We start from the raw sequence: 57,671 nt of genomic DNA, 5'->3' as shown, positions 1-57,671 counted from the left end.
TGTTTCTTTAATTTTTAAAGTATGTAAACCCGTTAAGTGACAACTTAGTCCTAATCCAAACGCTGTTACAGATATAGTTTGTGCTATATCTGGAGCATTTTTTAAATCAAACTCTATATTGGTATCTTGATTTACATCCTTAGTTTTTTCAAGAGTTAAAGCATTATTGCTATAAGTTGTAGTCACACCAAATGCCTGATATATTTTAGCTAAAACCGAATCGCCTTGAAGACTATCTTGTTTATATGAGGATAGTTTAATTGTAGTACCTAAAGCAGACATCGCTACTATACTATAAAAATAGGATGCAGATGACCAATCACTTTCAACAGTTAATTGTTTTAAATCAACTTGCGATTGCTGCTTAGGCTGAATAGTTATGATGTTACCTTCAAAAGTCGTTTTAATGCCTATTTGATTTAATAAACTTAATGTCATTTTTATATAAGGCACAGAGGTAATTTCTCCATCTAAAGTTAATTCTAAACCGTTTTCTAATGTAGAGGCTATTAGCAGTAAAGCCGAAATGTATTGACTACTTACATTTGCCTTTAGATTAACTTTACTTTTAGTTAACTTTTTTCCTTTTATTATTAGAGGAGGAAACCCATGATTTTCTTTATAAGTTATGTCTGCGCCTAATTGATTTAATGCATCTACAAGAATTGCAATAGGACGTTCTTTCATGCGTTTAGAACCAGTAAGCTCTGTAACACGACCTTCTTTAGTTGAAAAATAAGCAGTTAAAAATCGCATTGCTGTTCCTGCATGATGGATATCTACAATTTGATCTTTAGAAGCTAATGCTTTTGACATTAATACAGAATCATCACTGTTGGATACATTTTCAATTTTAATACTTGGATATAAAGCTTGTAACAGTAACAACCTATTAGACTCGCTTTTTGAGCCTGTAATTTGAATGGATGACTTTGACTCTATTACTGATTTATTTAAATGTAAATTCATGTGATATTAATTTTGCTTACGCAGAAATAACGTTACGTTATTTTAATTTTTGATTATTGTGATGTCTATCATGATCACGCTTAGTTTTTAGGTCTAACTTTTTATCAAAAGCCTCTTGAAGATCTATTCCTGTTTGATTTGCCAAACATAAGACAACAAACATGACGTCTGCTAACTCTTCACCTAAATCTTTGTTTTTATCGGATTCTTTTTCGCTTTGCTCTCCATAACGTCTAGCTATTATACGTGCTACTTCACCTACTTCTTCTGTAAGCTGTGCCATGTTTGTTAGCTCGTTAAAATAACGAACACCATGATTCTTTATCCAATTATCTACTTCTAACTGTGCGTTTTTGATATCCATTTTATTGTTTTTTAAGCACTATTTTTTCGTTATACTTATCGATTACCAATTGATAAAAGCTTTTAAAATTCTCATAATCTTTAGGTAAAATTAGTGTTTTGTTAATATCTAATGTAGCTATTAATTGAAAATTATTAGCTGTTTGTTTTATTAAATAAGAAAAACTAGCTTCGCCATCATTAAAACTAACCATGGCTTTTTCAGGTACAAACTCTGCAATATAACCTTCTGGAAGTTCGAAACCAACCGTTATTTTATTAGATCTTGGAAACACAAAATCTACAGGGTATAATCTTGTATCTTGAATAAAAGGATTCTCTTTTTGATTAAAAAATAACAAAGGGGATAAATATAATTTATCTGCAATAACCTCTGGTCCATTTTCTATATTAAACTCATAAGAATTTAATATAGGTTTTGATTTAGACTTAGTATTTTTAACCTCTAAATTACTAATAGTCAAATCTAATTGTTTATTCTCCAACTTCTGAATTATCGACTGAGAACTCAAATTATCATCTCTAAAACTTAAAGCTTCGTAATTAGTTTTAACTTCTCGAGCTTTTCCAGAAATAGATAAATCTTCATTAAAATGATAATTAGCTAATATCATTGATTTAGAAACATTTTTAGGATTTAAATCAATCCAAGTTGAAGATCCATTCTCTCTTATCAATCGACCTTTCCAATTGATCACAAATTCTGGAATTATGTTAGGTTTTGTATTTGAGTTTGAAGCATCTAATAAAGTTATACTTTGAGCATCTTCAACCGCACAAATAACATAATTAAATCCTGATTGTGTTGGAAAAAGAGGCACTCCATTGCTTTTTGTACTAACCAAGACTGGGTTTGCATTTAATCCAGCGTAACGTAGCATTGACACCAACATTAAATTAATATCTGCTATATTACCTACCTTATCTTTAAATGCAGATTTTAACCCTTTAGATGTCAAGACACCTACAAAATCATTCCACTTAATATTATTTTGAACGTAATTAAAAATTAAATTTAATTTTTCACTATTAGATTTAGTTTCTGAAATCAAATTATCAATTACTTCTTTAAAGTATTTATTTTTTTTTAACTCTCCTCCAAAATTTTCATTTTTATTAATATTTTCTGCAATTTTCTCCCAAGTAGTAGCATAACTCTTAACCTTACTATCTCTACCTCTAAAATAAGCATACTCTAAAGCTACTTTAGTTTTATAACTATCTATATTATTAGTATAAGGTTCTTTAGTTAGCCCAGGTATGTCATCCTGATACACCTTTATTACATTTTCTGTAAAATCGAAGTTTGATATAGTTGTAGTAGAACTTACAGTCCTATTACCTGATCGACTTTTACTAGATATTGTTTCTTTCCTCCTTCTTTTTGATTCTTGAATTTTGGGTATATACGATGATTTTGGGTTAACTAACTTATTGTAATTAAAATACTCTGGAGTAATAACATCAAATTCTAATTTGTTAATGGGTATTTCTTCTTGTAAAACTAAATCATCAATAGACAAAAACGGTGATTTTATAACATACTCATATTCTATAATACAACCTTCCAAAAGACCTGGCATTGTAAACGTTTTTGTTCTCCAATATTGGTTGTTTTTTTTCTCAAAAACACTTTCGCTTTTTAGTTTTGTTTTTTTTACTTTACCGTTTACTAAAGTATAGGTATAGGCTTTTAAGTTTACAACTTTTTGTCTTTTAGAGCTGTTTTCATCATATAATTGAATTTTCTTGGTTGCCCATTCAAAACCTTCTTTGTCATATATTTTTACACGTTCATGTACTTTTATATCTTGAGTAAATCCATCATTTTCATTAAAAGGAAAATTGATGTATTGCTTTTTAAATAAAAAAGCTGCATTAACATCACTATTTGTTGGATGCTCTTCTTGTTGTAGCTCTTCTTTACTGACTTTTCCAAATTTAAAATTTTGAGAATGACTTAAATAAGAGATTAATAAAATTGTGATAATAGCGATTTTCTTCATTTAATTATTGGTTGTTTTTAGTATTATTTTTGAATTATCGTGTTTTGAGATAGCCAGTCTAAATTTTCTAAAAGCTTTATATTCTTCTTTTAAAAATTGACCTTTATTTATAATAACTTTACGTTTGAAAACTAACTGATTGCCATCAAGTTTTGTGATTGAAAAATGGTATTCACCAAACTTATTTTTTATGTTAACTTCATCTTGTAAAGCCTCTACCGATATATTACTAGGTAATATAAGTTTATATTCATCTTCATCTATAAAACCTCTATCAATTTCAAAATCCAAATTTCTATTTGTGTATCTTGGTGGTGCTGATTTAAACTTATTAAATACATTTGGTTGTAATATCCATCGACCTCCTGCTTTGGTAACATATTTATCAACACTCAAATCTACTGACTCTTTAAAAACAACTTGATCTTTATCATTTTCGAATTTGATTTTATTTATTTCTAGACTATTTATATCTGAAAACTTATTTTTATAGGATAACTTATTTTCTTTATCAGTTTGCACCTCAAATCTTCGGTATTTATCATATTGAGTTCCTTTTGAATGAATATTTAAATTAGCTTTAAAACCACCTAAACTATCCAAAATTATTTTAGCATTGCTAATTTGGCTATTCTCTAAAGTTGAGTATACTTTTGTATGTATAATTTTTCCTCCGGAAGGAGTAACAATCAAAACGTCTCTATCATCTGTAAAGTTTGCATTATAACCAAAAGGTACGGTTTGATTTGTGCACTCCAGAGTAATAAACTGATCTCCTTTAGGTATTGATAAAATAGCATGATTACCTTGTAATGATGAAAAACCTTGATCAATATCTCTCAGGTCATGACCACCATAAACTATAGTATAATACGATGTAACACCAACTGCGTCTAATAATGCTTTTGTATAATTAGACAAACCTTTACAATCTCCATAACCTAATCTATCAACATCGCTTGCTAACATAGGCTTCCATCCACCAATACCAATTTGCACACTAATGTAGCGTGTTTTATTTTGCATGAAATTATAAACTATTTTAGCTTTTTCAAGATCTGTTTTTGCTTCTTTAGTTAAGGATTTAATTTGGCTAATAACTGATTCTGGTAAAACCTCTGTACCTGATATTAATTCATCACTCATCCACTTACCAAATTCGTTCCAGTTATTATTTTCACCATCTACACCTAACATACTAAACTGTTTAAGCGCGAACTTGACAGATGGAGCAAATTGATAAAACGAAGGACTATAAGCTTCTTTTTTTATAGCTTTAAGGTTATTAGCTTCATAATTGAAATCTGCCAATTTTGTAATTTCGTAGTTTTTAATGTTTTTTTCTTTAAAATCTAATTGTATATCTGTTTGGTTATCAATAGATATTGAAGCATGCTCAACACTTAAATAATAATTACTAACAGGGAACCATTGTGGTATAAATGCTGTATTATTAGAAACAACTTCAGACTCAAAAACAACTGTATAAGGATAACTTGATGTTGTATAATCAAAATATTTAGCTCTAGTATCATTAAAAATTGAAACGCCATCAGCTACACTAACATCCAAGAAGTCTCTTTTTTTTATCTTCTTAATTTCTTTACCAAAACTATTTAATATAACTGCCTCTAGCTTTTTAATAGTTTTAGATTGATCATAATAAACAACTGCTTGAATATGTTTTTCTCCACTTTTGTTAAAAACAGTAACTATTCGCTTTTCTGTAATTACTATTTTATCTCTTGCTTCTATTGTATAATTCAGATTACTTGACCTGACAATAGCATCAGCATTTTTTTTTAGTTCTGGATTAAAAATTAAAGATTGAAAATTATCTTGTGAAAAACTGGTGGTTGAGAATAAAAGTATAAGACTTATACTTTTAAATAATTGGTTAAATAGCATTTTGTAAATTTAGCTTTCAATATATAAATAAGACCTAAAAAAAGAAAATTGTTTAGTTTAAATTTATATAAATTAACGATTTATTTTAATCCTTATTTTTAAGTAGCAAAGGTCTAATTAGCATTTCAAAAAAAAACAATGTTATTCCATTAAAAACAGACATTTTAACCATCTGAATTTGAGTGTAATTATCATTAAATAATAATTATATAACTTATTATTATCTAAATAATACTAATTAGGATAAATGATGCAACCCTTTTCTACATGTTACTCTTTATTTTTAGAATCCATAATTATAGTAACTGGACCATCATTTAGCAATCTAACTTTCATATCTGCACCAAATTGACCTGTCTGAACTTTAGATGGCAATACAGATTGTAGGTTTTTAATAAATGTTTCGTATAAAGGGATTGCAACCTCTGGTCTAGCTGCTTTTATGTAACTTGGACGATTTCCTTTTTTTGTGCTTGCATGTAATGTAAACTGACTTACTACAATAACTTCTCCTTTGGTATCTAATAACGACAAATTCATGACTCGACTAGCATCGTTAAAAATACGACAGTTTGTTATTTTTTTAACCAACCAATTTATATCCTCTTCGGTATCCTCAAGTACAATACCTAACAATACTAAAAGTCCATTATTAATACTAGCAACTTCTGTGTTATTAATGGTTACACTAGCTTTACTAACACGCTGGATTACTGCTTTCATTTTATTCTTTATCCCAAATATCGGTTCTATAATGCTCTTCGTCTCCTTCTATAATTTGAACATAACTTCTATATCTTGAGGCTGCAATTTCATCGTTTTCTAAAGCTTGTTTCACAGCACATTTAGGCTCTTCAATGTGTAAGCAATTATTAAATTTACAATCTTGTTTTAAAGCAAAAAACTCAGGAAAATAATCTCCAATTTCTTCTTTCTCCATATCAACAACTCCAAAACCTTTAATTCCTGGTGTATCAATAATTTTAGCATCAAAACTTAAATCAAACATCTCAGCAAATGTAGTTGTATGCTGACCTTGCATATGTTGCATAGATATTGCTTTGGTTTTTAAATCCAAAGTCGGCTCGATAGCATTAACCAAAGTAGATTTACCAACGCCTGAATGCCCAGTAAACATACTAACATTTCCTTCCATTAGTCCTTTAACTTGATCTATATTTTTTCCGGTCTTAGCCGAAATACCTATACACTCATAACCTATTTGTCTGTATACGTGAGCCAAATATCTGACTTCGTCTAAAGTATCATCACTGTAAGCATCTATTTTATTAAATAGAAGTACTGCTTTAATATCATAGGCTTCTGCAGTAACCAAAAAACGATCTATAAAACTTGTAAAAGTTGGTGGATTATCTATTGTAACAAGTAAGAAAACCAAATCAATATTGGATGCAATAATATGGGTTTGCTTAGACAAATTAACAGACTTACGTACAATGTAATTTTGCCTATCATGAATGGTATTAATCACACCTGTTTCTTGATCAGATTTTGTGTCCAATTCAAAATCTACAAAATCTCCAACAGCAATTGGATTGGTGCTTTTAATACCTTTAAGTCTAAATTTACCTTTTATTCTGCACTCGTAAGTTTGACCTAGTTGGGTCTTAACTGTGTACCAGCTTCCTGTTGATTTATATACGCGTCCTGTCATTATTACAAATATGGATATTATTTTGTCTTCCAACAAAAAAAGACACCAAAATAGATTTTAAAATTTAATTTAATTATTCTTTTATATGATGTTGTCACTTAGGTCACAATTAAAAAAGCCTCTAATTTCTTAGAGGCTTTTTCAAAATTATCCTTTTATAATTTTTTCTTGATGGTTTATAGACTCTTGATGAATAGCCTTAAACATTTTTAAGATAAACTCTTCACTTAAACCTTTTGACTCACCTTCTAAAACCATTTTTCCTAAAATCTCATTCCAACGTTTGCTTTGTAAAACAGCAACGTTTCTTTCCTTTTTAAGACCTCCAATTCCGTCAGCAATCTTCATACGCTTACCTAAAGCTTCGATAATTTGATTATCTACCACGTCTATTTGCGCTCTAAGATTACTTAATTCTTGATTATACTCTGCTTCAGGATCAGATTCTTTTCTAATCTTTAAATCAACCATCATTTGAATTAAAGATGCAGGTGTAACCTGTTGTGCAGCATCACTCCATGCATTTTCTGGATCAAAATGAGTTTCAATCATTAACCCATCAAAATTTAAATCTAATGCTGTTTGAGACACATCAAAAACCATATCACGTTTTCCTGTAATATGTGATGGATCGTTTATCAATGGTAAGTCTGGAAATCTATTTTGAAACTCGATAGCAATTTGCCATTCTGGAATGTTTCTATATTTTGTTTTCTCGTAAGTAGAAAACCCTCTGTGAATGGCTCCTAAATTTTTAATTCCAGCAGTATACAATCTTTCAATACCACCTAACCATAACGCTAAATCTGGGTTTACTGGATTTTTAACTAATACAATTTTATCTGTTCCTGCTAAAGCATCAGCTAATTCCTGCATGATAAATGGACTAACGGTAGATCTAGCTCCAATCCAAAGTAAATCTACATCATTTTCAATAGCTAACTTAACGTGTGCAGCATTGGCTACTTCGGTACAGGTTTTCATTCCTGTTTCTTCTTTTACTTTTTTAAGCCATTTTAAACCTAAAGCTCCAACACCTTCAAAATTACCTGGTCTAGTACGTGGTTTCCATATTCCTGCTCTGTAGTAACTTACATCTGTATCTTTTAACTCGTGCGCTATTTTTAATACTTGTTCTTCAGTCTCTGCACTACAAGGTCCAGCGATTACTAATGGATGATCTAACTTCATGTCATCCAACCAAGTTCTCATTTCTTTTTTATTTTCCATAATTTTTCACTTTTCAGTTTATTTTATTGTATTCCGTTTAATATTTGTTTTATGTAGTTGGTGTCTTTCATTTCGTTAAAAACACCTTCAAAATCATCATTTTCTATCAGTTTTTTAAACTGTGTTAAATTAGCTATATAATCGTCAAGGGTTTCGACTACATTATTTTTATTTAGCTTAAAAATAGGCGTCCACATTGCTGGACTGCTTTTGGCTAATCGTACTGTGCTTTCAAATCCTGAACCAGCCATATCAAAAATATCTCGTTCGTTTTTTTCTTTTTCAATAACCGTTTTTCCTAGCATGAAGGCACTGATATGAGATAAATGAGACACATAGGCAATGTGTTTATCATGAGATTCTGGATTCATGTATCGCATGCGCATACCAATTTCAGAAAACAGACCAACTGCTTTTTCTTGAAGTTTGAATGCTGTTTTTTCGACCTCACAAATAATATTAGTTTTTTGTTTAAACAAATCTCTAATAGCAGCTTTGGGTCCAGAAAACTCGGTTCCTGCAATAGGATGCATTGCTAAAAAATTACGTCTTCTAGGATGATGTTCTACTACTTTACATATATCGGATTTGGTAGATCCTACATCTGCAACCAAAGTAAAGTCTGATATTTTATCTAAAACAGTTGGTAATAAAGTCACTGACACATCCACAGGAATTGCCAAAACTACTAAGTCTGCCTTATCTAAATCCTCTAGAGTCGCTTTGTTATTAATAACACCTAAATCTAATGCTTGATTAAGATGATCTTCTGACTTATCTATTCCAAAAATAGTGGTTTCAGGACGTATATTTTTAATATCTAAAGCTAAGCTTCCTCCAATTAATCCAACTCCGATTATGTATATGTTTTGTATCATACTCTTGCTATCGCTTCTTCAATTTGTGTTAGTGTTGCACATAGTGAGAACCTTACATATCCTTCACCTTGAGACCCAAAAATGGTTCCTGGTGTTATAAATAGATTTTTATCATGTAACAATTGATCTATATACTGCTCTGACTTATACCCTTTTGGTGTTTTAGCCCAAACAAATAATCCAGAGGCATTTTTATTATATGTACATTTTAATTTGTCTGCTAATTGCCAAACTAACTCGCGTCGTTTTGCATAAGTTTTGTTTAAATTATCAAACCATTCTTGTGGACTATTTAATGCAGCAATGGCTCCTTTTTGAATACCATAAAACATTCCGGAATCCATATTACTTTTTACTTTTAAAACCGATTGTATGTTTTCTGGACTACCCAAAACCATACCTACTCTCCAACCTGCTATATTAAAAGTTTTACTCAAAGAATTAAACTCTAAACTCACCTCTTTTGCTCCAGGAATACTTAATAAACTTAATGGTTCTTGATTTAAAATAAAACTATACGGATTATCATTTACCAGTAAAATATTATGCTTTTTTGCAAAAACTACTAACTGTTTTAAATCTTCAAAATTTGCTTTTGCTCCAGTTGGCATATGCGGATAACTTATCCACATTAATTTTACTTTAGTTAAATCTTGGGTTTCAATTTGGGCTAAATCTGGCAACCAATTGTTAGTAGCATCAAGATTATAGGGTATTGCTTTGGCTTGAACCAATTTAGTGACTGCTGCATAAGTTGGATAACCTGGATTAGGAATTAAAACACCATCACCTTCATTTAAAAAAGCCATAGACACATGCATAATTCCTTCTTTGCTTCCCATTAATGGTAACACTTCTGAATCAGGATTAACTTGCACATTATAATGCGTATCATAAAATTTTGCAATAGTTTCTCTAAACTCAGGTAAACCTTGATAACTCTGATATTTGTGTGCATTATCTTCTACCAAAGCTTGGGTTAAAGCATCAATAACTTGACTTGATGGTTTTAAATCTGGACTACCAATTCCTAGATTAATTATGGGCTTTCCTGCTGCTTTTAAAGCATTAACCTCTTTTAATTTTTTAGAAAAGTAGTACTCTTCAACGCTATGTAATCTGTTTGCTACTTCCATTATTGTTTAGCATTTTTATATTGTCCAATGACTTTAAATGATGTTGCCATAATATCCATTATGGATTTTGCTTTTTTAAAGTCTTGAAAATCTTGAAAAGTTACGTCTACAAAAAAGGCGTATTTCCAAGGAGTTTCTATAATTGGTAAAGATTGAATTTTTGTTAAGTTTAGCTTACAATCACTCATAACATTAAGTATAGTAGCCAAACTTCCTCTTTTGTGATCTAATTCAAATTTAATTGAAGCTTTATTAATTTCGGTTTCTAAAACTTCGTCGTTATTTTGTTTAACTATTACAAAACGTGTTTCGTTATGTTTTATAGTTTGTATACTTTCTGCTAAAATATCTAGCTTAAAAATTTTAGCTGCTAATGTACTTGCAATAGCCCCAACTTGCTTTAACTGTTTATTGTGTATACGTTCTGCAACCTCAGCAGTATCCTTATCTTCAATTAATTTTATATGAGGATATTGTTTAAAAAATGTTTTACATTGTAATAAAGCCATCGGATGAGAATACACTTCTTTTATGTCCTGAATACTTTGATTTGGCAAAGCCATTAAATTATGTTGAATGTCCAAATAGTGCTCTCCAACTATATGTAAATTATGTGTATCTATTAATGCATAGTTAGGTATAATCGATCCTGCAATTGAGTTTTCTATAGCCATAATTGCTGCATCAGACTCGTTTTTTAAAACACTGCCAACTGTATTATCAAAAGACATAAATGGTAGGATACTAACAGGTGTCTCAAAATAATTTTGAGATACTATGTGGTGAAATGATCCTTTAATACCTTGAATTGCGACTGTCTTTATCAAAATAAAATTATGTATTAATGCTAGTTAAATGTTTCAATTATTAATAAAACCTAAAGGTTTAAACAAAAAAAAGTCTCGATAAATATCGAGACTTTTTTTAAAATATATGTTTATAAATTACATATACAACGTCTCGCTCCTTTTGCTAAAAAAGAAGTAATACCAGTTGTAATATGTAGTGTTAATTAAATTCATTATTGTAATTATATTGCTAAAGTAATTAATTAAATGACATAACAAAACACTAAGTCTCTATTTTTATGCTTTTTAAGAAATAATTAAAGATTTATTAATAATCTATGGTATAATTTACAGAATGTCTATTTTTGAGTAAACATTACAAATATGTCGATTAAAGTTGAAAACATCTCTAAAGTTTATGGCACGCAAAAGGCTTTAAACAATATATCCTTTGAAGTAAACAGACCAGAAATAGTTGGTTTTTTAGGTCCAAATGGAGCTGGAAAATCTACAATGATGAAAATTTTAACGACCTATATTAATCCAACCGAAGGTAATGCCTTAGTAAATGGACATGATGTTTTGACAGCCACTAAAAATGTACAGAAAAGTGTTGGTTACTTACCAGAACACAACCCTTTATATTTAGACCAATATGTTAGAGAGTATCTAAACTTTAACGCTAACGTCTATAAGGTTTCAAAATCTAGAGTAGAAGAAGTCATCACTTTAACTGGATTAACACCTGAAGCGCATAAAACTATTGGACAATTATCTAAAGGTTACAGGCAACGTGTAGGTTTAGCTAATGCTTTATTACACAATCCTGAAGTTTTAATTTTAGACGAACCTACAACTGGACTTGATCCTAATCAATTAATTGATATTAGAAACTTGATTAAAAACTTAGGAAAAGATAAAACCGTGTTTTTATCAACACATATTATGCAAGAGGTTGAAGCTATGTGTGATCGCGTAATTATAATTAATAAAGGTGAAATTGTTGCTAACAAAAAACTTAAAGAGTTACGTGATGGTCAAGACCAAACCGTAATTGTCGAGTTTGATTACCGTGTTGAAGATGCTTTTTTACTAAGATTACCAAATGCTAAAAGTGTTAAAAATACACATGATTTTATTTATGAAATCACGTTTTCAACAACTCAAGATATGAGGAGTCACGTTTTTGATTTTGCTCATGATAACGAATTAAAGATTTTACAATTAAATCAGAAAAACGCAAGTTTAGAAAGTTTGTTTAGAGAGTTGACTAGTTAATTTAAATATCTTGTAACTGGTACTGTTTAAAACCTGCTTTAGCAAAAAACGGCTTAATTATTAATTACAATTCTTAAGATGCTGTTTACACTGCTGCAACTAATAACAATGATATGGTTTTTGATTTATTAAAAGTAAACTCAGCAATAAACGTCAAAGGCAATTAGTGTTATTCAAAAATCACACGACCATCAAATTGTTCTGTAATATTTATTGTAGGTGGTGTATTTATAGCTATTACATCTCCTGTACTAACCAAATTAGCAGTTAAACTAAGCTGAGGATTAATTATCATATCATTACTACCTCTGTGATAAATATTAACATTATTAGCTACTAAATAACGACCTTCAAAACGACCATTTCCTGACGCATGGTTAATATTTAAGTTTTCAGTATTACCAGAAATTTTGCATGTAGATAAATTATTAATCACGACTGCTACACTTGTACTATTAACTTCTAAATTAAAATCACCTACATTATAATAATCTCCATTATAATCTTCTGATTTTAATGTTAATTCAGGAAAATTTAAAACACCAATACTATGTACATCCAAGGTACTACTATTTCTAATTTCGGTTACATTAGGTGTTGTAACGTAAATTTTAGTTATTCCATAATCACGCGTTAAATTACACGTATTATTGTCTTTTAAAATTAAACGACCATTCTCTACATAAATATGGATATCACCAATAAGATTTTCTCCAGTGTTTACAACAACTTTTTGTGTCATACCTTGCTCTACAAATAACTCGATATTTTGATATACAGTTATTTTTGAAAATACATCAACTTTAAACTCTTTTTGAATAATATCTCCTGCACTTTGAAAACAATCTGGCGCATTTTCAGAGTTGCAACCAAATAGTACAATTGTTGTTAAAATAAATATTAGCTTCTTCATATAATTTCCGCGAAAGCGATATGTTTTAATTAAAAAAATTCCGCGTCAAGCGCGAAAAACCAAATTACAGACGTATTCCTATTCCTAGTTCTACAGCTTCTGCTTTTGCACCATGAGATTTTAGTGTTAATGCACCATAGATTTTATCTCCAAAATAGCGTTTTAAACCTACACGATTATACACACGACCTTCAAAATCGAAAGGATAATACACATAATAACCTAATTGTGTTATTAATGATGTTTTGTTTATAAACAATTCGTGACCAACAAATAATCCGATACGTTTATAATCTTCGTCTCCAGACACATTATCTTCAGGAAAAGCTACAGATTTATATCTAATATGTGTTTTTAAAAAGTTAGAAAAAAACACATCAGTCCCTAACTGGATGGCACTTTTATGGTTTAAACGCTTATCAGCATATGCTGATATAACATAAAAAGCATATTGACCTGTATCGATAACATCACTCTCGTTAACTCCTGTTCTGACTGCAATGTTATATTTTACTTTTTCAGTAAATTTATTATCGACGTGCTTTATATACTCCGTTTGTGCTTCGTTATCTAAAATATAATTTACGCCTAAATTAAAGGTGATACTATTTATTGAACTATTAGGTGCTTTTACGTTAGCATTACTGTAATGTATTAAAGATAAGCCTGTTTGCAATCCAAAATTATTAAAAATATTTTCTTTTTTATAATTTAACATCAAATAAGTACTACTTAATAATGTTGTCCCAAACGCATTATTACGGTAATTATCTACTTTGTCATAAGGATTGGTATTATAGGCTAACCCTTGACCTATCCTAAACATTAAATTACGCTTAAAAAAGTAGAAATTATAATGTGCATAGACACCAAAATTATTTCCTAAAGTTTCATTTTTTAAATCTTGATAAATAAAAGACGCTCCATAATCTGGATAATTAAACCTGCTTTCCCAAGCATTTTTTCCAAATGTTTTCTGGTTATAACTAAAAATAACTCCTGTTGGATGTCCTTTTATAAGATGAGAAATATCTGAGTTATGTTCGGCAATATTTCCATAGAAAAAATTGGCATCTAAAGTAAACGGATCTTTTTCTTGTTGTGCAGTAGCAATGAGGGCACAACATAAGAATAAGCAATTAAAATAAGATTTCATTAAACACTTTTAGTTAGGCTACAAAAGTACTTAAATTATATAACCCTATAATGTATATTAATCAAATAAAGCTGAAGACAAATAACGATCTCCTCGATCGCAAATAATTGCCACTACAACTCCTTGATCTAAAGACTCTATTAATTTTAAAGCAGTAGCTACAGAACCTCCACTACTCATTCCTGCTAGAATGCCTTCTTCTTTGGCTAATCGTTTAGTCATGGCTGTTGCTTCTTCTTGACTAACTTCAATAACTTGATCTACTTTGGACGCATCAAAGATACTTGGCACATAGTCTGGAGACCATTTACGGATTCCTGGTATTCTAGAGCCATCTGCTGGTTGTGCACCAATTATTTGAATGTTTTTATTTTGTTCTTTTAAAAATGTAGAAGTTCCCATAATAGTACCTGTGGTTCCCATGGCAGATACAAAGTGTGTAACTTCTCCTTTAGTATCGCTCCAAATTTCTGGTCCTGTGGTTTTATAATGTGCTTTCCAGTTATCGTTATTTTCAAACTGATTTAATAACAAATAGCCTTTTTCGTCTCTCATTTTAAAAGCAATATCTCTAGAGCCTTCAATCCCACGATCAGAATCTGTTAAAACTACCTCTGCTCCATAAGCTCGCATTGTTTTGACACGCTCAATAGTAGAGTTTTCTGGCATAACTAAAGATATATTTATACCAAATAAACTTGCCACATAAGCCAAAGCAATACCTGTGTTACCACTTGTTGCTTCAACTAAATGTCCTCCTTTTTTAATATCACCACGTTTGACAGCTTCAGCAATCATATTAAAAGCAGGTCTATCTTTTACGCTTCCACCAGGATTATTACCTTCTAGTTTCAAAAATAACTTAACGTTAGGATTTGCAACTAAATTAGTTGCTTCTACTAAAGGTGTGTATCCTATTTGTTTTAAAATACTCATTTACTGTATTTATTGGTAATTTTAATATCTGATTTATAAGTAACCAAAGACTGTTCTGGGATGGATTTTGTTATCCATACATTGGCTCCAATAACAGATCCTTCTCCAATAACAACGTCTCCTCCTAATATTGTGGCATTAGCATAAATGGTAACGTTGTCTTTAATTGTTGGGTGTCTTTTTGTGTTTTCTAAAGCTTTTTCTACTTTAATACCTCCTAAAGTTACACCTTGATAAATAATAACATTATTGTGTATAACAGCTGTTTCGCCAATAACAACTCCTGTTGCATGATCTATAAAAAATGAATCTCCAATAGTAGCTCCAGGATGAATATCTGTTCCTGTTATACCATGAGCATATTCCGATATCATACGTGGTAACACAGGAATATCCAATTGCCATAAAATATGACTTAATCTATACATTGCAATAGCATAAAACCCAGGATAAGCTAAATAGACTTCTCTAACACTTTTTGCTGCTGGATCGTTATTATAAGCAGCTTCTGCATCCAGTTGCAATTTTGATTTTAAAGCTTTAACTCCTGCTTTAAATTGTTCCCATTTGGTATTACAAACGCCACAATCCAAAGCTTTAGACACAAAAAAGAAAGATTCTTTTATATTTTCTAATAATTGGTCTTGAGCTTCGCTAGTTTCTAAAGCACAGTAAAACAACTCTTTTGCTAAGTCTTCAACTTTTTCTTTAAACCTAAACGGAATTTGCAACGTCTCCTGCATATTATATTGTTATTTGAAGCTATAAAGCTAATTCTATTTTTAAATTATCTTATGCTTTTGTAACAGGAATTTAACAAAAATCATTTAAACAATGGCTTTTACAACTGCTTTTGGAGACTCTTTACGTGTACCATCAAACCCATCAATACCACTAACTGTTGTATATTTTAAAACGATTTTTTTACCTGGATTTAGAATCTTATAAGCTGATTGACACATTAATGTTGCTTCATGAAAACCACATAAAATCAGTTTTAATTTACCTTCATAGGTATTAACATCTCCTATAGCGAAAATACCTGGAATATTGGTTTGATAATCTACAGTATTAACTTTAATTGCGTTTTTTTCGATCTCTAATCCCCAATTTCCAATTGGTCCTAATTTAGGTGACAACCCAAATAATGGTATAAAATAATCCGTTTCTAAAGTTGACTCTTGACCATCTTTAGTAACTGTTATTGCGTTTATATGATCTTCTCCATGCAAAGCAGTAACCTCAGCTGGAGTTATTAAGTTTATTTTATTTAACAACTTTAATTCTTGTACTTTCTCAACTGAATCTAACGCACCTCTAAATTCATTTCTTCTATGCACTAAAGTCACACTTGAAGCTACGTCTGCTAGAAAAATTGACCAATCTAAAGCAGAATCTCCTCCTCCTGCAATAACCACTTTTTTATCTCTGTAAATTTCGGGATCTTTAATAAAGTAATTAACACCTTTATCTTCGTGTTTTTCTATATTTTCCAACTTAGGTTTTCTAGGTTCAAAACTACCTAAACCTCCTGCAATAGCAACAATTGGCGCATGGTGTTGTGTACCTTTATTGGTGGTTACAATAAAACTTCCGTCGTCTTGTTTTTCTATAGTTTCGGCACGTTCACCTAAAGTGAAACCAGGTTCAAATTGTTTACCTTGTTCTAGTAAATTACCTGTTAAATCTCCTGCTAATATTTCTGGAAAACCAGGAATGTCATAAATAGGTTTTTTAGGATACAACTCAGAACATTGACCACCAGGTTGTGGTAATGCATCAATTAAATGGCACTTTAATTTTAACAATCCAGCTTCAAAAACTGTAAATAAACCTGTTGGTCCTGCTCCAATTATTAATATATCTGTTTTAATCATTTTATTTTATTTTTTCTACTAAGCCTTTAGTAAATTCATTTAAAGTTTCAACTTTTTGCTCAAAATCTCCTTTTATAGTTTTTCTATATTCATTAAGATTTTTAACCATATCGTCTATATTTTCTGGTATAACATCTTCAAAAAACTGACGTAAACGTTTTGCTGTAGTTGGTGATTTTCCGTTAGTAGAAATAGCAACCTTTACATTTCCTTTGGTTACAATTCCTCCCATGTAAAAATCACAATAAGGTGGATTATCTGCCACATTAACCAACTTACATTGTACACGACATGCATTGTAAACTTGCACATTAACCTCTGGACTATCTGTGGTTGCTACAACCATATGCTTGCCTTCTAAATAGGTATCGTTATACGTATCTATTATTCTTGTTACATTTCCGGTTTCGGCTATTTTAATAGTTTCTTCCCTAAACATTGGAGAGACCATTGTAACGTTTGCATCTGGACTTGATTTTAGTAAAAACGTTAATTTTTCTTCTGCTACAAATCCACCTCCAACTATTAAAACCTGTAAGTTTTTCACTTTTAAAAACACAGGATATAAATTATTTCTTTCCATAATTTTTAAGCTGAAATACGTTGCGAAATTCTATTAGTTTGATTTGCATTTTCATACATTGAAGCTAAATCTACACGTTGGTTGACTACTTCTCCAATAATTATAATTGCTGGTGAAGACAATTGTTTTTCTTCAACTATAGCTTCAATAGAACTTATGGTACCAATACCAACCTTTTCGTCTTTACGCGTTCCATTTTGAATAATTGCAATAGGAGTATCAGCTTTGCCTTCCGAAGAAAAAATTGAAACAATTTCTGAAAGTTTTCCCATTCCCATTAAAATAACAACTGTTGCAGTAGACTTTGCAGCTAACGCGATATCTGTAGAAATTTCGTGAGATTTAGTAGTGCCTGTAATGACCCAAAAACTTTGAGAGGCATTACGTTTTGTTAACGGAATACCTTGGTAAGCTGGTACTGCTGAAGATGAAGAAATACCAGGAACAACAGCAACTTCTATTGCATATTCTTTAGCATAGTCTAACTCTTCTGCTCCACGACCAAAAATAAATGGATCACCTCCTTTTAATCTTACTACATGATTGCCTCTTAAAGCGCTTACCACAATTAACTCGTTAATTTGATTTTGTTGGTAAGCATAACATCCCTTGCGTTTACCTACAAAAATAAGTTCTGCTTTTTTTGATGCGTATTGTAACAACTCCTTATTTACCAATGCATCGTACATAATTACGTCTGCCGATGCTATTGCATTTATAGCTTTTAGGGTTATTAAATCTGGATCTCCTGGACCTGCGCCAACGACTGTTAATTTTGGTGTCATAACGTTTTAATTTTTAGCAACTAATTGCGATTCGCGATAATTTTTTACAATCTGTAAAAAGGTTTTTGCAGATTGTAAATAACTTGTAGCAAATGCTTCAGTTGGTGGAAATACTTTTATTTGATAGATTAAATCTGAAAAGGTGTTTCCTAATTCTACTTTATTTGTGCTTACAAACAACTCGTCAAACTGACTAATAATACCTGCTTGTGTATTGGTTTTTACATTTTCTGAAAGTAAAATGGCTTTTGCTGCGTTGACCATAGAACGGTAAGTTTCATAGATTGCTCCAGAATATACTTTGTTGTTTAGAGCTTCTGCTGCTTCTTCAATTTTCTCGTCACACTCTAAAAATAATGTGGCAATTAAATCGATAACAACTCCAGCACATTCTCCTACTCCAATTGCTTTTACATAAGCTTCTTCGGTTCCCCAATCAATAAAATCTTCTTGTGTTAGGTTTTCAACATCAGACAAATCTGTAAGTAATTGATAAAAATACTTTTCGCCTTTTTCTTTGTAGTAATCCACAAATAGTTTTCCGTTGGCATTTGCTTCAAAATCGTTTAGAATTCTTCTTAACGCTTCAGGACCTCTTCTACTTGGCACTTTTACTACTTTATCTGCGAAATAGGCATTTCCATCTCCAAGATTTCCTCCACCTAATAAAACCTGTAATGCTGGAGCAACCAATTTATCTTTTGTACGAATAGACATGCCTTGAAACCCAATATTTGCCATATTGTGTTGTCCACAAGCATTCATACAACCACTAATTTTTATTACTAAATCGTTGTTAGATAAATATTGTGGATACTCTGCTTTTATAACACGTTCCAACTCTTCCGCTATTCCTGTACTACTTGCAATCCCTAAATTACATGTATCTGTTCCTGGACAAGCTGTAATATCGACCGCTTTGTTATAACCAGCTTCTGCAAAACCTAGTTTTTTTAATTCTTGATAGAAAAACGGAATTAAATCTGCTTTTACAAATGGAATTAATATGTTTTGTCTTAAACTTAAACGTATTTCTCCTGCTGCATATTTTTCTACTAAATCTGCTAACAATCTTGCTTTATCTGTGTAAAAATCGCCTAATAACACTTTAATACCTATAGCAAAATAATCGTCTTGCTTCTGCGGAATTATATTAGTAGCTTTCCATAAGTTGAAGTCTTCGGTGTCTTTAATATCAACTGTTGGAGCTTCGACTGAAACTGGAGTTGATGTTTGGTATGTGGCTTCATTTATAGCAACAGATTTAAATTCTATGGCATTTTGTTCTTCTTCAACTAAAGTTTTAAAAGCTTCTAAACCAATATCTTTTATTAAGAATTTAAGCCTTGCTTTTGCACGACTCTTTCGTTCTCCATAACGATCAAACACTCTTAAAACACCTTCCATTAAAGGAATTATTTTATCTGAAGCTAAGAAAGTATAAAACAAATCTGCATGTCTTGGTTGGGATCCTAAACCACCACCAAGCATAACTTTAAAACCTTTTACACCATTTTCTATTTTAGCGATAAATCCTAAATCATGCATGTATGATAGTCCTGTGTCTTCATCTGTACCAGAAAAAGATACTTTAAACTTACGTCCCATTTCTTGACAAATTGGGTTACGTAAAAAGAATTTGAAAACCGCATCTGCATAAGGAGAAACATCAAAAGGCTCGTTAACATCAATACCAGCAGTTTCGCTTGCTGTAACGTTTCTTACAGCATTACCACAAGCTTCTCTTAAGGTTACATTATCGCGTTCTAGTTCTGCCCAGAGTTCTGGTGTACGCTTTAAATCTACATAATGAATTTGAATATCTTGACGAGTTGTTATGTGCAATCTGCTTCTAGAATATTCATCTGAAACCTCAGCAATACGACGTAATTGATTACTTAACACTTTACCATAAGGTAGCTTGATACGTATCATTTGTACACCTTCTTGACGCTGACCGTAAACACCACGTGCTAAACGCAAACTTCTAAATTTTTCTTCGTCAATTTTTCCGTTATTAAACAACTCAATCTTATTAGCTAATTCAATAATATCCTTTTGTACTAAAGGGTTTTCTATTTCGGTTCTAAAACTTTGCATTATTTTATATATAATTCCTATGGATTTAATAGGGTAATTAAAAATGAAATATTAGGCCATAAGATTTATTCAATAAAAACTATTGAATAAATCCTGCGCCTACAGTATTATTTGATTTTGAATCTATGATAATAAAAGATCCATTAGTTCTATGGTCTTTAAAAGCATCGTAAAAAACTGGTTTATTAAGCTTAAAGGTAACAGATGCAATATCATTCATACCCAAAGCACTCACAGAATCATCAATTCCAGAATAATCTGGATTTATTTTGTGATTAATGGCATTTACTTTAGCTAAAACTTTATTAACACCATGTTGTATCACATATTTATTTCCTGCAGTTAGATTTTGAGAGTCCATCCAAGAAATAGTTGCGGTAAACTGTTTATCTACAACCGGTAAATCATTAGACTTTACAATCATGTCTCCACGACTTATATTTACATCATCTTCTAAAGTAATTAATACAGAAGATCGTCTTGAAGCTGTCTCTACTTTTTGATTGTAAAAATGTATCTCTTTAATTTTTGACTTAGTTTGTGATGGTAAAATAACGACATCGTCACCTACACTTAATTCGCCTCCATATACTTTACCTGCATAACCTCTAAAATCATGAAATTCTTCAGTTTTAGGTCGAATAACATATTGCACTGGGAATCTTGGAGTACCAGCATTAAATACATCCTTTTGATTAATATTTTCTAAATGCTCTAATAATGTTTCTCCTTTATACCAAGGTGTATTGTCTGATTTATTAACAACATTATCTCCTTTTAAAGCACTTACTGGTATGAATGTAATGTTTTGATCTTGATAGTCACGTTTACTCATCAAAGCTTCAAATTCAGATTTTATCTCATTGTATCTCTCTTCGGAAAAATCGACTAAATCCATCTTATTTATAGCAACGATAACAGTCTTAATTCTTAATAAATTATTGATAAAAAAATGACGATTAGTCTGTTCTATGACACCCTTACGTGCATCTATTAAAACTATTGCGGCTTGAGACGTTGAAGCTCCTGTTACCATGTTTCTTGTATATTCAACGTGACCAGGTGTATCAGCAATGATATAACTTTTGTTAGCTGTAGAAAAATAAATATGCGCAACATCTATAGTAATTCCTTGTTCTCTTTCTGCTACTAAACCATCCGTAGCTAAAGAAAAATCTAAATAATCATAACCAAGTTGTTTACTCTTTTTTTCTATAGCTTCTAACTTATCTGAAGTCAAAGATTTTGTATCATACAATAATCTACCAATTAAAGTACTTTTACCGTCGTCTACACTACCTGCTGTTGCTATTTTTAATACGTCCATTATATATATAACCTTCTTAACTTGAAGGAACTTTTATTTAATTTGTAATGTTTTCCGTTTATCTAGGAAATAAAATTAGTATTCTAAAAATACCCTTGTTGCTTACGTTTTTCCATTGCGGCTTCAGAACGTTTATCGTCTATTCGCGCACCTCGCTCTGAAATTGAAGAATCTCTAATTTCTTGAACAACACTTGATATATCTGCTGCTTCAGACAAAACTGCTGCTGTACAACTCATATCTCCAACGGTTCTAAAACGAACTATTCTTTCTATCACTTCTTCGTCTTCATCTCTATAAACAACATCATCATCTGCAGACCATATTAATCCATCTCGTAAAAAAGTAGCTCTTGTGTGTGCGAAATAAATTGAAGGGATTTCAATTTTTTCTTTCTCTATATATGACCAAACATCTAATTCTGTCCAATTGGAAATAGGAAATACACGTACATTTTGCCCTAATTCAATTTGTCCGTTTAACATATCGAACAATTCTGGTCTTTGATTTTTTTCATCCCATTGTCCAAAATCATCTCGTACAGAAAAAATACGCTCCTTAGCTCTTGCTTTTTCTTCATCACGACGAGCTCCACCAATACAAGCATCAAATTTAAACTCTTCAATAGCATCTAAAAGTGTTGTTGTTTGCAATTGGTTACGGCTTGCATAACGTCCAGATTCTTCTTTAACTTTTCCTTCATCAATAGAATCTTGAACATTTCTAACAATTAATTCTAAACCTAATTCTTTCACTAAGCGATCTCTAAACTCTATAGTTTCAGGAAAATTATGACCTGTATCTATGTGCATTAGCGGAAAAGGGATTTTAGCAGGAAAAAATGCTTTTTGAGCCAATCTTACTAAGGTAATTGAGTCTTTTCCTCCTGAAAAAAGAAGCACTGGTTTTTCAAACTGTGCTGCAACTTCTCTCATAATGTAAATGGCTTCGTTTTCTAACGGATTTATATTTGAAGTATCTTTCATTTATATCTTTTTAAGCATGTAAACCACACTCTCTATTTTCTAATTGTTTTGTTGGGTCAAAGTATTTAAATTCGTTTGGCAAATTATTTTCTTCTAAATAACCATCTAAATCTTTGTCGGTCCAATTATAAAAAGGACTAATTTTTACGACTCCATTTTTATCTTGCGAAACAATGTTTATACTATCCCTAAAAGCTGTTTGACCTTTACGTAAATTAGTAAACCAAACATCTGGTTTATGCTCATTCATTGCACGCTTGAAAGGTTCTAACTTTACTTGCTCTGTAAAGATTTTATGCTTTGGATCATCTATATTAGGTATTCCTAAAACTATATCACGATGTGCGCTAGTTTGTTTTGGAACATATAATTTTATGTTAAGATTTAATTTTTCAATTACATCTTCTGCATGTTTATAAGTGTTTGGTGTATTATAACCTGTATCACACCAGATAACTTTAATATCGCTTTTGACACTACTGATAAGTTTCAAAATAGCAGCTTCATAAGGTCTAAAGTTTGTTGTCACAACAGGTGATTTTGCAACACTAATTGCCCATTCAACTATTTGCTGTGGTGTTTTTGTACTTAACTCCTTATTTATTTTATCAATATCTAAATTCATTATTTTCCCCATTTTATTTTATTCCAAGCTCTTTCATGAAAAAAATACAACACCATTTTTGAAACTAACTCAATACCTCCTATTGAAATAGCCATTTTTAAAGTTCCTGTAATTAAGTAAGAAATTAAAACTGTGTCTAAAGTTCCAATTATTCTCCAGCTAATTGTTTTAAGTAGACTTCGTTTAATTTTCTCTTGTGCTGTATCCACTTCTTCTGTTCCTTTATTATCAGAAGTTCTGTACGTATCTTTTCTTAAATTATTTTTATGTAAAACATCAATTATCATTATCGTAAATTTTAATTCCTATCGGAATACTAGGGTAATACTGCAAACCTATATAATTAATCCTTATAAATCAAGGGTTTTAATTAAAAAATAAAAAGGGTTTTATAAAAATTTGTTAATTACAAAGATCCTCGAGAGAGGTGTTTCTAAAAATTTGCAATGTATTATCTCTTACCTTAAGCATCAGTTTATTAACAGCGCAAATACTTTCATCTGGGCAATCGTCACATTTTTCGTAAAAATTTAAACTTACGCAAGGCACCATTGCTATTGGACCTTCCAGAACACGCATAACCTCTGTCATTGCAATATCCTTAGGCTCTTTAAGCAAATAATAACCACCATTTTTACCTTTTTTGGATCCCAAAAAACCTTGCTTACGAAGCGATAATAAAATGCTTTCTAAAAACTTTAAAGAAATATTTTCACTTTCAGAAATAGTCGCAATTCTAACAGGAGTTCTGGTCTCCTGTTTAGCTAAATAGGTTAGCGCTTTGATTCCGTATTTTGTTTTCTTAGATAACATGTTACAAAAGTAAGCGTTTTTTGTTATTAAAAAACAGCTTCAGCAATTGCTTTTACATTATCACTTTTTCCCATAGAATAGTAATGTAAAACAGGTACACCAGCAGCTTGTAATTCTTTAGATTGCTGGATTGCCCATTCAATTCCTACTTGCCTAACCTGTTTATTAGTTTCACATTGCTCTATATTAGTAATTAAATCTTGAGGCAAATCTATTTTAAAAACTTGAGGTAATAATTGTAAATGTTTTTTTATGGCAATAGGTTTTATACCAGGAATAATTGGCACATGTATACCTGCTTTTTTTGCAGCATCCACAAACTCAAAATACTTTTTATTATCAAAAAACATTTGCGTTACTACATAATCTGCACCAGCATCTACTTTTTCCTTTAACCGCATTAAATCGGTTTGTAACGATGGTGCCTCTATATGTTTTTCCGGATAACCAGCAACACCAATACAAAAATTAGATGTATCATCAACCTCAACAACATCGTGCAAATAGGTACCACAATTTAAATTTTGAATCTGACTTACTAATTGCGATGCATATTGATGACCACCATCACACGCTTCAAAGTATTTTTGATGACTCATCGCATCACCACGTAAAGCCATCACATTATTTATGCCTAAATAATGGCAATCTACCAACAAATACTCGGTTTCTTCCTTACTAAAACCTCCACATAACACGTGTGGAACTGTATCCACATCGTACTTATGCTTAATAGCAGCACAAATACCAACCGTTCCTGGTCGCATTCTGGTAATTTTTCTATCTAAAAGACCTTGTTTTTCAATATAAATATACTCTTCTCTAGAAGTTGTTACATCAATAAAAGGTGGATTAAACTCCATTAAAGGATCTATATTATCATACAAATCCTGAATACTTTTTCCTTTTTTAGGCGGAATAATTTCAAACGAAAACAATGTTTTTCCATTTGCATTTTTTATATGTTCTGTTACTTTCATGTATTACCTAAAATTATATCTCTGTTATTTTTGGCGTTACCACAAGGGTCGCGCTTTCACTACTCGCTCTCTGCGAGGAGCTCAAACAAACCGTTCAATCCCTAACGCACTAATCTGCCAAATTTGGGTTTAGCCATTTGGTTGCTTTTGCTATGCTAATATTTTTTCGTTTTGAATAATCCAACAATTGATCTTCCTTAATTTTTCCTAAGCCAAAATACTTAGCCTCAGGATTACCAAAATAATAACCACTTACACTTGCTGCAGGCCACATAGCAAGACTTTCGGTAAGTTTTACACCAATATTTTCTTCCACGTTTAATAGCTTCCAAATGGTTTGTTTTTCTAAATGATCAGGACAAGCAGGATAACCAGGAGCTGGACGGATTCCATTATAATTTTCCTTAATTAATTCTTGGTTAGTTAAGCTTTCATCTTGTGCATAAGCCCAATGTTTTGTTCTCACTTCTTTGTGTAAATATTCTGCAAAAGCTTCGGCTAATCTATCTGCTAACGCTTTAATCATAATCGAATTATAATCGTCGTTATCAGCCTCAAACTGCTCTGCTAATTCTGCTGTACCAAAACCAGTAGAGACGCAAAAAGCACCAATATAATCTTGTATTCCTGTTTCTTTTGGAGCAATAAAATCTGCTAACGCATGATTAGGCACACCTTCTCTTTTCTTTAATTGCTGACGTAAGGTTAGGAAAATTAGTTGGTCCTCATGATTATGAGATACTGAAACAAGTTCAGCATGACGTCCTTTGAGAGCAACCTCAATATCATCATCATTTATGGTATTTGCAGGAAATAGTCCAAAGATGGCTTTTGCTTTTAAAAGCTTTTCATCAAAAATTCTTTTTAATAATTCTTGAGCGTCAATAAACAAATCTGTTGCTTGAGTACCAACCACGCTATCTGTTAAAATATCTGGATATTTACCATGCAAATCCCAACTTCTAAAAAATGGAGACCAATCTATAAACGACTCTAATTTTGTAATATCAAAATCTTCGATTATTTGAATTCCTAATTGTTTTGGCTTTACAATTTTAGAGGTTTGCCAATCTATTTTATATTTTCTATTTCTAGCCTCTTCAATGCTTATGTATTCTTTTTGTTTGGTTCTGTTTAAGAATTTTTCTCTAAATACATCGTATTCTTCTCTAATTTGCTCCTTATAAACAACATTATTTTTATTTAGTAATTCACCAACAACCGTAACAGCTCTTGACGCATCATTAATATGTACCACAGCATCTTTATAATGAGGTGCAATTTTAACCGACGTATGTGCTTTTGATGTTGTTGCTCCTCCAATTATTAAAGGAATATCAAGGTTTTGTTTTTCCATTTCTTTGGACACGTAAACCATCTCGTCTAATGAAGGTGTAATTAAACCACTTAAACCAATAATATCAACCTGTTCTTTTATAGCCGTTTCAATAATTTTTTCTGGTGGAACCATAACACCTAAATCTATAATCTGGTAATTATTACAACCTAAAACTACACTCACAATATTTTTACCAATATCATGGACATCTCCTTTTACCGTAGCCATTAAAATTTTACCAGCAAAGGCTTGTTTTCCATCTTTTTCAGCCTCAATAAATGGTTGTAAATAAGCTACAGCTTTTTTCATGACTCTAGCAGATTTTACTACTTGTGGCAAAAACATTTTTCCGCTTCCAAATAAATCTCCAACTACACTCATCCCAATCATTAAGTGACCTTCAATAACTTCAATTGGTCTTTTAGCAATTAATCTTGCTTCCTCAACATCATCAATAATAAACGTATCAATTCCTTTTACTAAAGCATGTGTAATCCTATTTTGTAATGGATCGTTTCTCCATTCCTGAACAATTTCTGAATTTTCTTTTTTGTTACCTTTAACGGTTTCGGCAAATTCCAATAAACGTTCTGTTGCGTCATCATGCCTATCAAACAAAACGTCTTCAACACATTGTAGCAACTCTTTATCAATTTCGTCATAAATCTCAAGCATTGTTGGATTTACGATACCTAAATTCATTCCGTTTTTTATGGCATGATATAAAAAAGAAGAGTGCATAGCTTCGCGCACAGTATTGTTTCCTCTAAAAGAAAATGAAACATTACTTACTCCTCCAGACACATTAGCAAATGGTAAATTTTGTCTTATCCACTTTGTAGCGTTAAAAAAGTCTAATGCATTTTTACGATGCTCTTCCATTCCTGTGGCAACAGGAAAAATATTTGGATCAAAAATGATGTCTTGTGGAGGGAAACCCACTGTGTTTACTAATATGTCATAAGAGCGCTTACAAATTTCTATTCTACGCTCATAATTGTCTGCTTGACCATCTTCATCAAAAGCCATAACAATGACTGCTGCTCCATAACGTTTTACCAGTTTAGCTTGATGTATAAAATTAGTTTCGCCTTCTTTTAGACTTATAGAATTCACAACCGATTTACCTTGCACTACTTTTAAACCTGCTTCTATAATTTCCCATTTAGAGCTATCTATCATTATAGGAATTCTAGAAATATCAGGTTCTGAAGCAATGAGGTTTAAAAAGGTGGTCATTGCATGCACACCATCTAACATCCCTTCGTCCATGTTGACATCTAAGATTTGTGCACCACCTTCTACTTGGTCTCTAGCAACATCTAAAGCTTCGTTATATTTTTCTTCTTTTATTAAACGTAAAAACTTACGAGAACCTGTAACATTTGTACGCTCTCCTACGTTTACAAAATTACTTTCTGGCGTTACAATTAAGGGTTCTAAACCAGATAATGTTAAATATTTATTGGTGTTTTTTTTCATGCTTGATTTCCGCGAAAGCGATCTTTTACTAGTTTTTTAAAACTATTTTATCATTTCGAATAATCTGAGATTTAATTATTAAACAGAAACAACTGTTTGTCTTGGCTTATACTTTTTTGCAACCTCAGCAATTGCTTTAATGTGTTCTGGATTTGTACCACAACAACCTCCAATGATATTAATTAAGCCGTCTTTTAAATAAGCTTCTATTAAAACTTGCATTTGCTTAGGTGTTTGATCATATTCTCCAAAAGCATTTGGCAATCCAGCATTTGGATGTGCAGACGTCGCAAAATTGGTTTGATTAGACAAACGCTTTAAATATGGCTGTAACTGCTCTGCTCCCAATGCACAATTAAAGCCAACACTTAACAAAGGAACATGAGAGATTGAAGCAAAAAAAGCTTCTACAGTTTGACCTGACAATGTACGACCAGATGCATCTGTTATTGTACCAGATACCATAATTGGAATGTCTATATTTTGTTCTTCTTTTACTTCTTCAATTGCAAATAATGCTGCTTTTGCATTTAGTGTATCAAAAATAGTTTCGACTAACAATAAGTCTACTCCTCCATCTATTAAAGCTTCCACTTGTTGCTTATAAGCTATGCGTAACTCATCAAAAGTCACAGCTCTAAATTCTGGCCTGTTAACATCTGGACTAAGGCTTGCAGTACGATTAGTTGGCCCAATGCTTCCTGCTACAAAACGTGGCTTTTCAGGATTTGCATTAGTAAATTCTGTTGCAACATATTTAGCTATTTTAGCTGATTCAAAATTAAGTTCGTAAACCAAGTCTTCCATATTGTAGTCTGCCATAGCGATGGTTGTCCCTGAAAATGTATTGGTTTCGACTATATCTGCTCCAGCTTCAAAATACTTGCGATGCACGTCTGCAATTGCATTGGGCTGTGTTAATGATAGTAAATCGTTGTTTCCTTTTAAAGAAGATGGATACTCTTTAAAACGGTCGCCTCTAAAATCTTCTTCTGTAAAATTATAGCGTTGTAGCATGGTACCCATTGCTCCATCAAGTACTAAAATTCGTTTTTGTATTTCGTTATAAATATTTGCCATATTTAATTTTTTGCTTTTTTTACTTAGAAAATTTTAATGTTTTAGTTTTTTTAAATGTAAGCGTCTACGTTTTGCCAAGGACCACCATTGATTGCATCAATACCTTTGTCCTTTAATATATCTTTAGCACGTTCGCTTCTTGCTCCACTTCTACAACATGTAATTATTGGTTTTTCAAGTGCTTTTACTTGTGCAATTTCATCTTCTAAATCGTCTAAAACTATATGTAATGCCTCTTTAACGTGACCTTCATCAAATTCTGCATCAGTTCTGACATCTAGTATTATAGCACCTTTATCTAGGTACTCTTGAATGTGCTTAAATTCTGGATTACTACTCATAATTTCTATTTTATTTTAAAAAGTCAATGCTTGTTTTAAATCGTTAATAATATCTTCTGGATGCTCTAATCCAACCGAAATACGTACCAAACCACCTGTGATTCCGGTTTGTAATCTTTCTTCTTCTGTTAATTTTGCATGCGTTGTGGATGCTGGATGTGTTACAATGGTACGTGTATCACCAAGGTTAGCAGAAAGCGATAATAGTTTTATACTATTTAAAAATTGTCGTCCAGCAGTGACACCTCCTTTAACTTGGAAAGCAACAATACTTCCTCCCGCTTTCATTTGTTTTTTAGCCAAATGGTATTGTGGATGTGATTTTAAAAAAGGGTATTTTACAAGATTGACTTTATCGTGACTTTCTAAAAAGGTTGCTATTTTAAGCGCATTATCACAGTGTCTATCTAATCTTACCGCAAGGGTTTCTAAACTTTTGGACAATACCCAAGCGTTAAAAGGCGATAAAGAAGGTCCTGTATTACGAGAAAACAAATAGATTTTTTTTATTAAATCTGCACTGCCTACTGTAATACCACCTAGTACACGACCTTGACCATCTATTAATTTTGTAGCAGAATGTATGACTAAATCTGCTCCAAATTTTATGGGTTGTTGTAAATAAGGCGTAGCAAAACAATTATCAATAATTAATATAATGTTGTGTTTTTTGGCAATGCTTCCTATGGCTTCCAAATCCAAAATATCTATTGCTGGATTGGTTGGGCTTTCAGCATAAATAACTTTTGTATTGGGTTGAATTAAACTTTCTATTAATTCAATTTCATCTATCTTAAAATAACTAGTCGAAATATTCCATTTTGGCAATATGTTTTTAAACATGGTTTGTGTGGACCCAAAAACACTTCTGCAAGACAAAATATGATCTCCTGAATTTAATAATGCTGCTAAAGTTGAAAACACTGCAGACATACCTGAAGCAAAAGCGTATCCACTTTCAGCGCTTTCCATTTTACAGATTTTATCTATAAACTCTGAGGTATTAGGATTGGAATACCGACTGTAAATATTACGATTCTTCTCGTCTGCAAAAGAAGCACGCATATCTTCAGCGTCTTCAAACACATAACTTGATGTTAAGTATAAGGGTGTTGAATGCTCTAAAAATTGAGAACGCTCTGTTTGTGTACGAATAGCTTGAGTTTCGAAGTTATTATTGCTCATTATTAAATTGCTTTTTTTAATACTGTATTATACTGCTTCTTTACCTCAAAAATTGGATTTAATAATTTTGATAGCTGATCAAATTCAATTAGAAAGGCATCATGACCATGTATTGATTTTATTTCGCCAATAGTCACTTCTTTTTTAACTGATTTTAGATCCAAATAGGTTTCCCAGTTTTCGTCTGCTTTAAAAAACAAATCACTATTAATCGTTATAATATGTACGTGACCTTTAATAGCTGAAGCTACTTCTTTAAAAGATAATCGACCTCTAGTTATATCAATAGTTTTAAGGATTTGATTCATTAATTTATAAGCTGGTAGATGAAAACGCTTGTCTAAATTTTGACCATGATAATTCAGCCAACTTTCGACTTTAAAAACCGAATTTTCTGTTTGATCACGATCAAACTTTTTAGTTAAAGATTCTGGTGTACGATACAATGTCATAGCATGCATCCTAGCATCTTCAAGAGGTTTAATGGAGTTATTTAAAATAGCCTCTTGAATGTGACAATTAGCTATTAACCAGTCGGTAACTTTCCAGTCTGTAGCTATTGGTATTAAATGCTTTGCTAAATTAGGTTGTAAAATAGCCAACTCCCAAGCTATTCCTCCTCCAACAGAACCACCAATAATTGAAAACAACTCAGTTATCTCTAATTGCTTTAAGCCTTCAGCAAATAATTGTGCAATATTACGAGCAGTAAATCCTTTGTAATTGTGTATTAAATGTTCTTGTTTATTATCAAACCCATTACCTGGAATATTAAATGCCAAAATAGTATAGTAAGAAGTATCAATACATTTGTTTTCGCCTATTAAATCGTTCCACCAACCGTTTTCTCCAACCACATTAGAATTACCTGTTAACGCATGATTAACCAAGACAATTGGAGCCGAATGTAAAGGTTGTCCGAATAATTGGTAAGACAAATTAATATCAAAAGTCTGTCCATTATTATTTACAAACCCAGGAATACTTATGTATTTTAAGTTTTTCATTGTGAGATCTTTGAAATAAGTTTCACACTTTAAAATGGCAAATAAAAAGCGTGAAACTATTTCGGTATTAAATAACTAAAATTATAGAGTAATTAGGCTAAAACAGATTTTTTGACTTCAGTAAAAGCTGCTTTTAAATCGGCTTTTAAATCGTCTATATTTTCTATTCCAACAGATAATCTAATTAAGTCTTTGGTAACACCTGTTGCTTCTTGAGCTGCATTATCTAATTGCTGGTGTGTTGTGCTTGCAGGATGTATAATTAAAGATTTAGTATCTCCAATATTAGCTAACAAAGAGAATAACTTGGTTGTATCAGCTATTTTTTTAGCCGATTCAAAACCGCCTTCAACACCAAATGTGACCACTCCACTTTGTCCTTTTGGTAAATACTTTTTTGCTAAAGCATTATATTTACTAGTTTGTAATCCTGGATAATTTACCCAAGTCACTTCTGGTTGTTCTTGTAACCACTTGGCTAATATTAAAGCATTTTGCGAATGCTTTAGAACACGTAATTCTAAAGTTTCTAATCCCTGAATAATTTGAAAAGCATTAAAGGGACTTAATGCACCACCATAATCACGCAGACCTTCTATTCTTATTTTTGCAATAAAAGCTGCTGGACCAATAGTTTCGCTATACACTAAACCATGATAACCTGCAGAAGGCTCTGTAAACTCTGGAAATTTACCATTAGTCCAGTCAAAAGTTCCTGCATCAACAATAATACCTCCTAAAGACGTTCCGTTACCTGTAATATATTTTGTAAGCGAATGGATGACTATATTCGCACCATATTTAATTGGATTTAATAAATAAGGTGTTGCTACTGTATTATCAACGATTAATGGTACTTTGTGTGCTTTTGCATGTTGCGCTATTGCTTCTATATCTAATACATCTAACTTAGGATTACCTAAAGACTCGACAAAAACAGCTCTAGTATTTTCTTGAGCAGCTTTACTAAAATTTTCAGGATCTGAAGGATCTACAAAAGTAGTAGTAATACCATGCCTTGGTAAAGTTACACTTAACAAATTATAAGTACCACCATACAAACTACTGGATGCTACAATGTGATCTCCTGCTTTTAATAACGTTAATAAAGTTGTTGAAATTGCTGCAGTACCAGAGGCTGTTGCAACTGCTGCAATACCACCTTCTAAAGCTGCAATACGCTGCTCTAAAACATCATTAGTTGGATTATTTAATCTTGTGTAAATAAATCCAGGAACAGATAAATTGAATCGTCCTGCTGCATCGTCTGAATTATCAAACACATAAGATGATGTCTGGTAAATAGGTACTGCTCTTGTACCTCCTGTTTGTGTGGTGTCGTGTCCTGCGTGTAATGCTTGTGTAGCAAATTTTTGTGTACTCATTTTTCTAATTTTTTCGAGTTAAACTAAATTAATTCAAAAGTCAAATAAGCTTCATTGGAAGCGTACCTAATAGAAAAATGTTAAAAAGAAATTACTAATTACAAATGAGTAATTAGATTTTAGTTATCTATCCAATAGTTGATTAATGAATCATCTATTAAGTAGAATGTAGCACCTTCTTAGTAAGTCTAAGGGTTGCTAAGGTTTCAACGAGTCTATCTCTCCACCTTTCTTGATAACATTTCAGTAAGTGTTTGAACTTTGTGAATACAAATATTGCAAAATTTATTTTTCACAACCAAACAAAACGGAATAATATTCTAAAAAATTAACTTATTTTTATATTTTGAGAAAAAAATTCTATTAAATTGAATTTTTAAAGAAAAATAATCTTAAAACAAGTATAGCAAGCTTGAATACATCAAACTTGCTATACACCCTTAGTAAAATAATAATTTCACCTAAAATTTAAGCCGAATTACGACTCGCATTTATATTTCCAAATAACGATCTTGTTACTAGTTTTTCATATACAGCAATTAAGTCTACATCCTTTTCTTCTACTTTTTCTAATTCTTGAATTTGTTTTAAAGCAAATTGCTGAATAGTCAATAATGGAAGCACAATGGACTCTCTAACTTTAATTGATGCTTTACCTGATGGTTCTTCCTCCATCAGTTCAGTATAGCCTGTAAGTTTTAAAATCAATCGTTTTGTTGTTAAATATTCTGTATGTATCACGTTCCAAAACTCACCATACTCAGGATCTTCACTCATATATTTAGTCAAATCAAAAAACGATTTTGATAATGACATCATACTATTTTCTATTAAAGTTCTGAAAAAACTAGAGGTTTTAAATAAGCGTTGTGCTTTTTCAAACTCGCCTGCATCTTCATAATGTTTTAAAGCTGTACCAACACCAAAAAAACCAGGAACATTCTGTTTTAATTGACTCCAAGATCCTACAAAAGGAATAGCTCTTAAATCGTCAAACACTAAACCTTCAGACTTACCACGTTTAGATGGTCTACTCCCAATATTAGTCTTTGCGTAGTACTTAAGCGTACTCATATGCTCTAAATACGAAATAAATTTAGGATGATTTTTAAAGTCTACATACGTTTGGTAACTCAGTTTTGCTAAGTTATCCATAACGACTCTATTTTCTGGAACCATACTTAAATCGGCATCACTTAAACTATTATAAATACCAGAACTTATTAATTGCTCTAAGTTATATTGTGAGGAATCTAATGTTCCAAAATTAGAACTAATCGTCTGACCTTGAATAGTTAACTGTACTTCTTTATCCTCTATAGTTGGACCTAGTGAAGCGTAAAAATTATGAGTTTTACCTCCTCCTCTTGCTGGTGGTCCACCACGACCATCAAAAAATATTACGGTTACATCATATTTTCTAGAAATTGCTGTTAAGCGTTCTTTGGCTTTATAAATAGCCCAATTAGCCATTAAGTAACCACCATCTTTAGTACCATCACTAAAACCTAACATGATAGTTTGCTTATTTCCTCTGGCTTTTAAATGCTTTGCGTAAGCAGGATTAGTATATAACTCTTCCATAACAAGATGTGCATTCTCTAGATCTGTTATAGTTTCAAATAATGGTCCAACATCTATTGTTAATTCGTCATGAAAAGCAACAAGTTTTAACATTGCAAATAACTGCATGACATTTAATGTCGTTTGATTATTACTTATTATGTATCGGTTGGCTGCTTGTTCTCCATTAGTTTCTTGAATAGTTTTAATAGCTTTAATGGTATTTAAAGCTTTTAATGTGTTTTCATCTTTAATTAAAGACAAATCAACTTTTCCTTTAACTTCAGATAAGATTTTCACTTGTTCTGTTTCTGATAAATCATGGTAATTATTAGGGATATCCTTACTACCATTAGCTATCATAACATCAACCATATCTGTAAATACTTTATGATGTGCACGACTATCTTGACGAATGTCTAAACTTGAAAAATGAAACCCAAATAAATGTAATTTATTAAGTAGACTAGTAATCTCAGTAACATATAAAGATTGGTGTTGGTCAATTACAACCTGTCTAATATCTTTTAATTCTGAAACAAAAGCTTCTAAAGTTAAACTAGACTCTTCATGAAGTACTTTTTTGTATAACTCTGTTTCTATTTTAGAAATTCGGCTTTCAATACCTTGAAAAGTTAACTTTCGTTTTAACTTACGTATATCTTTATAATAGTTTTTAATAATGGTTTCGTGTAACCTTTTAGCAACTTTAACTGTAATTTTTGGAGTAACAAACGGGTTACCATCTCTGTCTCCACCAGGCCAAAAGCCAACATTAATTATATTGTTATCTATAGGTTGTCCATCAAATATATTTTGCTGGATGTAATCATAAATTTTTCCGAAAGATTCATAAAACACATTTTCTAAATACCAGATTAAACTTACAGCTTCATCGTAAGGTGTTGGTTTTTCATGTTTAAAAAACGGGGTTTTACCTAATTGAGCTAACAAATCATTAATACGTAATAAATCGTTTTGTTTCACAGCTTCGGTTAGATCTGTTATAATACCCAAAACAGTTCCAGGATAAAACTGAGTAGGATGCGCAGTTAACACTATTCGCACTTTAAATTCTTCTAAATACTCACGTAATTTGTCCAATTTACCATCTGCAGTAGCGCTTTCTTTTAAACTTCGTAGTGTACCAATACCATCCATATTATTAACTACAGGAAAAGCTGCATCTTCAATTGCATCAAATAAAACAACTTGACGCTCTATATATTGAATAAAACGAAACAATAAATCGATCTTACTTTTGTCTGATCGTCTTGCTTGGTATTTCTTAAAAAAAGTATCTACAATTATAGTTGGATTATCTCCATTTTCAAATCCAGTTTTACAGGTTTCATGAAACAACGGAAGTAACACACCTGTTTTTGTAATAGTATCAAAAGGAAGTGTCATAAAAATACCATTGTAAATCTGATATTTAGAGAGTACATTTTGATTGAAACGTGTTAATTTAGGTTGTAAAGACATAGCTTTTATTTAGTTTGTTATTGCTTATAAAGTTAATCAACAATCGTTTACTATTAATATTTTAGGCAAGAATTTACGAATTATCCTACTAAATCGTTTTCTTAATAAGAATTGTATAATTTAAAAGCTTAAAACTGATTTTTACTAAATGCTTAATAGTATATAAAAACACCTATTAACTATTTTTAACTTTATGTGTCTTTAAAAACTACTTTATTTTCTTACTTTTGCATCTCAATAAATTAGAGGACGGATTTGACTGATTGCAACCTCATTAAAAAATGCTAAAGGCAGTGTAAACTTCCTTGGACGCTTTCGTCAAATCTATATATACATTTTAAAAAACAAATATGGCGTATTTATTTACATCAGAAAGTGTGTCTGAAGGACACCCAGACAAAGTAGCAGATCAAATTAGTGATGCTTTAATAGACAACTTTTTAGCTTTTGATAAAGATAGTAAAGTAGCTTGCGAGACGTTAGTTACAACAGGTCAAGTGGTACTTGCTGGAGAAGTTAAATCTAACACTTACCTTGACGTACAAAAAATTGCAAGAGACACAATTAACAAAATAGGTTATACCAAAAGCGAATACATGTTTGATGGTAACTCTTGTGGTGTTTTTAGTGCTATACATGAACAATCAGACGATATTAATCGTGGTGTTGATCGTGCTAGCAAAGAAGAACAAGGTGCAGGTGACCAAGGTATGATGTTTGGTTATGCAACACGCGAGACAGAAAACTATATGCCTTTAGCTTTAGATTTATCTCATAAAATTTTAATTGAATTAGCAGAGTTACGTCGCGAAAACAAAGACATTACTTACCTAAGGCCTGATTCTAAAAGTCAAGTTACTATTGAATATAGTGATGACAATACACCACTACGTATTGACGCTATAGTCGTATCAACACAACATGACGATTTTGATGCAGAAGATGACGCTATGTTATCAAAAATCAGAAAAGACATTGTTGAGATTTTAATACCTAGAGTAATTGCTAAATTACCGGAAGCAACACAAGCTTTATTTAATGATGACATTAAATATCACATCAATCCAACAGGGAAATTTGTAATTGGTGGACCACATGGTGATACAGGATTAACTGGTCGTAAGATTATTGTTGATACTTATGGAGGAAAAGGTGCACATGGTGGTGGAGCATTTTCTGGAAAAGATCCTAGTAAAGTAGACCGAAGTGCAGCTTACGCAACAAGACATATTGCTAAAAATTTAGTTGCTGCTGGTGTTTGTGATGAAATTTTAGTACAAGTATCTTATGCAATTGGTGTTGTTGAACCAATGGGAATTTTTGTTGACACATACGGAACTTGCGCTTTTAATATGACTGATGGTGAAATTGCTGAAAAAATATCTAAGATATTTGACATGCGTCCATCTGCTATTGAAGATCGTTTAAAATTACGTAATCCTATGTACAGCGAAACTGCTGCTTATGGACACATGGGAAGGCAAAGTGAAACTGTATCTAAAACTTTTTCAAGACCAAATGGTGGAGACATTACTGTTGATGTCGAATTATTTACTTGGGAAAAACTTGACTACGTTGATAAAGTAAAAGCTGAATTTGGATTATAATATCCAATCAATATATTAATAAAAAAGCCTCACAAATGTGAGGCTTTTTTATTATTTAGCTTTCCATTTTATTGGCAAATGAACAACCTTCTTGGTTTCAAAAAAGTCTTCTTCATAAAAATCAGAAATATTATAAATAGTAGTTGTTTGATAATCTTTTAACTCTTCTGTTAAATCTCCACCTTTAAGATAAAGAATTCCATTTTTCAAGTCATTTTGTTGTGTCTTGGCCACTTTACCTTTTATCCAATGCACAAAAGTTGGCATTGCAGCAACTGCACGACTTATAATAAAGTCGTATGTTTCTTTAATTTCTTCAACACGACTATGAGTCACTTTTACATTTTGCAATTCTAAACCTGTAACTACCTCACGTACTACATTCAATTTTTTATTGATACTATCTACCAAATGAAACTCACATTCAGGATATAAAATAGCCAAAGGGATACCAGGAAACCCTCCTCCTGTACCAACATCCATCATAGAGCTTCCGCTTTTAAAATCCATGACTTTAGCAATTGCCAAAGAGTGTAAAACGTGTCTTAAATACAACTCGTCAATATCTTTTCTTGACACCACATTAATTTTCAAATTCCAATCTTGATATAAAGCTTCAAGCTTTGTAAATTGTTCAATCTGTAATGGTGTTAAATCAGGAAAATACTTTAAAATCAGCTCCATAATCTTATATAATTTTCGGCAAAAATATACATTTTAACATAAAAAAAGGAGCTTCTGTTTTGCTTAATTAATTATCTTTGTTAACAAATATTATTTGACGATTTTTTTCGTTACAATAAAAAAGAATACAATTACAATGACAAAGCAAACAGTAACATTCTCACGAATAGACTCTGCAAAATTTTTTAAAACACTAAACAAACGTGTTAACAATTACTTTAAAGAGAATAACATAAAAAAAACAGGGAACTGGAAATTATACATCAAAGCAATAGTAATGTTCACCCTATTATTAGGCCCATTAGCGCTATTATTGTCAGTTGATTTACCTGCTTGGCTATTAATTATATGCGTTATGATTATAGGCGTAGGTATGGCTGGTGTTGGTATGAATGTAATGCATGATGCAAATCATGGGTCTTTTTCTAGTAAAAAATGGGTTAACAGATTAATGGGTAGTAGTATCCATATTTTAGCAGGAAACGATTACAACTGGAAAGTACAACACAATGTTTTACACCATACCTATACTAATATTGAAGGTCATGATGAAGACATTGATGCAGGACGAATCATTAGATTTTCTAAGCATTCAAAATGGTTAAAAATCCATCAATACCAAAAATATTATGCTTTTTTACTTTATGGTTTACTAACGGTAAATTGGGCAATTACAACAGATTTTAAACAAACCTACAACTACTTAAAAAGAAAATTATCTTATGGAGATTTTCCTAAGCCTGCTACACAATGGACCAAATTAATTATTGGTAAAATATTGTATTATGCTATTTGGGTTGTTTTACCTTTATCTTTAGGATATACTTGGTGGCAAGTTTTAATTGGATTTTTAATCATGCATTATACTGCAGGAATAATTTTAAGTGTTGTGTTTCAATTAGCACATGTTATGCCAAATACTGACATGCCAATTCCTGATGAAAACGGAAACATGAAAAATACTTGGGCTATTCACCAATTATTTACAACTTCTAACTTTTCGCCTAAAAACTGGTTAGTAGAGTTTTACACAGGAGGATTAAACAGACAAGTTGAACATCACTTATTTGCACATATTAGCCATGTACATTACAAACACATCGCTAAAATTGTAAAAGAAACAGCTCATGAATTTAGCTTACCATATAACGAATACAAAACTATGTGGAAAGCAATCTCTGAACACTACAACCAACTTAAAGTTTTAGGACAAAACCCCAACTTAGCTTAATTAATTTCTTTATTAAAAAAATACTATACATTTATGAGCCAATCACTTTCTAACCGTATTTTAAACATGTCCACTTCTGCTACTTTAGCTATGGCAGCAAAAGCCAGAGAACTTAGAGGCGAAGGCAAAGATATTATTGGTTTAAGTTTAGGAGAGCCTGATTTTAATACACCAGATTTTATTAAAAACGCAGCAATCCAAGCTATAAATGATGATTACAACTCATACACTCCAGTTGATGGGTATCAAGAATTAAAAGAAGCTATTATTACTAAATTTAAACGTGATAATAAATTAACGTACACTTTACCACAAATTGTTGTTTCTACAGGAGCTAAGCAAAGTTTAGCAAACGTTGCAGCAGTAATGCTTAATGAAGGAGACGAAGTTATTTTACCATGTCCTTATTGGGTTAGTTATTCTGATATTGTAAAGCTAAACGATGGAGTCCCTGTTGAAGTTAAAACGAGTATTGATACAGACTTTAAAATGACACCTGCTCAGTTAGAAGCTGCTATTACACCAAAGACAAAAATGTTATGGTTTAGTAGTCCTTGTAACCCAAGTGGATCTTTATATAGCGAAAAAGAATTAGAGGCTTTAGCCGAAGTTTTAAAAAAACACCCAAACATTTATGTAGTTTCTGACGAAATTTATGAACACATAAATTACACAGGAAAGCCACACGCAAGTATGGCTAATGTAGAAGGTATGTTTGACAACACCATAACTGTAAACGGAGTATCAAAAGCTTTTGCTATGACAGGTTGGCGAATTGGTTACATTGGTGCACCAGATTGGATAGCACGTGCGTGTAACAAAATGCAAGGTCAGGTAACAAGTGGTGCAAACTGTATTGCACAACGTGCTGTTATTACTGCTTTAAATGCTGAACCTACTGTTGTAAAGTTCATGATTGACGAATTTAAAGTACGTCGTGATTTAGTCTTAGATTTATTAAGCGACATTGAAGGTTTTAATACAAACACACCAGAAGGTGCATTTTATGTTTTTCCTGATGTATCTCATTTTTTTGGAAAGTCTTTAAAAGGAAAAACCATTAACAACGCTACAGATTTCTCTTTATTTCTATTAGAAGAAGCTTTAGTTGCTACTGTAACTGGTGACGCTTTTGGTAATCCAAACTGCATAAGAATAAGCTATGCAGCTTCACAAAAAGAAATTAAAGAAGCTATAAAACGAATTAAAGAAGCAGTTAGCTAACTGTACTGTAACTTTAAAACACAAAAAAGCCTTACATAAATTATGTAAGGCTTTTTTTTATGCAAAATATATTAATGTACCAAACATAACAAAAATGACAAGTGCTAATAATATAATTTGTTTTATACGTCTTTGCTTATGTTCCCTTTGAAGCTTCTGTCGTAATAATAATATTGAAGCTTCAGAAATTTCAGGTAAATTGTACTCTGTTTTCTCAGTAGAATTAGTAACAAAACTAAAAGATTTCTCTTTACGTTTTGCTAGCATATTCCTATTGCTTTTAAGTGACTGGTTTGCAGCCATCATTGATCCTTCTCCTCCCATGATTAAAATATTTTTTATTCTGAAAAACTTCAGACATTAAACTTTATAACCTTCAGATTTTAGTGTTCAATTCTAAAATTGAAAAATTACCTCATAAAAAAAGCAGCTTTACCTATAAGTAGCAGCTTTATTATAAAAGTTACATATAAAAAATTAAATTATAATTACTATATTGAACTGAAAATGAACAAGATGTCGCTATTAATAAGAAAAAACTCACTTATATTAACATTTACCATAATTATAAATTTTGCCTGCATAGCTCAAAATGAAACTAATAATTGGTATTTTGGAGATTACGCTGGAATTAATTTTAACAATGGAGAGCTATCGCAATTGAACGACGGTAACATGTCTACAGTTGCTGGATGTTCCAGCATATCTAATAGTGATGGTCAATTACTGTTTTACACAAACGGACAGACTGTTTGGAATAAAAATCATGAAGTAATGACTAATGGTAACGATTTAAACGCTGAGGTTGAGAATAATCAATCAACTATTATCATTCCTGACCCAAGTGACATTAATAACTATTACATTTTAACTACCAGATTAGATGAGGCCTATTCTGGCATTTTTTATTCTAAAGTTGTATTTAATGCACAACACCCTCTTGGCCATATATTTACTAAAAACAGAAGATTAACAACTAGTTCTACACAACGCATCACAGCTGTTTACTCTCCTCAAGACAATACTTATAAGGCTGTGGGCTTAGGCAAAATAGGAAGCCCTTCAGAAACAACATTTAATGCTTTATTTGTAATTAATGTCGGGACTATAGTAAATGCTCCCAATAATAATATCACTTTAGAAAACACCATTTTACTAGAAGAAACTTTTTACAGCACTTTAGGTACTATAAAATTTTCTCCTAATGGACAATTAATTGCAATCGGTGATAGTAGTTCCAACTCCAATGTATATATATACGATTTTCATCATTCTTCTAACTCCGTAACATTTCAACAAAGCTTTAATGCTGGATATCTTTTTAATCCAATTCCTATTGAAGGTCTTGAATTTTCTGCAGATTCAGAATTTCTTTACATTACAGGAAACACATACGTTGCTTATCTTCATAAATACATCATTAATTCCCCTACACCTTACATCAATGAAAAAATTTTAATAGCAACTTCGGAAGATATTGAATTTGGTGCATTACAATTGGCTAGTGACTCTAAAATTTACATGGCTAATTACCTTTCTGACATACCTTATAATGTAAACAGTATTGGTGTAATAAATAATCCAGAAGATGAAATAGTTAACTTTAATCCCTCTAGTATTGAATTAACAAATTCAGCAAGTGCAAAAGGACTACCTAATTTTGTTACTTCTTACTTTAAAAATAGAATAATTGCTAAAAACGATTGTTTCTATGATTCAATAAATTTTTCTTTAGATGCTTACGACACAATCACTGACGCTTACTGGGAGTTTGGAGATGGTAACACTGCTAACGGCTTAAACATTTCTCATCAATACGTAGAATCTGGGACGTATATTGTACGAGCACTTATTACAATTGGAAATAATCAAATAGAGCTTTTCAAAAAAATTAAAGCTTATCCAATAGCTGAACTTACAGATGATTACTACTTATCACAATGCGACATTAACAATGACGGAATTTCATCATTTAATTTATTTGAGGTATATAATGGCCTACAAAATGACATTAGGGATGATTATCAATTTCAATTTTATTACACACAACAAGACGCAATAAATCAAACCAACATTATTGATAATCCAGATTATTTTACAAATTCATCAAATCCTCAACAGATTTTTGTTAACATTACTACAGAACTTGGGTGTATCAATACAGACTCTTTCTTTATCGAAGTACTGAGCCAAAATGTAGTTACCCTTGACCCATACATTGTGTGTGATAATTCCAATGAAATTTTTGAAGATCAAATTGGTAGGTTTAATTTAGCAAATAAATTAGAAGAATTAAATCTATTTTTTAATATTGAAGATGATGAGTACATAAGATTTTATAGAACTGAGGAAGATGCATTATCTAATACAAATCCTTTATATTTTCAATATGACACGGACACTACTACATTATGGATTGTTGTTAGAAAAGAAAATGGCGATTGCGGAACAATTGCTACAATGGATTTAATTGTAAATCAAGCTTTAGACCTAGATATTGATGATAATTACCAGCTATGTGAATTAGAACCTAACCCTATATTAGACGGAGGAGGTGATAACGATACTTGGAGTTGGTACGATAGCACAAACGGGGTATTATTATCAAATCAACGCCTTTTTGAATTGATAAATCCTGGAGTTTATGAAATAGTAGTTACAAAATTAGAAAATGACTTGCTATGTACTAGAAGTAAAACGTTTGAAGTTTTAGCACCTATAATACCTGTGTTTGAATCTATAGATATTGAAGGTACAAACCTCGAGATTTCAATTAATGGAAATAGCCAATATGAATTTTCTTTAAACAATCAAGATTTCTTTGGCCAATCTACTGCTTTTACATTTTATGATGTAACTCCAGGTGTCATTGAAATTTTTGTAAGAGATATAAATAATTGTGAACAATCCATACAAACAGAAATATCTTTTATTCATTATCCAAAGTTCTTTACACCAAATAATGATGGCAACAATGACATGTGGATAGTTTATGGTATTAACGATAATTTATATAAAAAAGCCGAAGTGACAATTTATGATAGGTTTGGAAAAATACTTTATGTTTTTACTTTAAAAACAATTCATCAAGGCTGGAGAGGAGAATATAATAATGTCCTACTACCAAATTCTGACTATTGGTTTAAAGCACAATTAATAGATCAAAACGACAGAATGATTCAAAAATCTGGTCATTTCACCTTAAAAAGGTAATTTCAAAATTTAATATAGATTTAATTATCTATTTCTCCAGAAAAAAGGTGTTAATAAAATCAAGACTGTAAACAACTCTAAACGACCAATTAACATCAAAAATGCAGACCACCATTTACCAATAGCAGGAAGTGACGCATAGTTATTTACTGGACCAAACTGACCTAAAGCAGGACCAACATTTCCTAAACTTGAGGCAGCGATACCAACAGAAGACTCATAATTAATTCCCATCATAGAAAAGCCTAATGCACCAATAATAAAAGCAATCATATACAATATGAAAAACCCTAAAATATTAAATACAATCTCTTTAGAAATAGCTTTTTTATTATATCTAACAGGTACAATTGCATTTGGGTGAAGGGTACGCTTAAATTCTAAGAAACCGTTTTTAATCAAAACTAAATGACGGACCACTTTTACACCTCCTGCTGTACTACCAGCTGAACCTCCTAAAAACATCAACCCGAAGAAGAATACTACTAAAAATGGAGTCCATAAAGTATAGTCTGCTGTAACAAATCCTGTAGTTGTAATTACAGATAACACTTGAAACAAGGAATGTCTAAAAGCACTTTCACCTGCTCCCCAAACCATTGGATGGTCAATTGTAGACAAGGTTAAATCTGCTCTAAAATAAATTATCAATGCAGCTATTACAGTAAAAATAGCGACAAACTTAAAGTATAATTTAAACTCTTCATCTTGAATTACTTTTTGTACTTTACCTTTAAAAGCAAAGTAACTTAATACAAAGTTAGAGCCTGCTAAAAACATAAAAAAGATAATGATATACTGTATAATTGGCTTGTTATTCCAGTAGGCAACACTAGCATTTTTAGTAGAAAAACCTCCAGTGGACAACGTACACATCGAGTGGTTTACTGCGTCAAAAAAGCTCATTCCTGCTACTTTAAGCAAAATAGTTTCAGCAGCTGTATAACCAAAGTAAATTAACCATAATCGTTTTGCTGTATCTGTAATACGAGGATGCAATTTATCTGCACTTGGTCCTGGTGCTTCAGCAGCAAATAATTGCATACCACCAATCCCTAATAAAGGTAGGATAGCAACTGCTAATACAATAATACCCATACCTCCAATCCAATGTGTTAAGCTTCGCCAGAATAAAACACCTTTTGGCACAATTTCAATATCATTTAAAATTGAAGCTCCTGTGGTAGTAAAACCTGACATGGTTTCAAAAAAAGCGTTAGTAAAATTAGGTATTGCTCCTGATGCTAAATAAGGTATTGCACCAGAAATAGACATTACGATCCAACCAAAAGACACGACAATGTATCCTTCTCGCTTATTCATCTCTTTGTTATGATTGCGATGGTGATACATACCTATAAGTCCCAAAATTAAAATACCAGTACCTGAAGACAGTAATTGCAAAGTAACACCATCTTTATAAAAAAAACTTACTAAGGCTGATAACAGAATAAAACCTCCATTAAAAACCAATAATAGTCCAAAAAAATAAAAAATTATTTTGTAATTAAGGCGTAGTCCTTTTCCCATTATAAAAATAGTTTTTCAACTTCTTTAATAGATCTTGGCAAGCAACAAACTACAATGTAGTCTCCTTCTTCAATCCTAAAATCACCTAAAGCAATAATACCTTTTCCTCCTCTAATTACACCTCCAACAATTGCGGAACGCGGAAATTTAACATCCTTTATTAACTTATTGCAAATCTTAGAAGTCGCTTTAACCCTAAACTCTAGAAGCTCTGCATTCATGTTATTAAGTTTAGTCATTGCTACGACTTCACCTTTACGAATGTATCTAAATATATTGTTTGCTGCTAATAGCTTTTTATTAATCAAAGTATCAATACCTATGGATTGTGATAACTCAAAATAATCCATGTTTTCAACTAAAGCGATTGTTTTTTTAACGCCTTTCGATTTAGCTACCAAACACGACATTATATTGGTTTCAGAATTACCAGTAACCGAAATAAACGCATCCATTTCGCCTATATTCTCTTCTTCTAACAACTCGACATTACGTCCATCACCATTAATGACAAGCACCTTTGGCAAATCGTCTGCTAAATCAAAAGCGGCATCTTTATTATTTTCTATTAACTTAACATTAAAACCGTTTGCAGATAAGTCTCGTGCAGTTTTATAACCAATTTTACTACCTCCTAAAATCATCACATCCTTAACAGGAGTATTAGTTTTTCCGGTCATTTTACACAACTCATCTCCTCCACTTGCACAGGTAATAAATACAACATTATCACCTTCTCTAAATTGTGTATCTCCTCTTGGTATAATTGTATACTGTGTCCCAAAACGCTGAATAGCAATTGGCACAAAATGAATTTCTGAAAATAATTGAGCTGCTTCTTTTACGGTTTTACCAACAAAACCAGCAGTTCTAGTTAGGTTTAAACTAACCATAGTTAATGCACCTCCTTCAAACTCGTAACTATCTTTAAAAGCGGATTGGTTTAAAAGTAATTCAATCTCTGAAGCTGCTAAACTTTCAGGTGAAATTAGTTCATCAATACCAAATCTGGTAAAACCAACTTCATCTTTGTGCTTAATAAACTCAGTATTTGATATTCTAGCTATTGTACGTTTAGCTCCTAGTTGTTTGGCTAAAACGCAAACCGTAATATTTGTAGTCTCTGATGCTGTAACACCAATTAACAAGTCTGCACGATCTATTTTTGCTTCCTTTAGAATAGCTATAGATGTTGCATCACCTTTTATTACTTTGATATCTAAATGGTTATCTGCGTAGGATAGACTGTCTCTATGTGTATCAATAAGTGTAATTTCTTGAGACTCGTAAGACAATAATTTTGCTAAATGAAATCCAACTTCACCAGCTCCAGCAATAATTATTTTCATATTATTTATAAATATAGGGAATACAAAGGTACTTAATTTAAATATTTAAGTGTCAATTATTTATTCTTTTGAAGTTTTATAGACTATTCTGAATGCATTATCTTTGTAAAAAAATTGATTTTGACAAAAGTAAATCCCTACAAAAATAGCGACTTAGGCAAAAAAGAACAGGTTACTAAAATGTTTGATACCATTTCTGGTGAATATGATGGCTTAAACCGAGTAATCTCTTTTGGTATTGATATTAAATGGAGAAAAAAGGTAGTTGCTTTAGTTAAGGCTACTAATCCTAAAAATGTATTAGACATTGCAACTGGAACTGGTGATTTAGCAATTAATTTAGCCGAAACTAGTGCTGAAAAAATTATTGGTCTTGATATTAGTAGTGGAATGCTGGAAGTTGGAAAGCAGAAAATAAAAACCAAAAAACTAGATCAAAAAATTGAAATGGTTATTGGTGATTCTGAAAACCTTCCGTTTGATGACAATACTTTTGATGCTATTACTGTAGCATTTGGTGTTAGAAATTTTGAAACTTTGGAAAATGGTTTAAAAGATATTTTACGAGTTTTAAAACCTGGTGGGATATTTGTTATTTTAGAAACTTCTGTACCAACTAAGTTTCCTTTTAAACAAGGCTATCAATTTCATTCTAAAGTCATTTTACCAACCGTTGGAAAACTGTTTTCTAAAGACAAAACTGCTTATAAATATTTAAGCGAAAGTGCTAATGCATTTCCTTATGGAGAAGCTTTAAACAATATTTTAAGAAAAATTGGGTTTATTAATGTTACAGATATGCCTCAAACATTTGGTGTAGCTACAATTTACAAAGCATCAAAACAATAATGACTACAAAACATATTTACCTTTTTGCAATTGCACTTTTAATTGCAAATGTGTCTCAAGCCCAATTATTTTCTAAAGAAAAAATTAAAAACCTTGAAACTGTTGATAAAGCAAAGCTAAGTTGGGGTTATTACCTTGGATTTAATAATTTAGATTTTAAATTTGATTATAACCAAAACCTTGGAGATATTCAAACAGAACGTACCGTTGGGTTTAATGTTGGGTTACTTGGTAATATACGTCTTAACGATTATTTTGACCTTAGATTTGAACCAGGTTTAGTAATCTCTCAACGTAATTTAAATTACCAAGAAAATTATTTTGATGGTTTTGAAGACGACGTTTCAGATTCTGATTTATTACGTGAAGTTAAATCTACCTATGTCTATTTTCCTTTACTATTAAAGATTTCTACTAAACGTGTTAACAACATCAAACCTTTTATTTTAACAGGAGTCTCTACAGCTATTAACTTATCTAGTAACGAGAAAAATCCTGACGACAATTATTCTGGTGCTTTTAGAATGGTTAAAAACATGCAGTTTTTTGAACTTGGTATTGGTATTGATTTTTATTTGGACCGTTTTAAGTTTACGCCTTCGCTTAGAGGTGTTTTTGCAATGAAAGACGAATTAGTAAGAGATCAAGATCCAAACAGTCCATGGACAGGTAACATCACACAAATGCAAACAAGAGGTTTTTTTATAAATTTTACTGTACAGTAAAATTACCCTCTTCTAAATTCACTTAATAAAATAGCACCTGCAGTAGCAACGTTTAAACTTTCTGTAGCTTGTAAGTCTCCAAATCGTGGAATACTAATTTTATCTGTTACAGAAGCTTCAATAGTTTTTGATATTCCGTTTGCTTCGTTTCCTAATATCAAAACTCCTACTTTAGGCAAGTTTGATTGATAAACATTTTGACCATCCATAAAAGCACCAAACACAGGTAAAGTGGTCTCTTTTAAAAACAAGTCCAAATCTGTATATGTAATATTGACGCGTTTTAAAGATCCCATGGTGGCTTGAACAACTTTAGGGTTGTAACAATCTACAGTCTCTGAACTACAAACAAGGTTTTTAACACCAAACCAATCACACAATCTTATAATTGTCCCTAAATTTCCTGGATCTCTCACAGCATCCAAAGCAACAATCAATTCGTTACCAATTTCTGCTTTTGAAATAGGGATTTTAAAAATAGCCAAAGCAGTATTTGGAGTAGTTAAACAACTTATTTTTTTAAGTTCTACTGCAGTGATTAAAGTTTCGTTGTCAACATTAAAAGTTTCGGTAGTAAATAAATCCACCAAACTAAACGACGAGTCTAAAAACTCACGTATGACTTTAACGCCTTCAGCAATAAATAAACCTTCCTGTTGTCTATATTTTTTCTGCTTTAAGCGCGTTATACTTTTGATTTGATTTTTAGAAATCACAATATTTAAAATTTTTATAAAGAAAATGAAAAATTTGCAGTTAGCATTTGTGTGTTTCTATTTATTTAAAATTACTTTATTAATTAAATAGTGTATTTTTGAATACAAAGTCAATTTCAGGCACAAAATTTGCGTTAAACACCCGAAACAGTTACATATCTCTTGAAAAATTATCAGTTTAAAGTTGTCCTTTTAGTAGTATTAACTTGCTTGTTAAATGCATGTGATACGGTTAAACGTGTAGCCAAAGACCAGTACCTTCTAACAAAAAACACATTAACTATTAACAATCAAAAAGTAACTAATGATACCATTTCAAATTTATTGTACCAAAAGCCAAATACAAGATTACCTATACCATACACCAACATACCTTTAAGACTATATTTTTACAATACTGCACGTCCAAATATAGATTCTATTTTAAATGCCGAATATTATAGTCAACCAGATAAGATGGAGCGTAAATCCAAATTTTTATCTAGAAAACAATTAGAAAAAAGGTTAGAGTCTAAAGCCAACTTTAATAAATGGATCAAACGCACAGGTGAAGCTCCTGTAATTGTTGATACAGCTTTAACTAATAAATCTATAACTAAAATAGAAAACTACTACAAAGTAAATGGATGGTTTAATGCTAGAGCCGATTATAAGATAACAAGAGGTGATGACAAAAAAGCAACCATAGACTACTTAATATCAACAGGTAAACCATACATGCTAGACACACTTGACGTTACTATTGGATCTCCTGAAGTAGAAAAAATATACAACCAACACAAAGAAAAAAGTTTACTTAAACAAGGTAAGCAATACCGTATTTCAAATGTTTATGGAGAGGAAGACAGAATTGTTGATTTAATGAGAAACAATGGTGTTTACCACTTTAGCCAAGATTATGTAAGTTTTGTTGGTGATAGTATTTTGGGTAACCATAAACTAAATATAACCACAGTAATTGAAGACAAACTTGTCAGAGAAGATGAAATTTCTAGAAGAGAAAAGTTTAAAATTTTTAAAGTTAAAGATGTAAATATTTTTACTAATAGCTCATACAAAGACCGAAACGTACCAACAAGTGACACGACTAGTTACGATGGTTATAATATTTACAGTATTGGTAAACTTAAATACAAACCTAGAGCTTTAACTAATGCTGTGTTTATTACACCAAATACTATTTTTAAAGACAAAAACAGACCACTGACATCAAGAAAAATTAGTGATTTGCGCACCTTTAAATACCCTAATATTGATTATATTGAAAATCCAGACACGACACTTACTGCAAATATCTACTTAACACCTTTACAGAAATTTGAATTAGAGTTTAGTACCGAAGCCATGCAAAGTAACATCCAAACTATCGGATTTTCAATAAACCCTAGTTTATTAATAAGAAATGTATTTAATGCAGCTGAAACTCTAGAAATTTCTGGATTCACTTCTATTGGAGCGTCAAAAGATAGTAATAATGATAACGATCAATTTTTTGATATTAACGAGCTTGGTGCTAATCTAAAACTAACAATCCCAAGACTATTCTCTCCTTTTAATACCGAAAAAATAATACCTAAATTCATGTTTCCGTCTACCAGCTTAACAGTAGCTGCTACTAGTCAGACTAATATTGGGTTGGATAAACAGAGTTTTACTGGATCTTTCAATTACAAATGGTATCCAAACAATACAGTCACAAATAAGTTAGATTTGTTTAATATTCAGTTTGTAAAAAACCTAAATACAGCAAACTACTTTAATGTATACAATACCTCTTATGAATCCTTAAACTCAATTGCCCAAACAAGCGGATTTATAGATGATACCGAAGATTTGAGTATCCCAACAGGAGCAAATACTTTTTTAAGTCAAGTCGCAAACGGAAGTTACAATTCTATATTATCTACAGACGATTTAGACACAGCAAACGCAATTAACGAACGTAAACAAAGACTAACCGAAGACAACCTTATTTTCGCAACTAATTTTAGCTACGTAAAAGACAGACGCGACAACTTAGCTGACGAGGATTTTTCAATTTTCAGAGCAAGATTCGAGTTAGCAGGAAACTTATTTGCTCTAACATCTAGAGCGTTAGGATTAGAAAAAAATGAAGACGGAAAATATGAAATGTTTAATGTTGCTTTTTCTCAATACGCAAAAACAGAGCTTGACTATATTAAACACTGGAAGCTAGGTTACAAAAACGTATTAGCTATCAGAACATTTTTTGGTATTGCAGTACCTTATGGCAACTCAACAAACATACCATTTTCTAAAAGTTTCTTTGCAGGTGGAGCCAATGATAACAGAGCATGGTCTGCCTATAACCTTGGACCAGGAAGCTTACAAACTAGTAACGAGTTTAATGAAGCTAACTTAAAAATAGCCTTAAGTGTAGAACAACGTTTTAATCTATTTGGCGCTTTAAACGGAGCCTTTTTTATTGATGCAGGAAATATCTGGAATGTTTTTGATGACATAGAACAAGACGAAGCTACTTTTTCTGGCATCGATAGCCTAAAGGACATAGCAGTAGGTTCTGGTTTTGGATTACGTTATGATTTTAACTTTTTTGTATTACGTGGTGATATAGGTTTTAAAACCTATGATCCGTCCTATACTTTAGGCAACAGATGGTTTAAAGACTACAACTTTGCTAATGCAGTATACAACATAGGTATCAACTATCCATTCTAAATAAAACACCTAATTTGCTATAACGTTTGCGTGCTTTTATTGTTAAAAAGGCAATAAAACATAGCATTTTTTTACTACTTTTGAGGTATATACAAATACAACTAAATACATACAAAATGGCTCATAATATAAAACCAGGAGTTGCAACCGGAAAAGAAGTACAAGAAATTTTTAAACTTGCAAAAGAAAAAGGATTTGCATTACCAGCAGTTAATGTTATTGGATCAGACACTATAAATGGTGTTTTAGAGACAGCAGCAGCATTAAACGCACCAGTAATCATTCAGTTTTCAAATGGTGGAGCACAATTTAACGCAGGAAAAGGACTAAGTAACGAAGATCAAAAAGCAGCAATAGCAGGATCTATAGCAGGAGCAAAACACGTACACTTAATGGCAGAAGCCTATGGTGTGCCAGTAATTTTACACACAGACCACTGTGCAAAAAAATTATTACCTTGGATTGACGGTTTATTAGATGCAAGTGAGCAACACTTTAAAGAAACAGGAAAATCATTATATAGCTCACACATGATTGACCTAAGTGAAGAGCCACTTGAAGAAAACATAGAAATCTGTAAACAATACCTAGCCAGAATGAGCAAAATGGGTATGACCTTAGAGATCGAACTTGGTATTACAGGAGGAGAAGAAGACGGAGTAGACAATAGTGATGTAGACGAGTCTAAATTATACACACAACCAGAAGAAGTAGCCTATGCCTATGAAGAGCTTAGCAAAGTAAGCGACCAATTTACAATAGCAGCTGCATTTGGTAACGTACACGGTGTTTACAAACCAGGAAACGTAAAATTAACACCAAAAATCTTAAAAAACTCTCAAGAGTTTTTATCTCAAAAACACAACTTACCACACAACCATATTGACTTTGTATTTCACGGTGGATCAGGATCAACCCTAGAAGAAATTAGAGAAGCAATAGGTTACGGAGTTATAAAAATGAACATCGATACAGACATGCAATACGCATTCATGTCAGGAGTTAGAGATTATATGGCAGAAAAAACAGACTACCTACAATCACAAATTGGTAGTCCAGATGGACCAGAATCTCCAAACAAAAAATACTACGATCCACGTGTTTGGTTACGTAAAGGAGAACAAACATTTGTAGAGCGTCTTAAAAAAGCATTTGAAGACCTAAATAACGTAGACACACTATAAAACAATTTTGGCGTTACCCAAGGGTCGGGCTTTCCGTTATATCTTTTTTGAAAAAAAACAAAAAAGGATGCCACTACAATCCCTAACGCAAGCCAAGAACATTACATAAAATAAAATTCCGTTTAAACCTAGTATGTATAGGACTTAAACGGAATTTTTTTATACCTCAAAAGCAACAAAAAACAGATAGCCACTACAATTTTTGAGTTTCAGTAATAAAAAATGTAATTTTGTACACTTGCAAAAGCAAACTAAACTAACAAAAAATATAGATTATTAGAAAACATCTAAAAATCTTAATCCCAAAATAGTAAATCAATATGGCTTGGTTTAAAAGAAAAGAAAAAGGAATACAAACCGCTACCGAAGAGAAAAAAGACATCCCAAAAGGACTGTGGTATAAATCTCCAACCGGAAAAATAGTAGACTCAAAAGAACTAGAAAAAAACTTTTACGTAAGTCCAGAAGACGGTTACCACGTAAGAATAGGAAGTAAAGAATATTTTGAAATATTATTTGACGATAATAAATTTAAAGAGCTAGACGCAAACCTAACCTCAAAAGATCCATTAAAGTTTGAGGATACAAAAAAATATCCAGACCGTTTAAAAGCTGCAGAAAATAAAACAAACCTAAAAGACGCTGTACGTTGTGCAGTAGGTAAATCTAAAGGAAAAGATTTAGTTATTGCTTGTATGGATTTTGCTTTTATTGGAGGATCTATGGGAAGTGTTGTTGGAGAAAAAATAGCACGTGCTGCAGAATATTCATTAGAACATAAATTACCATTAATGGTCATCTCTAAATCTGGAGGAGCTCGTATGATGGAAGCAGCATTATCATTAATGCAATTAGCAAAAACATCAGCAAGATTAGGACAACTAGCAGACGCAGGTATACCTTACATATCATTAGCAACAGACCCAACTACAGGTGGTACGACAGCATCATTTGCAATGCTAGGTGATATTAACATTTCAGAACCAGGCGCATTAATTGGTTTTGCAGGACCACGTGTTGTACGTGATACCACTGGACAAGAATTACCAGAAGGCTTTCAAACGTCTGAGTTTTTATTAGAACATGGTTTTCTAGATTTTATTACTCATCGTAAAGAACTAAAAAACAAGGTAAATCAATATATAGATTTGATTACCAATCAGCCATTAAGAGCATAAATCAAAAAAGCCTTACTTTAAAAAGTAAGGCTTTTTTATTATTTAGCATCTTTAATCTCTTTATCTAAATGGTCTAAAAATAAAATACCGTTTAAGTGATCTATTTCATGCTGAAAAATAACAGAAGTAAAATCTGAAATATCTTCCGTTACATGCTGATTATCCATAGTATCATATTCAATTGTAATAACTTTAGATCTAGAGTTTAAGGTTTCAGCCCGATTTGGTATAGATAAGCAACCCTCTCTCCTAGTTTGCTTTTCTTCGGAATAATTAATTATTTTTGGATTTAAATACACCTCAAAAGGTGTATCGTCTTTATCAAAACGTTGTACCCAAATAATATTTTTCAAAATACCTACTTGTGGTGCAGCTATACCAACACCCATTGACATACTGTCTCTAACAGTAGCATATAAACGTTGTGTAAACTGTTTTAAAACGGTATCATTTACATCAGGTTTAACATAAGTGCTTTTTTTTCTTAATAATACTGAATCTTGTTTAGCATTAATTTTAAAAACACGCATTGGTTTACTAGCGTCTGCATTAAGTATTAAACTAGTTTGTTTTGCTGTAAAGTTCTGAGTCAACTTATTGTTATTATGTGTTGCACAACTACAAAAAAATATTAGCAATACAATAGAAGTATATATATGGAATTTCATTTAATTAAGTTTATAACATAAATATTAAAATGACGTTAGCAATCTTAACATTCAGCATTTTTAAAATGAACAGAAAACGTTGTTCCCTGATCTACTTTACTATCTACTTCAATACAACCTCCTAAAGCTTCAACATGATTACGTGTAATAAATAATCCTAAACCAACAGCATCTTTATGTCTATGAAAGGTTTTGTACATTTCAAATAGTTTTTCGCCATATTTATCTAAATCAATACCAAGTCCATTATCTGATATATCTAAAATAACACAATCTCCTTTTAACCTTGAAGACATACTAACTTTTAGTTTTCTTTTTTTAGACGCATATTTAATAGCATTAGTTAAAAAATTTAAAATAATACTATCTAAATAAGCTGGTATTGCTTTTATGTTATGATTTGGATTGATATTATTAACAATAGTAGCCTCAATACGTTTAGCTAATGCCTTTACATTATACATAGCTTGATTAGCATAACTATTCACGTTTAAAGCTTCAATTTCGTTTAACTCTAAAGATTTAATCTTAGCTATTTTAGATAAATGTGAAACAGTATCTCCTAAATTAGACACAGACTCCTTTAAAAACACAAAGTCTTCAATATCATCTAAATCATTTGCTTCTTCTTCTAAAAAAGAGACTAAAGTCGTCAAATTAGTAGCATGGGTTTTTAAATTATGTGTAATAATATCTGCAAAATTAGATAGCCTATTTTTTTGCTTTTCAGCAACAGCTAGCATTAACTCCAACTTTTCGTCATTACTTTTTCGTTCTGTAATATCTGATATTTGAGAAATAAAATAAAGAGGTTTTTGGTCATCACTTCTAACTAAAGACACACTTAATTTACACCAAACAATATGCCCTTTGTTATGAAAATAACGCTTTTCCATACTATAGTCATCTATACAACCAGCCAATAACGCTTGCATTTGACTTAAATCTAACTCTAAATCATCTTTGTGCGTGAGTTCTCTAAAGGTCATTTCGTACAATTCACTTTCAGTATAGCCTAAAATATCAGCAACACTTTTATTTACTTTAATCCACTCACCTGATAGACTAACAATAGCAATACCTTCTTTAGCAAAAGAAAATATATTTTCAAATAGCTTGTCTTTTTCTAGTTCTAGAGACAGGTTTTGTAACATACAAAATTGATTTATAGCGCAATAAATATATGACCTCTTACTTTAAAAAGCAACCAAAACGTCATAAGAAGTATAAAAATAGTTAAAAAAAATCACAACTAACTGTAAGAAAATACTATATACATTAACAAATTCTTGCTTTGTTAAATTATGTTTAACAATACATTTAAATTATAATTACACCCTATTTATAAATTAAATCAAATGTTTGCCATTTAATAAAAATAACTATATTTGCAGCTCGAAAGAAAGGCTTTCGTGTACATAACAATCATTTACAATAATATTAGAATGTATTTAGATCAAAAAGAAAAGGAAGAGATTTTTGCTAAACATGGTAAAAACGCTCAAGACACAGGTACTGCTGAAGGGCAAATTGCTTTATTCACTTACAGAATTAACCACTTAACAGAACACTTAAAGAAAAACCGTAAGGATTATAACACTGAGCGTTCACTTGTAAAATTAGTAGGTAAACGTCGTTCATTATTAGACTACTTAACTAAAAAGGATATCTTAAGATATCGTGCAATTGTTAAAGAATTAGGATTAAGAAAATAATCTAAATAAAAAGACCACGCTTTTCAGCGTGGTTTTTTGTTATATCATAACTCGATTTGGAAGAGTCTAAACTCCAATATAGAAGAAGCTAATTACAGTTTTTCATTGGTCATCACAACTACTACTACCACACACAACACAACGACCATTGTTTAATTAGAATTAAAAAAATTTATGATTCCAAAAGTTTTTAAAGAGGTCATAGACCTTGGTGACGGAAGAGAAATCTCTATCGAAACCGGAAAATTAGCAAAACAGGCACATGGATCTGTTGTTGTACAATCAGGAAACTGTATGTTATTATGTACATTAGTTTCTAACTACAAGCAAAGCGACGTAGACTTTTTACCACTAACGGTAGATTATCGCGAAAAATTTGCTGCAGCAGGACGTTATCCTGGAGGTTTCTTCAAAAGAGAAGCAAGACCAAGTGATGGAGAAGTATTAACAATGCGTCTTGTAGACCGTGTTTTACGTCCATTATTCCCAAAAGATTACCATGCAGAAACACAAGTAATGATTCAGTTAATGTCTCATGACGAAAATGTGATGCCTGACGCTATGGCTGGATTAGCTGCATCTGCTGCAATTCAATTATCTGACGTACCATTTGAAACCCCAATCTCTGAAGCTAGAGTTGGTCGTATTAATGGTGAGTTTATCATCAACCCAACACGTGCGCAATTAGAAGAATCTGATCTTGATATGATGATTGGTGCTTCTGCTGACTCAGTAATGATGGTTGAAGGTGAGATGCTAGAAATATCTGAAGAAGAAATGGCTGAAGCAATTAAATTTGCTCATGAAGCTATTAAAGTACAATGTGCTGCTCAAGTAAAATTAGCTGAAGCTTTTGGTAAAAAAGAAACACGTGAATATGATGCTGAACGTTCTGATGATGATTTAGCAAAAAAGATTT

General features: G+C 31.6%; 50 protein-coding genes and 1 riboswitch (2 of these 51 running past the window's edge). Of the genes, 12 read left to right on the top strand and 38 right to left on the bottom strand.

The genetic code is table 11. The annotated features are described in order from the left end of the window. From JAO71_RS05040 to JAO71_RS04995, 10 genes are all read right to left on the bottom strand, one after another. Window positions 1-969, bottom strand: partial view of a 3-phosphoshikimate 1-carboxyvinyltransferase gene (locus JAO71_RS05040; protein ID WP_202999350.1) — the 5' portion only. 264 nt of this gene lie to the left of the window's left edge; only the first 969 of its 1,233 coding nucleotides appear in the window; its start codon is at window positions 967-969; its stop codon lies off the left edge, out of view. A 37-nt stretch (window positions 970-1,006) separates the two neighbouring features. Beyond that, window positions 1,007-1,333 carry a nucleotide pyrophosphohydrolase gene (locus tag JAO71_RS05035; RefSeq protein WP_028284341.1) on the bottom strand — a complete coding sequence of 109 codons (327 nt, stop codon included), beginning with the start codon at window positions 1,331-1,333 and terminating at the stop codon, window positions 1,007-1,009. A 1-nt stretch (window position 1,334) separates the two neighbouring features. Beyond that, window positions 1,335-3,338, bottom strand: a complete 2,004-nt coding sequence (locus tag JAO71_RS05030; protein ID WP_202999348.1) for a DUF3857 domain-containing protein — start codon at window positions 3,336-3,338, stop codon at window positions 1,335-1,337. After that, the gene (locus JAO71_RS05025; RefSeq protein ID WP_116824107.1) at window positions 3,339-5,246 is read right to left on the bottom strand and encodes a DUF3857 domain-containing protein; all 1,908 of its coding nucleotides are present in this window, start codon (window positions 5,244-5,246) and stop codon (window positions 3,339-3,341) included. Between the two features lie 270 nt (window positions 5,247-5,516). Continuing rightward, on the bottom strand, window positions 5,517-5,969 hold the full coding sequence (gene dtd / locus JAO71_RS05020) for a D-aminoacyl-tRNA deacylase (protein WP_202999346.1): 453 nt from the start codon (window positions 5,967-5,969) through the stop codon (window positions 5,517-5,519). Window position 5,970: 1 nt separating this feature from the next. Beyond that, window positions 5,971-6,921, bottom strand: coding sequence for a ribosome small subunit-dependent GTPase A (gene rsgA, locus JAO71_RS05015; RefSeq protein ID WP_202999344.1), 951 nt, complete (start codon window positions 6,919-6,921; stop codon window positions 5,971-5,973). A 147-nt stretch (window positions 6,922-7,068) separates the two neighbouring features. Then, window positions 7,069-8,151 carry a bifunctional 3-deoxy-7-phosphoheptulonate synthase/chorismate mutase type II gene (locus JAO71_RS05010; RefSeq protein ID WP_028289027.1) on the bottom strand — a complete coding sequence of 361 codons (1,083 nt, stop codon included), beginning with the start codon at window positions 8,149-8,151 and terminating at the stop codon, window positions 7,069-7,071. Between the two features lie 23 nt (window positions 8,152-8,174). Continuing rightward, entirely contained in the window at window positions 8,175-9,029 is an 855-nt protein-coding gene (locus tag JAO71_RS05005) for a prephenate dehydrogenase (protein WP_202999336.1), read from the bottom strand. Continuing rightward, complete coding sequence (locus JAO71_RS05000; RefSeq protein WP_116824104.1) at window positions 9,026-10,168, bottom strand: pyridoxal phosphate-dependent aminotransferase; 1,143 nt, start codon at window positions 10,166-10,168, stop codon at window positions 9,026-9,028. The genes JAO71_RS05005 and JAO71_RS05000 overlap by 4 nt, the downstream gene beginning before the upstream one ends. Further along, window positions 10,165-10,992, bottom strand: coding sequence for a prephenate dehydratase (locus JAO71_RS04995; protein WP_116824103.1), 828 nt, complete (start codon window positions 10,990-10,992; stop codon window positions 10,165-10,167). Before JAO71_RS04995 ends, JAO71_RS05000 begins: the two co-directional genes overlap by 4 nt. A gap of 345 nt (window positions 10,993-11,337) precedes the next feature. Here JAO71_RS04995 and gldA point away from each other — a divergent pair, with 345 nt between their 5' ends. After that, window positions 11,338-12,231, top strand: a complete 894-nt coding sequence (gldA, locus tag JAO71_RS04990; RefSeq protein ID WP_116824102.1) for a gliding motility-associated ABC transporter ATP-binding subunit GldA — start codon at window positions 11,338-11,340, stop codon at window positions 12,229-12,231. A gap of 169 nt (window positions 12,232-12,400) precedes the next feature. Here gldA and JAO71_RS04985 read toward each other — a convergent pair whose 3' ends face one another. The 21 genes from JAO71_RS04985 to JAO71_RS04885 form a co-directional block, all read right to left on the bottom strand. After that, window positions 12,401-13,144, bottom strand: coding sequence for a head GIN domain-containing protein (locus JAO71_RS04985; protein WP_116824101.1), 744 nt, complete (start codon window positions 13,142-13,144; stop codon window positions 12,401-12,403). A gap of 64 nt (window positions 13,145-13,208) precedes the next feature. Next, complete coding sequence (locus JAO71_RS04980) at window positions 13,209-14,300, bottom strand: acyloxyacyl hydrolase (protein ID WP_116824100.1); 1,092 nt, start codon at window positions 14,298-14,300, stop codon at window positions 13,209-13,211. Between the two features lie 57 nt (window positions 14,301-14,357). After that, on the bottom strand, window positions 14,358-15,236 hold the full coding sequence (cysM, locus tag JAO71_RS04975; protein WP_202999334.1) for a cysteine synthase CysM: 879 nt from the start codon (window positions 15,234-15,236) through the stop codon (window positions 14,358-14,360). Then, entirely contained in the window at window positions 15,233-15,979 is a 747-nt protein-coding gene (epsC, locus tag JAO71_RS04970; RefSeq protein WP_028289035.1) for a serine O-acetyltransferase EpsC, read from the bottom strand. Before epsC ends, cysM begins: the two co-directional genes overlap by 4 nt. An 84-nt stretch (window positions 15,980-16,063) precedes the next feature. Further along, on the bottom strand, window positions 16,064-17,113 hold the full coding sequence (locus JAO71_RS04965; protein WP_202999332.1) for an NAD(P)/FAD-dependent oxidoreductase: 1,050 nt from the start codon (window positions 17,111-17,113) through the stop codon (window positions 16,064-16,066). Between the two features lies 1 nt (window position 17,114). After that, the gene (locus tag JAO71_RS04960; RefSeq protein WP_202999330.1) at window positions 17,115-17,696 is read right to left on the bottom strand and encodes a precorrin-2 dehydrogenase/sirohydrochlorin ferrochelatase family protein; all 582 of its coding nucleotides are present in this window, start codon (window positions 17,694-17,696) and stop codon (window positions 17,115-17,117) included. A 5-nt stretch (window positions 17,697-17,701) separates the two neighbouring features. After that, complete coding sequence (gene cobA, locus JAO71_RS04955; RefSeq protein ID WP_202999328.1) at window positions 17,702-18,481, bottom strand: uroporphyrinogen-III C-methyltransferase; 780 nt, start codon at window positions 18,479-18,481, stop codon at window positions 17,702-17,704. Window positions 18,482-18,487: 6 nt separating this feature from the next. Continuing rightward, window positions 18,488-20,581: a HEPN domain-containing protein gene (locus JAO71_RS04950; RefSeq protein ID WP_202999326.1), complete on the bottom strand. Its 2,094-nt coding sequence runs from the start codon at window positions 20,579-20,581 to the stop codon at window positions 18,488-18,490. A 79-nt stretch (window positions 20,582-20,660) separates the two neighbouring features. Continuing rightward, window positions 20,661-21,908: a sulfate adenylyltransferase subunit 1 gene (locus JAO71_RS04945; protein WP_202999324.1), complete on the bottom strand. Its 1,248-nt coding sequence runs from the start codon at window positions 21,906-21,908 to the stop codon at window positions 20,661-20,663. Window positions 21,909-21,991: 83 nt separating this feature from the next. Further along, complete coding sequence (gene cysD / locus JAO71_RS04940) at window positions 21,992-22,894, bottom strand: sulfate adenylyltransferase subunit CysD (RefSeq protein ID WP_028289041.1); 903 nt, start codon at window positions 22,892-22,894, stop codon at window positions 21,992-21,994. 10 nt (window positions 22,895-22,904) lie between these two features. After that, window positions 22,905-23,519, bottom strand: a complete 615-nt coding sequence (locus tag JAO71_RS04935; protein ID WP_202999315.1) for a phosphoadenosine phosphosulfate reductase domain-containing protein — start codon at window positions 23,517-23,519, stop codon at window positions 22,905-22,907. After that, window positions 23,519-23,806 (bottom strand): DUF2061 domain-containing protein, encoded by a 288-nt coding sequence (locus JAO71_RS04930; protein ID WP_116824093.1) that lies wholly within the window; start codon window positions 23,804-23,806, stop codon window positions 23,519-23,521. The genes JAO71_RS04935 and JAO71_RS04930 overlap by 1 nt, the downstream gene beginning before the upstream one ends. Window positions 23,807-23,921: 115 nt before the next feature. Continuing rightward, window positions 23,922-24,332 carry an RrF2 family transcriptional regulator gene (locus JAO71_RS04925; RefSeq protein ID WP_054851940.1) on the bottom strand — a complete coding sequence of 137 codons (411 nt, stop codon included), beginning with the start codon at window positions 24,330-24,332 and terminating at the stop codon, window positions 23,922-23,924. A 26-nt stretch (window positions 24,333-24,358) separates the two neighbouring features. Beyond that, entirely contained in the window at window positions 24,359-25,312 is a 954-nt protein-coding gene (gene metF, locus JAO71_RS04920; protein WP_028289045.1) for a methylenetetrahydrofolate reductase [NAD(P)H], read from the bottom strand. A gap of 109 nt (window positions 25,313-25,421) precedes the next feature. Then, a complete protein-coding gene (gene metH / locus JAO71_RS04915) occupies window positions 25,422-28,133 on the bottom strand; it encodes a methionine synthase (RefSeq protein ID WP_116824091.1) in 2,712 nt (903 codons plus the stop codon). A gap of 78 nt (window positions 28,134-28,211) precedes the next feature. After that, the gene (locus JAO71_RS04910; protein ID WP_116824090.1) at window positions 28,212-29,213 is read right to left on the bottom strand and encodes a homocysteine S-methyltransferase family protein; all 1,002 of its coding nucleotides are present in this window, start codon (window positions 29,211-29,213) and stop codon (window positions 28,212-28,214) included. A gap of 50 nt (window positions 29,214-29,263) precedes the next feature. Further along, window positions 29,264-29,554 carry a rhodanese-like domain-containing protein gene (locus JAO71_RS04905; RefSeq protein ID WP_202999306.1) on the bottom strand — a complete coding sequence of 97 codons (291 nt, stop codon included), beginning with the start codon at window positions 29,552-29,554 and terminating at the stop codon, window positions 29,264-29,266. 15 nt (window positions 29,555-29,569) lie between these two features. Further along, the gene (locus JAO71_RS04900; RefSeq protein ID WP_116824088.1) at window positions 29,570-30,739 is read right to left on the bottom strand and encodes a trans-sulfuration enzyme family protein; all 1,170 of its coding nucleotides are present in this window, start codon (window positions 30,737-30,739) and stop codon (window positions 29,570-29,572) included. A 2-nt stretch (window positions 30,740-30,741) separates the two neighbouring features. After that, a complete protein-coding gene (locus tag JAO71_RS04895; protein ID WP_116824087.1) occupies window positions 30,742-31,746 on the bottom strand; it encodes an alpha/beta fold hydrolase in 1,005 nt (334 codons plus the stop codon). A 92-nt stretch (window positions 31,747-31,838) separates the two neighbouring features. Further along, complete coding sequence (locus JAO71_RS04890; protein ID WP_116824086.1) at window positions 31,839-33,131, bottom strand: O-acetylhomoserine aminocarboxypropyltransferase/cysteine synthase family protein; 1,293 nt, start codon at window positions 33,129-33,131, stop codon at window positions 31,839-31,841. Window positions 33,132-33,251: 120 nt separating this feature from the next. After that, window positions 33,252-33,373: riboswitch (SAM riboswitch) on the bottom strand. Between the two features lie 226 nt (window positions 33,374-33,599). After that, on the bottom strand, window positions 33,600-36,179 hold the full coding sequence (locus JAO71_RS04885; RefSeq protein ID WP_116824085.1) for a phosphoenolpyruvate carboxylase: 2,580 nt from the start codon (window positions 36,177-36,179) through the stop codon (window positions 33,600-33,602). Window positions 36,180-36,529: 350 nt separating this feature from the next. Between JAO71_RS04885 and metK the strand changes: the two genes are divergently transcribed. Then, the gene (gene metK, locus JAO71_RS04880) at window positions 36,530-37,786 is read left to right on the top strand and encodes a methionine adenosyltransferase (RefSeq protein WP_202999304.1); all 1,257 of its coding nucleotides are present in this window, start codon (window positions 36,530-36,532) and stop codon (window positions 37,784-37,786) included. A 51-nt stretch (window positions 37,787-37,837) separates the two neighbouring features. Here metK and rsmG read toward each other — a convergent pair whose 3' ends face one another. Next, on the bottom strand, window positions 37,838-38,470 hold the full coding sequence (gene rsmG, locus JAO71_RS04875; RefSeq protein ID WP_054851953.1) for a 16S rRNA (guanine(527)-N(7))-methyltransferase RsmG: 633 nt from the start codon (window positions 38,468-38,470) through the stop codon (window positions 37,838-37,840). Between the two features lie 136 nt (window positions 38,471-38,606). Here rsmG and JAO71_RS04870 point away from each other — a divergent pair, with 136 nt between their 5' ends. Further along, a complete protein-coding gene (locus JAO71_RS04870; protein WP_028289055.1) occupies window positions 38,607-39,701 on the top strand; it encodes a fatty acid desaturase family protein in 1,095 nt (364 codons plus the stop codon). Between the two features lie 33 nt (window positions 39,702-39,734). Then, a complete protein-coding gene (locus JAO71_RS04865; protein ID WP_202999302.1) occupies window positions 39,735-40,925 on the top strand; it encodes a pyridoxal phosphate-dependent aminotransferase in 1,191 nt (396 codons plus the stop codon). Window positions 40,926-40,982: 57 nt separating this feature from the next. On the opposite strand, the gene JAO71_RS04860 is transcribed toward JAO71_RS04865, so the two are convergent. After that, window positions 40,983-41,249: a hypothetical protein gene (locus JAO71_RS04860; RefSeq protein WP_202999299.1), complete on the bottom strand. Its 267-nt coding sequence runs from the start codon at window positions 41,247-41,249 to the stop codon at window positions 40,983-40,985. Between the two features lie 192 nt (window positions 41,250-41,441). Between JAO71_RS04860 and JAO71_RS04855 the strand changes: the two genes are divergently transcribed. Beyond that, window positions 41,442-44,138, top strand: coding sequence for a T9SS type B sorting domain-containing protein (locus JAO71_RS04855; protein ID WP_202999298.1), 2,697 nt, complete (start codon window positions 41,442-41,444; stop codon window positions 44,136-44,138). A gap of 24 nt (window positions 44,139-44,162) precedes the next feature. On the opposite strand, the gene JAO71_RS04850 is transcribed toward JAO71_RS04855, so the two are convergent. Next, the gene (locus JAO71_RS04850; protein WP_028289058.1) at window positions 44,163-45,668 is read right to left on the bottom strand and encodes a TrkH family potassium uptake protein; all 1,506 of its coding nucleotides are present in this window, start codon (window positions 45,666-45,668) and stop codon (window positions 44,163-44,165) included. Further along, window positions 45,668-47,017 carry a Trk system potassium transporter TrkA gene (trkA, locus tag JAO71_RS04845; RefSeq protein WP_202999289.1) on the bottom strand — a complete coding sequence of 450 codons (1,350 nt, stop codon included), beginning with the start codon at window positions 47,015-47,017 and terminating at the stop codon, window positions 45,668-45,670. The genes JAO71_RS04850 and trkA overlap by 1 nt, the downstream gene beginning before the upstream one ends. Window positions 47,018-47,137: 120 nt before the next feature. Here trkA and ubiE point away from each other — a divergent pair, with 120 nt between their 5' ends. Together ubiE and porT are read left to right on the top strand one after the other, a co-directional pair. After that, a complete protein-coding gene (gene ubiE, locus JAO71_RS04840; RefSeq protein ID WP_028289060.1) occupies window positions 47,138-47,866 on the top strand; it encodes a bifunctional demethylmenaquinone methyltransferase/2-methoxy-6-polyprenyl-1,4-benzoquinol methylase UbiE in 729 nt (242 codons plus the stop codon). Further along, window positions 47,866-48,591 carry a type IX secretion/gliding motility protein PorT/SprT gene (porT, locus tag JAO71_RS04835; protein WP_036598299.1) on the top strand — a complete coding sequence of 242 codons (726 nt, stop codon included), beginning with the start codon at window positions 47,866-47,868 and terminating at the stop codon, window positions 48,589-48,591. The genes ubiE and porT overlap by 1 nt, the downstream gene beginning before the upstream one ends. 2 nt (window positions 48,592-48,593) lie before the next feature. Here the strand turns inward: porT and JAO71_RS04830 are convergent, their stop codons facing one another. Beyond that, a complete protein-coding gene (locus JAO71_RS04830) occupies window positions 48,594-49,307 on the bottom strand; it encodes a TrmH family RNA methyltransferase (RefSeq protein WP_202999287.1) in 714 nt (237 codons plus the stop codon). A gap of 162 nt (window positions 49,308-49,469) precedes the next feature. On the opposite strand from JAO71_RS04830, the gene tamL reads away from it, so the two are divergent. From tamL to accD, 3 genes are all read left to right on the top strand, one after another. Then, window positions 49,470-52,007 (top strand): translocation and assembly module lipoprotein TamL, encoded by a 2,538-nt coding sequence (gene tamL / locus JAO71_RS04825; protein WP_202999285.1) that lies wholly within the window; start codon window positions 49,470-49,472, stop codon window positions 52,005-52,007. A gap of 116 nt (window positions 52,008-52,123) precedes the next feature. After that, the gene (gene fbaA, locus JAO71_RS04820) at window positions 52,124-53,191 is read left to right on the top strand and encodes a class II fructose-bisphosphate aldolase (RefSeq protein WP_054851961.1); all 1,068 of its coding nucleotides are present in this window, start codon (window positions 52,124-52,126) and stop codon (window positions 53,189-53,191) included. 320 nt (window positions 53,192-53,511) lie between these two features. Next, window positions 53,512-54,369, top strand: a complete 858-nt coding sequence (accD, locus tag JAO71_RS04815; RefSeq protein WP_028606562.1) for an acetyl-CoA carboxylase, carboxyltransferase subunit beta — start codon at window positions 53,512-53,514, stop codon at window positions 54,367-54,369. Window positions 54,370-54,407: 38 nt separating this feature from the next. Here the strand turns inward: accD and def are convergent, their stop codons facing one another. Both def and JAO71_RS04805 read right to left on the bottom strand, forming a co-directional pair. Next, window positions 54,408-55,037: a peptide deformylase gene (gene def, locus JAO71_RS04810; RefSeq protein WP_116824076.1), complete on the bottom strand. Its 630-nt coding sequence runs from the start codon at window positions 55,035-55,037 to the stop codon at window positions 54,408-54,410. Between the two features lie 44 nt (window positions 55,038-55,081). Further along, on the bottom strand, window positions 55,082-56,191 hold the full coding sequence (locus tag JAO71_RS04805; RefSeq protein ID WP_202999277.1) for a sensor histidine kinase: 1,110 nt from the start codon (window positions 56,189-56,191) through the stop codon (window positions 55,082-55,084). A gap of 291 nt (window positions 56,192-56,482) precedes the next feature. Here JAO71_RS04805 and rpsO point away from each other — a divergent pair, with 291 nt between their 5' ends. Then, window positions 56,483-56,752: a 30S ribosomal protein S15 gene (gene rpsO / locus JAO71_RS04800; protein ID WP_028289067.1), complete on the top strand. Its 270-nt coding sequence runs from the start codon at window positions 56,483-56,485 to the stop codon at window positions 56,750-56,752. A gap of 174 nt (window positions 56,753-56,926) precedes the next feature. Beyond that, window positions 56,927-57,671 carry the 5' end (the start) of a polyribonucleotide nucleotidyltransferase gene (locus JAO71_RS04795; protein ID WP_202999275.1) on the top strand. The gene runs 1,508 nt beyond the window's last position, so 745 of the gene's 2,253 nt are visible here — the first part of the coding sequence; the start codon lies at window positions 56,927-56,929; the stop codon falls past the right edge of the window.

Origin of the sequence: Olleya sediminilitoris, from assembly GCF_016785945.1 — a bacterium.
Taxonomy (GTDB): domain Bacteria; phylum Bacteroidota; class Bacteroidia; order Flavobacteriales; family Flavobacteriaceae; genus Olleya; species Olleya sediminilitoris.
Note: the sequence above shows the minus strand (reverse complement) of the source record. Positions and strands in the feature narration are given on the sequence as shown.

Coding starts and splice junctions, on each gene's coding strand:
- JAO71_RS05035 (WP_028284341.1), bottom strand. CDS start 1,333: ATGGATATCAAAAACGCACAGTTAGAAGTAGATAATTGGATAAAGAAT.
- JAO71_RS05030 (WP_202999348.1), bottom strand. CDS start 3,338: ATGAAGAAAATCGCTATTATCACAATTTTATTAATCTCTTATTTAAGT.
- JAO71_RS05025 (WP_116824107.1), bottom strand. CDS start 5,246: ATGCTATTTAACCAATTATTTAAAAGTATAAGTCTTATACTTTTATTC.
- dtd (WP_202999346.1), bottom strand. CDS start 5,969: ATGAAAGCAGTAATCCAGCGTGTTAGTAAAGCTAGTGTAACCATTAAT.
- rsgA (WP_202999344.1), bottom strand. CDS start 6,921: ATGACAGGACGCGTATATAAATCAACAGGAAGCTGGTACACAGTTAAG.
- JAO71_RS05010 (WP_028289027.1), bottom strand. CDS start 8,151: ATGGAAAATAAAAAAGAAATGAGAACTTGGTTGGATGACATGAAGTTA.
- JAO71_RS05005 (WP_202999336.1), bottom strand. CDS start 9,029: ATGATACAAAACATATACATAATCGGAGTTGGATTAATTGGAGGAAGC.
- gldA (WP_116824102.1), top strand. CDS start 11,338: ATGTCGATTAAAGTTGAAAACATCTCTAAAGTTTATGGCACGCAAAAG.
- JAO71_RS04985 (WP_116824101.1), bottom strand. CDS start 13,144: ATGAAGAAGCTAATATTTATTTTAACAACAATTGTACTATTTGGTTGC.
- JAO71_RS04980 (WP_116824100.1), bottom strand. CDS start 14,300: ATGAAATCTTATTTTAATTGCTTATTCTTATGTTGTGCCCTCATTGCT.
- cysM (WP_202999334.1), bottom strand. CDS start 15,236: ATGAGTATTTTAAAACAAATAGGATACACACCTTTAGTAGAAGCAACT.
- epsC (WP_028289035.1), bottom strand. CDS start 15,979: ATGCAGGAGACGTTGCAAATTCCGTTTAGGTTTAAAGAAAAAGTTGAA.
- JAO71_RS04965 (WP_202999332.1), bottom strand. CDS start 17,113: ATGATTAAAACAGATATATTAATAATTGGAGCAGGACCAACAGGTTTA.
- JAO71_RS04960 (WP_202999330.1), bottom strand. CDS start 17,696: ATGGAAAGAAATAATTTATATCCTGTGTTTTTAAAAGTGAAAAACTTA.
- cobA (WP_202999328.1), bottom strand. CDS start 18,481: ATGACACCAAAATTAACAGTCGTTGGCGCAGGTCCAGGAGATCCAGAT.
- JAO71_RS04950 (WP_202999326.1), bottom strand. CDS start 20,581: ATGCAAAGTTTTAGAACCGAAATAGAAAACCCTTTAGTACAAAAGGAT.
- JAO71_RS04945 (WP_202999324.1), bottom strand. CDS start 21,908: ATGGACGTATTAAAAATAGCAACAGCAGGTAGTGTAGACGACGGTAAA.
- cysD (WP_028289041.1), bottom strand. CDS start 22,894: ATGAAAGATACTTCAAATATAAATCCGTTAGAAAACGAAGCCATTTAC.
- JAO71_RS04935 (WP_202999315.1), bottom strand. CDS start 23,519: ATGAATTTAGATATTGATAAAATAAATAAGGAGTTAAGTACAAAAACA.
- JAO71_RS04930 (WP_116824093.1), bottom strand. CDS start 23,806: ATGATAATTGATGTTTTACATAAAAATAATTTAAGAAAAGATACGTAC.
- JAO71_RS04925 (WP_054851940.1), bottom strand. CDS start 24,332: ATGTTATCTAAGAAAACAAAATACGGAATCAAAGCGCTAACCTATTTA.
- metF (WP_028289045.1), bottom strand. CDS start 25,312: ATGAAAGTAACAGAACATATAAAAAATGCAAATGGAAAAACATTGTTT.
- metH (WP_116824091.1), bottom strand. CDS start 28,133: ATGAAAAAAAACACCAATAAATATTTAACATTATCTGGTTTAGAACCC.
- JAO71_RS04910 (WP_116824090.1), bottom strand. CDS start 29,213: ATGGCAAATATTTATAACGAAATACAAAAACGAATTTTAGTACTTGAT.
- JAO71_RS04905 (WP_202999306.1), bottom strand. CDS start 29,554: ATGAGTAGTAATCCAGAATTTAAGCACATTCAAGAGTACCTAGATAAA.
- JAO71_RS04900 (WP_116824088.1), bottom strand. CDS start 30,739: ATGAGCAATAATAACTTCGAAACTCAAGCTATTCGTACACAAACAGAG.
- JAO71_RS04895 (WP_116824087.1), bottom strand. CDS start 31,746: ATGAAAAACTTAAAATACATAAGTATTCCTGGGTTTGTAAATAATAAT.
- JAO71_RS04890 (WP_116824086.1), bottom strand. CDS start 33,131: ATGAGTACACAAAAATTTGCTACACAAGCATTACACGCAGGACACGAC.
- JAO71_RS04885 (WP_116824085.1), bottom strand. CDS start 36,179: ATGTCTTTACAACCTAAATTAACACGTTTCAATCAAAATGTACTCTCT.
- metK (WP_202999304.1), top strand. CDS start 36,530: ATGGCGTATTTATTTACATCAGAAAGTGTGTCTGAAGGACACCCAGAC.
- rsmG (WP_054851953.1), bottom strand. CDS start 38,470: ATGGAGCTGATTTTAAAGTATTTTCCTGATTTAACACCATTACAGATT.
- JAO71_RS04870 (WP_028289055.1), top strand. CDS start 38,607: ATGACAAAGCAAACAGTAACATTCTCACGAATAGACTCTGCAAAATTT.
- JAO71_RS04865 (WP_202999302.1), top strand. CDS start 39,735: ATGAGCCAATCACTTTCTAACCGTATTTTAAACATGTCCACTTCTGCT.
- JAO71_RS04860 (WP_202999299.1), bottom strand. CDS start 41,249: ATGGGAGGAGAAGGATCAATGATGGCTGCAAACCAGTCACTTAAAAGC.
- JAO71_RS04855 (WP_202999298.1), top strand. CDS start 41,442: ATGTCGCTATTAATAAGAAAAAACTCACTTATATTAACATTTACCATA.
- JAO71_RS04850 (WP_028289058.1), bottom strand. CDS start 45,668: ATGGGAAAAGGACTACGCCTTAATTACAAAATAATTTTTTATTTTTTT.
- trkA (WP_202999289.1), bottom strand. CDS start 47,017: ATGAAAATAATTATTGCTGGAGCTGGTGAAGTTGGATTTCATTTAGCA.
- porT (WP_036598299.1), top strand. CDS start 47,866: ATGACTACAAAACATATTTACCTTTTTGCAATTGCACTTTTAATTGCA.
- fbaA (WP_054851961.1), top strand. CDS start 52,124: ATGGCTCATAATATAAAACCAGGAGTTGCAACCGGAAAAGAAGTACAA.
- accD (WP_028606562.1), top strand. CDS start 53,512: ATGGCTTGGTTTAAAAGAAAAGAAAAAGGAATACAAACCGCTACCGAA.
- def (WP_116824076.1), bottom strand. CDS start 55,037: ATGAAATTCCATATATATACTTCTATTGTATTGCTAATATTTTTTTGT.
- JAO71_RS04805 (WP_202999277.1), bottom strand. CDS start 56,191: ATGTTACAAAACCTGTCTCTAGAACTAGAAAAAGACAAGCTATTTGAA.
- rpsO (WP_028289067.1), top strand. CDS start 56,483: ATGTATTTAGATCAAAAAGAAAAGGAAGAGATTTTTGCTAAACATGGT.